Below are 51764 nucleotides of genomic sequence, written 5' to 3' on the forward strand. Positions count from 1 at the left end.
AGAAGAACGAGACCAACAATTGTTAGCAGATTAGTTACTCAGTCAAAAATAACTATGAATACAATATTTATTTGTGTAGATGCTAATTTTTTAATTAAATTAGTTACTTATACCTCAAAAACATCGCCATATTTAGCTTTGTGGGATAATTGGGAGCAGAACCAAGCTCAGATTATTGCTCCAACTCTTTTATGCTACGAAGTCACAAATGTATTTCATAGAATGCAACTGGCAAAACAATTATTGCAGACAGAAGCTCAAGAATGTCTCAATAATGTTTTAAATTTATCTATTCAATTTTACAGTGATCAGCAACTTCATCAACAAGCTTGGGAAATCGCACAACAACTCAACCTCCCAGCTACTTATGATGCTCATTATTTGGCGTTAGCCCAAAGATTTTAGGCAAATTTCTACACAGGTGATAAACGTTTATTTAACAAAGTTCATTCTGTTTTGCCTTGGGTTCATTTAGTTGAATAATTCTTTGGGAAAGCTGCGCGTTAAGGGAGCATCCCACTTTTTTATGTGTCATTGCGAGGAACGAAGCAATCGCAAAATCTTACTATTTTGAACGAGTGCATGAGATTGCTACCCTGCGGGAAGTCTTACGCCTACGTCGTTCCTCTGGAGCGAGACGCTACGCGTAGCTTGTTTCTCCGAAGGAGTACGCAATGACCATTATCTTCTATGTGAAAACTAAAAACTGGGATGCACCCGCGCGTTAAGTTGTTTTACCAACTAATATTTAAAGTTGCTGTCGTTAGGACAAAAGGTTCCGTCGTTAGGACAAAAGATTCCGTCGTTAGGACAAAAGATTCCGTCGTTAGGACAAAAGATTCCGTCGTTAGGACAAAAGGTTCTGTTGTTAGGACAAAAGATTCCGTCGTTAGGACAATAAATCCAGTCCTTGACATCTAAACAAAATATATATTTCTAGCTTTTATTCTCTCTACTCCCGCACTTATTTTTAGCAGAGATATTACTGATGCACAAAATCTAAACACAACCAGATTTTGTCAAATATACTGACGCAAAATTTAGTGCAATTAAGACAAACTAGCTTTAGCAAAATTTATTAAGCAAATAATTATGTCTCAAAAAAGACGCACATCTCGCATTGTCGAAAAAGCTGAGTTGAGAGTATCTGGACTTAAGGCGATTGACCCAAATATGGATTTTGGCGATAATCGCAATCTACAAAATATGATTCAATTAATTGAGCAATATCGCGCTAAACTAAATGCTTATAATACGGCTCTTGTTGTCATAGATTCAACTAAACTTGAAATGGAACAATTAGAAAAAAGTTTAGGTGAATTAAATGATAGAATGCTGATTGGCGTTGCTTTTAAATACGGTAAAGACAGTGTTGAATACGAAATGGCTGGCGGTGTTCGCAAAAGTGAACGTGTTCGCAGGAGTTCTGTCAGTCGCTTAAAAGCCAGCACACAAGAAACTTCTAACACTACAACTGAAAACGCCTAAATTTCCGACTATAGATTGTTTTAAACGTAAGTAATAACCCAGCAAAAATTTCTGTTCACAAAAATATCCCCGATTTCTTTAAGAAGTCGGGGATATAACTTTTATTCAAGCACAAACTCGCAAATAATTCTGTTCATTGATATGACAAATATCACGCCCAGTCAACATAATTTATCTCTGTTAAAAACCTAAAATTACTAACAAAAATTTTTGCATTAGTAGTTGACAAGTATAAATTTATACTTTAATATAAAAAACATGATAAAGGCGATCGCTCAATTCTCCAAAGAACAAAACGATCGCCATTATCTAAACTCAATACAGGATAAAAGCGATCGTCTGGTTCTGGCAAGAAGAGAGCGATCGCTTTTATAAAACTCAAATACAGGAGTTTCAACACAATGATGGCACAATTACTCAACTTCGCCCAATCTCAAATCGCCCTGTTCTTAAAACAAAACTTTCACTTCCCCACACCCAAGCAAATTCCCCAACAACCATTTCCTTTCCGGGAACCAATTAAACATTTGCTAATCGGTTCACCCAAAGCTGTGACTAGTACAATTCACTATTTGCAAGTTATCGGTTACGCCAGTGTGGGAGATTGGAGTCCACTGCAACCAACAGGTAATCCCGATGAAGTGATGAGCATTTTAACTCGTCAAATCTCGATACAGTAATTTAAATTTAAAGACGTTGCATTGCAACGTCTTTTTAACTCAGCACTCATCTTTAAGGTAGCCAATGGGGATGCAAGCCAATTAACGGTAGCTTTTCTGGTTTAATGATAGCCAAGACGGCATCAGCAGTAATGCAGCTTTTTCAGGTTGAGTGCAGTCATGACCTCTGGTTACTGAGTATGTGTAGTGGCGTGGCAAGCCTTAAATGTTGCATGATAAATTTCTTGTGGGATGGGCTTCTAGCCCGTCCGGTGCGGGCAGGATACCCACACCACAAGAGTTATTTTTATGCCCTATTGTAGCCTTGCCACGCCACTACTACGTACTGTCACCTGTCACCTGTCCCCTATCACCTGTTCTCATTTCAACAAAAAACCGAGAAACTGTTATGTTTCCCGGTTTATTTTTAATATTAAAACCCTCAGTTTAAGGAAACACAAAAGTGTCCCCTATAATTCTTTAGCTAAATTAAACTTTAGCAGCAGCCTTGGTGACAGCGTTTAATTCACCTTTAGCATACTTAGCAGCAAACTCTTCCAGAGAAACTTGTTTAATCTTGCTTGCGTTACCAGCAGTACCAAATTGCTGATAGCGTTCAGCACAAACCTTCTGCATATATGTAATAGAAGGCTTGAGGAAGTGACGGGGGTCAAATTCCTTGGGATTTTTTGATAAAGCTTCGCGCACAGCTGCGGTGATAGCCAAACGGTTGTCGGTGTCGATGTTCACCTTACGAACACCACTCTTGATACCTTTTTGAATTTCTTCTACAGGTACGCCGTAGGTTTCAGGAATAGCACCACCGTACTCATTAATCAAAGCGATTAAATCTTCAGGTACAGAAGAAGAACCGTGCATTACCAAGTGGGTGTTAGGTAGACGACGGTGAATTTCTTCAATGCGGCTGATAGCTAAAATTTCGCCAGTTGGTTTGCGGGTAAACTTGTAAGCACCGTGGCTAGTACCAATAGCTACAGCCAAAGCATCTACTTGGGTTGCTTCTACAAAGCTAACAGCTTCATCGGGGTCAGTTAGCAGTTGAGAATGGTCAAGAGTACCTTCAAAACCATGTCCATCTTCAGCTTCACCCGCGCCGGTTTCCAAAGAACCCAAGCAACCGAGTTCACCTTCTACACTTACGCCCAAAGCATGAGCTACATTTACAACTTCGCGGGTAACACTAACGTTGTACTCGAAGCTGGCAGGGGTTTTAGCATCAGCTTCTAAAGAACCGTCCATCATCACGCTAGTGAAGTTGTTCTTGATAGCTGAGTAGCAGGTAGAAGGAGCATTACCATGATCTTGGTGCATGACAATGGGAATGTGAGGATAGGTCTCTACAGCAGCCAAAATCAGGTGGCGCAGGAAGTTTTCACCTGCATAGTTACGAGCGCCACGGGAAGCTTGCAAAATTACGGGGCTATCTGTCTCGGCAGCAGCCTTCAGGATTGCCTGAATCTGCTCCAAATTGTTAACGTTAAAAGCTGGGATGCCGTAACCGTTCTCAGCTGCGTGATCCAAGAGCAGCCGCAATGGTACAAGCGCCATAGATAGTCCTCCTAATGTGGTTGTCAGCTAGTCGGTGTGAGAGCAGCGTATTAGTTACGCTAATTCTTAAGAGTTTTTTCAACTTATAGGAAATTATAACTAGAGTCGGGTGTTTATGTTGAAAAAGTTTACGTCATCTCTCACCAAGATGCCTCATGCTTGACTTAGGCGACTGTCAAGTATGCTACGTTACATTTAAGAGATTTAGTAGTTGGTGATTCCAAAAGGCGCATCAGCATAGCCCTCAGACTGAAGTCTGAGGCTACACAAACTAAACCCGCCTACGCAGGGTCACTAAATTTGTTGAAGTGTGTTTTTATGCAATATTTAGATTTAGCCTGCCTACGCAGGCTTGGTTTATGTAGCCTTCTTAGAGAATCCCCCGACTTTTTGCTGAAACGAGCGAAGCGAGGTTTAAGCAGTCGGGGAAGTGTAACAATGCTTTTCCCTCAACTGCTTTCGCGTGTATTCTGATTGGATTTTTCACCCTCTTTTACTCCCCACAACTCCCAGGGCTGTTTCATTTGCTTTGGTCAGGATTTTGTCAAGAGTATCATCCAAAAATTTTAGGGAGTTGGTAATCGAACAATTACTGCTTTAACCAGTAAATTTAAGTGCGATCGCCAGGCTCATGAGTAAATAAAATTTTTGAATCACCTGATTTTTTTGCTTGATACGCTTGTAAATTAGAGACTTTTAGGGAACGAAACAGCCCTGCCACAACTCCTGCTCTTATTACTTTACTTGGACTTGTGTGTACACCGTAGGTTTGTGAGGGGAGACTAATCACCATTGCTTACTCCCTGACTACATAATTTTATTTATAAAACCAAATTCATCAAGGACTCCTGGGTTATTTCACCAATTCAGGAATTGTAGCTTCTAATTTCAAGCAATTAGCGCCATTAACTTGTAATTGGTACTCTACCTTATCCATTAACCGATTCATAATTAGCCACCCATAACCCCCTTCTTGTTTATCTACAGGATTAGGTGCTAGGTAAGTAGACATATCGTAGCCTTCGCCATAGTCCCAGATTTCTAGGGAAATGTCTCGGTCTTTGAGTTCTAAACGCAGTAATACTGGTAAATTTGGCTGCTCTTTGTGGGCATGACGCACCACATTAGAGTAGGCTTCTACCAAAGCCAATCGTAAACGACTGGACTGCCGAGACCAATCTACAGAATCTCCTAGCTTGACTTTCAAGCATCCCAGCAACCAGCTTTCGACGATATTTAAATAATTCAAATCACTTGGTACATGAAGCTCACTTTTCATTACTTATAAAACCTCTAGTGAAAGTATAGTTTGATCGTCTTCTTGAACTTGGTTATTTGCTTGGATACGAGCTAGTAAATGGTTCAGAGAAAGTGGTTGTGGCTCTGTTTGGAGAAGTTGCCAAAGACCTTCTTGGTTCAGCATAGAGTGGCTACTTGGCGAAAGACTAGCATCTGTTTGTTCGCATTTTAGTAACTCACTGGATACTGATGCTTCAGTAATCCCATCACTAGCTAACAATAAAGTATCTCCAGTGGAAAGATTTACTCTTCCTGAGAGTGCTTTCCAAGTAGGTAAGATCCCTAAAGGAATGCCACGTACTTTAAGATAGTTGGGCTGCTGGGTTGAGTCAGTTTGGCGAGACCATAGTAGAGGGTAGATATGTCCAGCATTAGCATATACTAGTTCTTTCGTACTAGGTGTATAACAAGCTAATACGAGAGTAATAAAACAATTGTTACTAATTAAGTCATTGCACAAAGCATGATTGAGATTTTGGACGATGATATGAGGTTCGGCTGGTGTTTCTTGAGATAATTCGCGCCGCAGTACAGAAATGGCACTAGCCATGAATAAAGCCGCAGGTACACCTTTCCCGGAAACATCACCTACTGCTAACCATAAATCGCCTTTGGGGTGGACAAATACTTCAAAAAAATCGCCTCCTACTTCTCGCGCTGGATAGCAGCAGGCTTGTAGTTTTGCCTCTTTGATATCAGGTAAGCTTTGGCGGAGCAAATTATGTTGAATTTGGCGTGCTACTTCCAATTCAGCGTGAATTTGCTCTTGTTTTTCTTGTAGGCGTTGATAAAGTTTCGCCTGAAAAAGAGCTAAAGCGGCTTGGTCGGCGACACCTGTAATCAATTTAATATCTTCATCTGGCCAAAGCTCATCACGTCCTACCTGATACAGTGCAAGTACGGCTAATAGTTGCTGCTGATAGGTAAGAGGAACTACCAGATAGTTACAAGGGTTGCCATCAAAGGTTTCTTGATTGAGTTGATAATGACGAGTTTCGACAACCTTCTCAAACAAACTATGGTCAAAGGCAAAATTTAATATAGAAGAATTGGCATCTTGATAAGAAAATTTATCATTGGTTAAGCGATCGCCTTCTACCGGAATCAGCAAACAACAAGTAGCATCAAAGGTTTGTCCGATGGTGGCAACAATTTTCTGCAACATATTGCCATAATCGAGAGATTCTCGAATTGCTGTTGTCACCTCATTAAACAAAGATTCTCGGCGTAGCGCCCGACGCAACTCTTGAGTGCGTTGTTTGACTAAACGATATGTCTCAGTAGCTTGTTCAACTAGTAACTTGAGCCGTTCAGGATTCCAAGGCTTTGTGATATATTTGAATACTTGACCGGAGTTGATAGCATCGACCAAATCTTCCACATCAGTAAAGCCAGTTAAAAGAATCCTAATGGTATCAGGAAACCTTTCTACTGTGCGACTGAGAAATTCCGTGCCATTCATTTCTGGCATTCTTTGATCTGAGATGATCACGGCCATCTCACCTTCTTTTTCCAATATGTCCAGCGCACTTAGGGCATGATTGGCTTTAAATACTTGAAAATCTCGCCTAAAAGTGCGGTAGAGTAAATCCAAATTATCTAGCTCATCATCGACAATCATGAGCTTGAGTTTTTCTACCTCTGTCTCAGTCATATTTGACTTTATTTCCGATACTTGTGTGGCGAGACAATACAATTTTTATCCCACCCAGTGACCACCTGCAAACAAATCAAAAAGCTATCGCTCTCATCATAGAAGTTACCTGCTTTGAACTGAGAAATTGACTCAAAGTTAGCTTCTTCCTCAATTTATGCCAAGGTTGTTCAACCCTGGAATTACCTTAGCCAACCAACCCAGAACGTAAAGCTCTAACTGCTGCTTGGGTACGGTCATCAGCGCATAGCTTATTCAGAATATTACGGACATGCGTTTTTACAGTCCCAACTGTAATATAAAGTCGTTCAGCTATAACAGCATTGCTACAACCTTCGACAATTAACTGTAACACTTCTAACTCGCGTTCTGTCAGGGTATAGGGGTCAATTATTTCCTCACTTTCCCCAAAGTCTTGATTTTGGGGGATATTTTTATTTTCTTGGGCAACAGTTTCCTGTTTAGGAGAATTCTCTTGTGCCTGTTGTAACACAATTCTGGCGATCGCTGGATCAATCCAGGCGTTGCCATTGTACGTAACTCTAACGGCTTCTAGCAAATTATCAAATTTGATATCTTTCATACAGTAAGAGTCAGCCCCAGCTGCAAAAGCAGCCAAAACGGCTTCTTTATTATCTCGAAGGGTTAAGATTAACACCTTGGTAGCATCTTCGCCTGTAGCAATTGCTTTAATTTCTCTGGTCAGTGCAATTCCATCTTTATCAGGTAAACCAATATCGACGATCGCAATATCTGGCTGTAAGATTCTTAACAGCTTTAAGCCTTCCGCCGCATTGCCAGCTTCACCTAGCACTTCAATTTCATCTCTTTGCTGTAGTGCTGTGCGAATACCAACACGGGTAAGGTCATGATCTTCGATCAAAACAATACGGATTTTACTCATTGTCAACTTCTGCCCGTTAAACTAACTAAACTGTCAAACCGAGTTGATGCAAAAATATTAGTGGATTGTGATGGAAATACACTGATAAAAAATAAATATAGAATTTTTGCCTAGTAAGTTATTAGTTTTATTGTGTTGGATATTTTCACTGGTAAGCAAACTTAAATTTTTGGTTAGAGAAAAGCTAACCTCCTTTTTTATGAGTATACTGGCTGATTTACGACAGATTCATCTTTGTCAACCACTGATTATGATGACGAAAATGCGATCGCTCCTAACAATTGCATTCCAATGATGGTTCGTTATGAAATATGACAAATTAATACATTTATATTCATTAGAAATTTTAATCATAAAAAATTTTGGTATACATTACAACCTGCTTGCGTAAATATCCGCCCACATCAAGCCCTGAAAGACTTTTAACCCTGTAACTTTCTCACTACTAGTTGCCTAAAATTGCCCAGGCGATTGATTAAAATATTTGATAAACTATCGTTCGAGACAATCTGGTGTGATGTGAGGCTAATTAGAATAGGCTATGTCTAAACCGCCTAAAGTATTTTCGGTGCTGGGAATACCAGTTCATGTTATGAGTAACTATCCAGGCTGGTTGCTAGAATGCCTGCAACACAGCAGAGGTACTCATGTAGTGACGCTGAATGCAGAAATGACCATGCAAGCAGAACGAGACAGCGCACTAGCCAAGGTAATTCACGATGCTGAGTTGGTGATACCTGATGGTGCTGGTGTGGTTTTGTATTTGCAGTGGCTATTTTGGCAAAAGGTTCAACGTTGTCCAGGAATTGAACTAGCAGAAACATTACTGCGAGAACTAGGACAAAAGCAAAAAGGTACAAAAGTCTTTTTTTACGGCGGCGCACCAGGAATAGCAACCAAAGCCGCAGATTTCTGGAAGCAGCAAGCCCCAGATTTAAACATAGTCGGGACTCATTCTGGCTATCATTCTCCCGAAGAAGAAGAGATATTACACCAAACACTAACTCAATTACAGCCTCAAGTTATTTTGGTTGGGTTGGGAGTACCACGTCAAGAATTATGGATTGCCCAAAATCGTCATTTATGTCCCCAAGCAATTTGGATTGGTGTGGGTGGTAGTTTTGATATTTGGTCAGGAAGCAAAACCCGCGCTCCTGCTTGGTTAGGCAATAATAATTTGGAATGGCTGTATCGCTTATATAAAGAACCTTGGCGTTGGCGACGGATGTTAGCTTTGCCAGAATTTGCCGTGAAAGCATTTGTTTACCGCTTGACAGCCAAAAGCGCCTTCTAGGGAAGAGTAGGGAGTAGGGAATAGGGAGTAGGGAGTCGGGAAAAAATAAACATCCACTTAGGACTTACGACGTAAGACGAGAAATCAAGGGTTTGATCAAGGGTGTAGGAGTGAGTCACTAGCCCCGAATTTCTCACGTATGGGTAGCGGGTGTGGAGAGAGAGGGGAGTGTGGGGAGTGTGGGGGGAAAGATTTTTTCACTATCCTCCCACACTTCCCACCCCTCCCACCCCTCACCCCTGGATTTCTCTCTTGTGAGAAATCCAGGTGGCGTGGGTGGGTTTCCCGACTTGAGCCGTATGTATCTAAAACTCTTATACCCCATACCCTTTCACCCCTAAACCCAATCTCCACAGACAATCTTGGTGCGTAAGTCTTGCCCTATTCCCTACTCCCTACTCCCTACTCCCTAATTCATGACTTGCGGATAGTACTGAAAACTTCCAAAAAATTTAATTTTTGCTTTTGAACTTGAGATTCCTGGGGCTGTCCTGGGAATCATTATTTTTAAGAGAATCTTAAATTGAAGTTTTTCGGGTGTTTAGTTCTAAGCAAGTGTAGATATTCTGCCAATGAGAACCGTTGTTAAAACTGATCAGCATATTCCTGCAAAGGATAGTACATCTTCCCCACAAAGTAGTAGTAATGCTCCCATTGTGCAGTTACGCTCTGTAACAAAAACATACAACAATGGCTGTCACGGGTTGTTGGATGTGAGTTTAGAGGTGAAACAGAAAGAATTTTTGTTTATTACAGGCCCTAGCGGTTCCGGTAAATCAACACTGTTGAAGCTTTTGTATGGCGAAGAATCGGCTACTCAGGGAGAGGTGATCGTCAATGATTGTAATGTAACAGATTTGCGGGGCGATCGCTTATCACTGTTGCGGCGACGCATTGGCATTGTTTTTCAAGATTACAAACTGATTCCCCAAAGAACAGTAGCCGAGAATGTAACCTTTGTACTGCAAGCACAAGGTTTCACTCGCAAAGAAATTCAAAGACGTTTAGAACCAACGTTAAAGTTAGTGGGTTTACTTTCCAAAGCTAACTGTTTTCCTGATCAACTTTCGGGAGGCGAACAACAACGGGTAAGTGTTGCACGCGCCATTGTGGGAACACCGCCATTAATTTTAGCTGATGAACCCACAGGAAACCTCGACCCCGATAATTCTTGGCAAGTCATCCAAATTTTGCAAAAGTTAAATTCTTTTGGGGCTACAGTAATTGTGACTACCCACGACGAACAACTTGTACGGCGCTGCAATCATCCTGTAGTCCAAGTCCGTAACGGTAGATTATCTCGGAAATAGTTAACAATCAAGAGTCACAGAAAATTCCAAAAAAGAAATTATCCAATTTGTTTACTCAACAAAGCCACTATCTCCCTTGTCTTCCTTGTCCCCCTTGTCTCCCTTATCCCCCTTCCAAACAAAGAGATATTTTTCCTAAGAAGTTACTCAGTACTCAGCACTCAGCACTTTGTCTTGAGATTTTTGAGTTTTGACTTTTAACTTGACTGGTTTCAAAGGAGTGGCTTTGCTAGATGGGAGATTTGAGAGTTTGTCTAAGATTTGTAAACTCTCAAAAGCTGCCTCTCGAATGATGACTTCTTCTTCTTTAGTCAAAAGCAGTTGCAAACATTGGCTAACTTCTTGCTGTAACGACTCATTCACTGGCTGGCGGGTGATAAATTTGGTAATTCGACGTATAGCCAGCAACCGCTTTAAGGGATCTGCTTCTGTTAAATTGAGTAACAATTGCTCAAATACATCTTGGTCTTGATGGCGATAACGGCTGAAAATTTGCCAAAGTAACAAAACTAAAGTTAATAAAGTTCCCAAACCTTGCAAAATTGTGCCAGTTGCTAACCAAGGGCTATGAGAGTCAACCCAGATAGCAGCAGCCATATAAGTGCTAATAGTTGCCAGACCACCAATAGCAACAGCTAAAACTAACCGACGATTTGGCCCGTTGAGGATTTTTTGAATTTCTACCCAACGTTGTTGCCAGTTCCATTGTTGGTTTGAGTAGGTGATTAACATTACTCCCACACCAACTATCAAAGCTAATAGCAGTTTCCAGTTCCATAACAGCATTGCTACGACTATTGTTAGGAAGCCGAGAACACCTCCAGAACCGGAAAAAGGCTTGAAATTTTGCTGCTTGGAACTTCCTGGCGACAAAGCTGGAAGTGACCAGTTGGGTATCTGGTTAATTAGTTGCTGCAAAGAAAACGAAGCCTTTGCCACAGTATTTACCTAATTGTGTTGACGAGATTTTCTAATATATCTTTTACCAGGGATTAGGTGCATGTTGAAGCTAATATTACTCATTCTGGATAGTCTTTGTCCCGAATTTCTCCCCGTATTGGTGGGGAGTGTGGGGAGAGAGGGAAGTGTGGGGGGAAAGATTTCTTCACCATCCTCCCACACTCCCCAGCACCTGGCTCTCTCTCTTGGAGAAATCCAGGCTTGGGACTGGTCTTACATACAAAAACGAAAGTCGTCAATGGTGAATTGACCGTCAAAGGCACAGAAGGTAACAGAGTGAATATTTCTGCCTGTTACAGATAATAAAATGTTGGGAGGTACTGCTGAATCAGAGTTAGCAAGATTAGCGCCAGGAAGTACGGTTTGACTGAGCAGTTGGCGATCGCTATCATAAGCAGACATAACCAGCCTTTGCGAACTAGTCACATAGGCACTAACATAATTGACTGGCTGTACAAAACTCGCTTCCAGAAACCCGCCTTTTGGCGAACCCATTAATACTATGAGGCCAGAATGGCTCGGAAATGCAGGGTTAGAAGGTTGTATGGCAATTGAATTACGGAAAACGACACCCCAGCGTTCATATTGTGTTTCGACCGATTCAAAACACTTTAAATCTTCTAAATTTAAACATACACAAATAGGAACACCCACTTTGGCTGTTTCTAAAGTTTCTGCCAACTGTCCCCGCCAAGCAGAAGCTATATGCACGTCACAGTTTTCTAATACGTCTTTAAAATCTGCCAACGCTGGTGCTTTATCCGATTGAAGAGTAGCCTGCTTTACCACAACGCCCCGCCTTACCATTACCTAGAGAACGATTTAGATAAGTAATTATATCTAAAGGTGTTTTTCTTAAATCCAGAATCGTTGCTAATCTTAGGTATTTCAACTATTCTGGAAGCTCAAAACTTTACGTGAGTTTTCTGATAGATTACCATAAAAAACCAATGTCTTTTATATCACCAAAGTAATACAGGCTACTTCACAAAAGCCTTGTATAACAGTATTTACAGGCAAATACCCTGCGAATCAGAGACAAAAAAATCACTGAATCTTCACACGTAAGCCAGTGATTTTACATCCCCTTAATCTAGCGGAGGCTAGAGGTGGAAAAATTGCGGGTTTGCTAAAAATAGCAATGAATAAACTCCGGGAAATTCCCTAAAAGTACGGCGTGTTTGGTGTGAAACGATTGCTACCAGCAATTACTCAGCTAACACACATCTACTTTGCCGAAGTATACGTAAAATAGGTTTTTGGTCATTGGTCTTATGTGAATACAAATTACTCATGACATTCTCAACCAGAGAATTTGCAACTTGAACACATACTAAATGAACGGCATATATATGTTTCAACCACAGGGATTTGAACAACGCTCAATTACAACTTCTTTAGGGAGAATAGTATATTACACTAGCGTAGGGTCGTTTTGGCAAGGGAGTGCGATCGCTGAACCGACAAAGGAAACTTTAGTATTCCTACATGGTTTTGGTGGTGGATCTTCGGCTTATGAGTGGTCGAAGGTTTACCCAGCTTTTGCTAGTGAATATCGCATTCTGGCACCAGATTTGATTGGATGGGGTAAATCAGAACATCCAGCGCGAAATTACCAAATTGACGATTATTTAACGACGATTCGGGAATTTTTGCAGCAAACTTGTACAGAAGCCGTCACGGTGATTGCTTCTTCTTTGACTGCGGCGTTGACAATTCGAGTTGCGATCGCTCATCCTGAATTATTCAAATCTTTAATTCTCACCACACCAGCCGGACTATCTGATTTTGGCGGAGACTACTCCCGCAGTTTTTTTGCTCAGTTAGTCAGCGTACCCATAATTGACCGCTTGCTTTACAGTACTGGTATTGCGACCGAAGCAGGCATTCGCAGTTTTTTAGAGCAAAGACAATTTGCCCAAGCTAATCGAGTTTATCAAGAAATTGTCCAGGCTTATCTTCAATCTGCTCAACAGCCCAACGCGGAATATGCTGCACTTTCTTTTGTGCGTGGTGATTTGTGTTTTGATTTATCCCTTGACATTGAAAAGCTGACCACTCCGACTGCGATTATTTGGGGGGAGAAATCCCAATTTACTGGCCCCGAAATTGGTCGTCGTTTAGCAGAGAAAAACCCCCAAGCAATTCGCGTGTTTCAACAACTAGAAGATGTGGGATTAACACCCCAGTTGGAACTACCCGCCGTCACTATTGGATTAATTCGCCAGTTTTTGCCTTTAGTCAGTGAAGAGTGCTGAGTTGAAAGTGCTGAGTGCTGAGTTAGGATAGCGCCTGTGGCGCTAATAATGTGGAGATGCGTTTCACTACTAACCACTCACACTTCGACTCCGCTCAGTGTAAAGCACTCAGCACTGAAAATAATTTCACACTTCAATTATTTATTCTCTACACGCACATCAATTACAGTGGCATTGAAGTTGTAGTTATAACCTTCTAATTCAAAAGGCATACCAATTTTGACTTTGCTGTTACCTAAAACTGGGCCATTTTCCGTGACTTGCGCCTTACCTTCCAAAGTTAACAGCATATCTGTACTGTAATTGTTCTTTCGAGGATCTTTGACTTCCTTAACTGAACCATCTGGTTGGGTAGCGGTGATTGTTCTCTCTAGTACTTCAATAGATTTAATCCCAATTTGACCGTAAGGCTGATTACGGATAATGACGTTTGTTTTACCGCCTTTCTTAAATCCACTTTCAAATAAGCGTTCTGGGTCGCGGACATTCAAACCCCGCACGGCTAAATCTACCTCAATGGGTACGGTTTTTGAACCAACTTGAGCCACAGAACCAGAGGTTCCTGGAAAAAAGAAGATACCAACTATAACTAGCAGAATTACAAGTGCAGCGCCTACATCAAGAATATTGACTTTACCGAACAAGCGACCTTTGGAATCAAAAATAGCCATAAAAACTTTTCCTAAATACAAACAAAGTATTTGATTGTAGCAACAAAGTTAATCAGGAACATGACAATTTCCCGACAGAGGTATGACTGAAAGATGGCTAGGTCTTTGAGTCTGGCGACAGTGTATCACGAGTTGAAAAAATCGGCGTGAAGTCGGCACATCCTTTACATTAGGACTTACAAAAATCAAGGTTTGGGTGAGGGTGAAGGGGTATAGCCTGCATTTCTCACCACACCTTTCAAAGCCTGTGCAGGGGAGCAGGGGAGCAGGGGAGAATGAAGGTACTCTCTCCCCTGCCCCTCCGCACCTCTGCCCCTCTGCCCCATCAAACGCCTGAAGCTTGTGAGAAATGCGGGTATAGGGGTGTAAGGGTGTAGATAAATCCTTCTAGAGATAATTTGGGCGATCGCATCCGTAGTCATAAGATTAAAATGCAACTTCAAGCGCAGTAACTCCGTCTTGTATTTTGTCTTGTGATTGTTGCTTGTCTCGAAATTATTATCAGAAATGCTTATGATGGCTTGGAAAGGTTTTACAGCAAATTATCGTCGCTGGCGGCGTAGTTGGTTATATCCAATAATGTCGGTGGTAGTCGCCCTCAGTTTGTGTTTGAGTACACCTTTACCTGGACGGGCTGTAGATTTATTACCACTGTTGTTCCAAGGAGCGCAAATACTTCAGCTTTCTAATATATCCTCTCGCCAAGAAGTAGAGCTTGGCAAACAGATGAATGATGAATTACTTGGTGAAGTTCGTCTGTATCGCAATGCAGAAGTGAATCGTTATGTGCAGGAAATTGGTCAAAGATTAGCCGCCAATAGCGATCGCCCCAGTCTTCCTTTTACCTTTCAGGTGGTAGAAGATAATGCTGTGAATGCTTTTGCTACTACTGGGGGTTTTGTTTATCTCAACACAGGTTTACTTAAAACCGCAGAAAATGAAGCGGAACTAGCTAGTGTGATAGCTCATGAAATTGGTCACATTGGGGGGAAACACTTGGTTAAACAAATGCAGCAAAGGGCTGTGGCGAGTGGTTTAGCTACAGTAGCCGGTTTAGACCGTAATCAAGCTGTGGCTATTGGTGTAGACTTAGCCCTCAACCGTCCTCGCAGTCGTCAAGATGAGTTTGATGCCGATAAAAGAGGTTTAAGAACTCTAACAAGAGCCGGTTATGCTCAATCTGGTATGGTTTCCTTTATGCAAAAGCTACTCAAAAGTGGTTCTGGGCCAACTTTCTTGAGTACGCACCCTGCTACTAGCGATCGCATCAATAATCTTAAACGTGCCATCAAAAATCAACCCAGTAGTGGGCGTGACGGTTTAGATAACGCTGCTTATCGAGCTAGAATTCGACCATTACTTTAGTTTTTTCACTGTGCCGAATTTACAACCAAAACCTATGCTCGCTGCGGCTGGCGGCGAGCTTTGATTTGGGAAGGTTCCACTGTTACCACGCCATCTTCTAGCGGTAAGATACGCTGGGTATTTTGAAATACATTTACTTGATAAATTAAATGATTGGTAACATCAAATCCAGTTAACCAACCACTACGAGGATGATAAGCTCCAGTATCGATATCTAGCCATCCTCTACCTTCGGCTAGTTTACCCGGAGGAACGTTTGGTAAAGTAAAAGTTATAGTATGCCCAACTATAATGAGCTTATCAGGAAAATAAGGCTTTTCTATGCTGTGAAATTCATCTCTAATCCAGCAGAACTGCTCGGCAGTTTGTTCGGCGAGAGGCAGATTCGGGTCTAATCCGGCATGAGTTAACCAAATATCGCCCAAATCTAAATAGGTGGGTAGGGACTGAAACCACTCTAAATGCTCTTGGGGAATTGTGGATGCTTGGTAACTGCTGAGAGTGGCTTGTCCGCCGCTATACAACCAAGCTTGCATAGCTGGGGCGGGAATATTTGTTTGGGTGAGAATATTCAATAACATCTGCTCGTGATTACCCAACAGACAGGGATAATTGTTCTGCCGGACAAAATTCACAACATTGTAGCTGTGGGGGCCACGATCAATTAAGTCACCGAGAAAATAAACTTGATCTTCTGATGTGGGTGCGATCGCCTCTAACAAAGTCATCAAGCCTTCATAATGACCATGCACATCCCCAATAACTATGCGACGTTTCCTTGTTCTACTCATCTGCATTTAGCTGAAATGAAATTAGTTTAATATTTTTGCTACACTATAACCGCAGGTTATTCCGTAAATAAAGATAAATATTACTTGCGTAAATTTAAATTTTATTTAAAGTTTTATCTGCACCAAAAATTATCAATTTGCTTACACACCCTAACTTAAAATTTAGGCTGTAATTCTAATTTTAGTTTGCCCAATGTCTGAACAATTTTCTCCTGAAATTAGCACACGCATCTGTAATCACATGAACGAAGATCATGCTGATGCTGTACTTTTATATGCAAAATTTTTTGGTGATATTACTGAGGCTACATCAGCCCAAATGTTAGCAATTGATTCACAGGGAATGGATTTAACCACGCAAGTCAATGAAGAATCCATTCCAGTGCGTATCCAATTTGACCATATTTTAGCGGATGCGGAAGATGCTCATCAAACTTTGATTGCGATGATTAAGCAGGCGCGGGTGAAGGGGTGAGGGGTTAGAGTTTTCAGTTATTTAGAAGGGAGACAAGGGAGACAAGGGAGACAAGGGAGACAAGGGAGAGGGGGTAGCTTTTATTGTTTGAAGCATAAAAATAAGTTCCTACTCGGTTTGTAATAACCAAAAACCACTGTAAGTCATACCAGAATCATCGGGTTGAATTAATAAAAAGTGTAATCCCTGGCTTTGTTGTTTACGTTGTTCATAAGTTTTAGCGGCGGCGGTGACTTCTGCATCTTCAAAGGTGGCTAATACCCATCTATCAACTAAACCCGCTTCTAAAATTAAACCATCGGGCGCACCGGGGATGTAGTTTAAGGCTACAGGATGTGTTGTGGCTAACCAACGTGCTAAACGCATAGATTGTCTGCCACCATAAATGACTACACCAGGAACGGTTACTGTGGAAGCTAAACCCAGATTTATGGGTTTAAGAAATTCTGGCATAGATAAAATCGGAATGGGGCGATCGCTAAATTCTATTTCTAAATCCCCAGCCGCTAAATTTGCAAAGCGCCACTGTTCACCCCAGAGATTTTCCGGTAATGGTAAGGGTGCGGGTTTTTCTAAACTAAAATCAGAATTTTTGTCTTTTAACCACTGTTTTAATGCTAAAGTCCGGCGGGTTGCTTCTACTGCAACACCTAAATTGCGTCCGGCTGTTTCGATTAAACTCAACGACTGGGGACGGAAAACTTGAATCACATCTGGTAACTTTGCACCTGCGGCTTGTTGAATTTGAGTAGTCAGCCAATGGGAATTTGCTTCTGACTGCAAACAAGTAGCTGTATACTCAAAACTGTGATTTGCATCACAAATCAACAATTCCCATAAAATTTGTCCAGATATATCTTGTTGCGAACTCCGATAAAAATCAGCTTGCCAAATTTTCATGATTTAAAACATTTTTTCATAAAAAAAGGGGTGGATAACCCACCCCTCTATTGAACCAGGAAAATTACAATTCTTTTAAGACTTTAAAACAGAACCTTGGCCAAAATTGGTTCAACACGGGCTGCAATTTCTGGGACATACACCTGAGAAACGTAGTCAGCAATCATTCTATCTGTATTAAACAGTGGTGCATTGGTCTTAATGGATGCTTTCATCATCTGTATCCAGCGATGAGGGATACCTTGAGCATCTTGGTCGTAGTATAGGGGAACAATCTCAGATTCTAAAAGCTGATACAGTGACTGGGAATCGATGCGGTCTTGCAATTCTTGGTCGCTTGTGTGAGCATCTTCACCAATAGCCCAACCGTTAATTCCTTTGCCATTTGCGTCGGCTTGGTAGCCTTCACACCACCAACCATCAAGGACGCTGCAATTTAACCCGCCATTAAAGCAGACTTTCTGTCCACTTGTCCCGGATGCTTCTAGAGGACGACGGGGGTTATTTAACCAAACATCAACGCCTTGGACGAGTTTTTGTCCGGTGTAAATGTCGTAATCTTCAATAAAGGCAACACGGTGGATAATGCCGGAATTACGACACCATTCCATCAAACGTTGAATAATGCGTTTACCTTCTTCATCGGCTGGGTGTGCTTTGCCAGCAAAGATAATCTGAACTGGATGTTGGGCATTGCCAAAAATCTTCACAGCCCGTTCGGCATCGCGTAAAATCAAATCACCACGTTTATAAGGGCTAAAGCGTCGTGCAAAGCCAATGGTTAATATATTCGGGTCAAGTAAACTATTCACGGCTTGAATGCTTTGATAATCTTCACCGCGCTGTTCCCGTGACTTTTTGACTTTATAACGAGTGTAGGCAATTAGTCTTTCTTTAAGAATCTGATGTCTTGCCCAGAGTTCTTCGTTGGGAATGTCGTCAACTTTCGCCCACATTTGGGGATCGATGGCGCGAGTTTTCCAATCTTTACCTAAATATTGGTCATATAAGTCTGCGAGTAAAGGTGCAGTCCAGGTGGGTGCATGAACACCGTTGGTAATGTAACCAATTGGAACTGTATCTTCATTATGTTGTGGGTAGAGAACAGTCCACATTTTGCGGGAGACTTTGCCGTGTAATTCACTTACGCCGTTGCAAGCACGACACATCCGCAATGCTAAAACAGTCATCCCAAAGGGTTCCCAAGGATCACCCAGTCGTCTAGCACCCAAGGCTAAAAATTGTTCGCGGGATAGCCCTAATTGCGGCCAGTACTGGGCAAAATAAGAGTCAATTAAGTCGGGGGAGAAGACATCATGACCGGCGGGAACAGGTGTGTGGGTGGTAAAGACACAACTTTTCTTGACGCTGGCTTCAATATCGTAGAAGGATTTCCCGGTTCGTTCAATTTCTTGACGGGCAATTTCTAGGGTACAAAAGGCGGCGTGTCCTTCGTTGAGGTGATGTACGGAAGGTTTAATTCCCAAGGCGGTTAAAGCCCTGACTCCACCAATACCTAATACGACTTCTTGAGCGATGCGGGTTTCTAAGTTACCGCCATACAAGTGGCCTGTTAGCCAACGGTCAATGGGATCGTTGTCTGGGCGATCGCTATCTAGTAAATATAGAGTTACACGCCCGACTTGTACTCGCCAAATTTGTACTTTTACTTGGCGTTGGCGAATTTCTATCTGGATGGTGAGTGGTTCCCCTTGCTCGTTTTTAATTAACTCTAGGGGCATTTTGTCGAAGGGATTATCCAAATAGTAATCTTCTTGCCAACCGTGGCGGTTTAAGCGTTGGCGAAAGTACCCTTGGCGATACAGTAAACCCACACCCACCATCGGCACACCTAAATCTGATGATGATTTTAGATGATCCCCGGCTAAAATACCCAAGCCGCCAGAGTAAACAGGTAGAGATTCATGGATGCCAAATTCGGCGCAAAAATAAGCAATGGGATGTTCAGCCGACACTTGCGGTGCAACTCGATTCACCCAAGTATCTTTCTGTGCCATGTACTGGTCAAATTCGCGGACTAAGGCAGAAATCTGCTTCAGGTAAAGGGGATCTTCTGCCAAATGAGTCAGACGTTCGTAACTAGCTGACTCTAAAATTGCCACTGGATTATGCCCACAAAGTTCCCATTCTTGGGGATCAATGCTTTGAAATAAGGATATGCGATCGCTACTCCAACTCCACCAATAGTTATAAGCTAAATCTGCTAAACGTTTGAGGGGGAAAGGCATCTTTTCGCTTAAACGTACCGATGCTGTCATTGCACTGCTGTTAGCCATACAAGTCTAAACTCTCTGTTAACTTTTTGCGATTTCATCTATCATTTGCTGCCACAAAATTACCTTCAGGTTGATTCCGCCGGAGTCTTCATTCGTGAATCCTCCCCTGAAGCCGCAGCAGCTTTTCTCATCTATGCTCTATCAAAATTAATGATTCTTCTTGCTATTACGTTTTTAGTATTATCTCTGGATTTAATACTTTCTGCCCATCAATTTGCATCACTTTTGTTTACAATAATTTCCGTATTATTAAGTTTTATTTACTATCAATTTGTAATGTTTAAGAAAAGCTAAAGAGAGATAAATAAATTATTAAACATGAGTAAGATTTGGGGGAGAATCCCCAAAGCCCCCGATTGGGTGACGGTTGTGTCCCTCAAACCCTCTCCAAAATCATTTTTTCATTTGTTGGTTTTATTGTAATTTAGTTTTCTTATCTGAACCGTATTGTGCTATCTATATCTAGCTTGAGAGATAAGAAAAGTAGAAAAATTATTGTGCAATATTTCTACTTTTTTAATTATCTTTTAACCCAAAAATTAATATACCTGAACTTGGGCTAAACCATAGGGAACTTCTCTTGATAAACCGATATGCCCACCGGAAATATCGTAGTAAACAAAGCTTCGATTCGGAAAGGCATTGGCAAAATCTATATTCCTAAAAGCAATATTGAGATTAGTTCCAGGAGGTACTGGTTGAGAGAAATCAATTCTAATGATTCTTTCATCTTGTCTAGAAATGTTAGCCTCAACGCGCCGACCAGATTGATCAGTAACGTCAATATCGTTACTAACTTTGAGAGCATCAGAAGGTCTAACTATCAGGTAAGATAAAGGCTGCATACCTGTATAGACAGTAATTGTGTGAGTACTATCGTAACCGCTTGTACTGCTAATTCGCGGAGCATTGCTATTGTAAGACATATCTTGTCTTTGGGCTTGCGCCGGGAGACAAGTAGCTGCGATCGCAACACTCAAGCCAGACAATAAAATCAATTTTTTCATAACCAACCTCCAAATGATTGAATAGAATAGCCAACAGAAAATCTATACTTAATCGCAAATTAAGTATTTTATGGATTTACGAGATATTTAATTAGACTTGCCTAAAGTTTCTATCGACAGAAAAGTAATCTTGTCTAATTAGTTTTTAGATTAAAAATATTTAAAAAAATTTGCTTCTCACTGAGGAGATATTATCGTTATCATTCTGAGGTTTGAACTGTCAATTAAATAATCAGAAAAGAAGGTAAGAGAAAAAACAATTTCAAATAATACTATTAGCGGATGAAAAAACCTATTTTTATTTATATGTGAACTAGTAATGAAGTTGAATGAAAATACTGCGATGCTAGGTTTTTGGCGGTATTTCATTAATGAGTTAGCTAAGGCGATCGCACTTTCTCCTCCAGCATCCGTGTTCAGAGATGGGTTTATACGCGCTAAATTATTATTTAAGTTGATTTTCCTGGTGCGATCGTCCTTTTGCTATGACTATAAGTTATAGTTCTTACGAAGAAACGGAAATTCCCAAATATCTTGCAGCCCACGAACCAAAACAGCCTTTAGATAGCTTGAGTACATCAGAACAAAATAAAGCGTTAGTCGAAATTTGCAAGAAAATTAAACAGGCGTTTATATCTTAAAATGAATGGCTAGGCTAGTAGGGTGTGTTGAAGCAACGCACAACACACCATCAAATCCGGTGCGTTACGGCTAATTTCTCATATTTCCAACGCTCAAATCTTGACGTAGCCGTAACACACCCTACGGAATTGAACTAGATAGATATCTGTTGAGTGTGAGTCTCTACAAACAAAACCTGCTCTAATGGTTTATAGACATAACTGCCCTACCAGTGATAGGGTTGTCAGCTGCTCAAGCTAAACACTGTAATTCTCTAGGTAGTTTTGCATGGTACTGGATATCTCTTCTTTGCCGTTGGCATTTCAATTTACTTCTCCAGGCCCGATTTTGGTGAAAATCGGCCCATTAACTATCCGTTGGTATGGCTTGTTGATTGCTACGGCGGTGTTAGTTGGTGTCAGCCTTTCTCAGTACTTGGCAAAACGCCGTAATGTGAATCCAGAATTGCTGAGTGATTTGTCAATTTGGCTGGTGTTGGGGGCAATTCCCGCCGCACGACTATATTATGTTTTGTTTGAATGGGCGGAATATGCCAAGCATCCCGAAAAAATCATCGCTATTTGGGAAGGTGGTATTGCTATTCACGGTGCAATTATCGGTGGGACGATAGCAGCTTTAATTTTTGCCAAACTCAAGCGGGTTTCTTTTTGGCAATTAGCAGACTTGGTTGCACCTTCCCTAGTTTTAGGACAAGCAATTGGAAGATGGGGTAATTTCTTTAATTCTGAAGCTTTTGGTCGTCCTACTAATCTACCTTGGAAACTTTACATTCCATGCAGATTTGATCCAGCTAAAAACCTCTGTCTTGGTCGTCCTTTAGATTATCAAAGTTTTGAATACTTCCATCCCACTTTTTTGTATGAATCACTGTGGGATTTAATGGTGTTTGCCTTGCTGTTAAATTTATTTTTCCGCAGTGTCTCTGGCAAGATCAAGCTGAAATTAGGCACGTTAATTATGGTTTACTTAACAGCCTACAGCACTGGTCGCTTTTGGATTGAAGGCTTACGCACAGATAGTTTATTGCTAGGAAATCTGAGAATTGCTCAAATTGTCAGCTTAACGGGTATTATCGCAGGTTTAGCAGGTTTAGCTTGGCTATATTTTCGGAAACGTCCGTTACCGGATGTGGTTGCGTCAAGTGATTAGGAGAAGGCCTGAAGGGGGACGAAGGAGACAAGGGAGACGAAGGAGACAAGGGAGACAAGGGAGACAAGGGAGACAAGGGGGATTAGGAGATGACTCAATTTAAAAATCCTCATCCTCTCTGCGTCTCTGCGTGAGAAAATTCATCACGCATTTAGGCAACGCCAATGACTAATGACCAAAAATAAAAAATGCCCCAGATTTGACTCTAGGGCTTAACCAGGGTGCATCTACCATTCCATTCTTCTATCGTTAGAGGGTTAATCCGGAAGGATACTGAGAAAATGCCAAGAAATTTTTGAAAAAAGATTTTTATTACGGGTAAATACGGAAAAGTAATTGAAGTTTTTTGTATGGAAACTCAACTAAATTTAATCAAACCAGCAGTTTACATTGTGGGGGCAGGGCCGGGAGACCCTGATTTATTAACGGTTAAAGCGCAAAAACTCCTTTCTAGGGCAGATGTAATTTTATTTGCTGATGCTTTAGTTCCCGAACAAATATTAAATCTGTGCCGCCCAGATGCGGAAATTATTCCGACTGCGGATAAGACTTTGGAAGAAATTGTGTCACTGATGGTGGAACGGGTGCGATCGCAGCAAAAATCTCTTGTCCGTCTCCACTCTGGCGACCCCAGTCTTTACAGTGCTATTCACGAACAAATGCAAATGCTGGCTGAGGCGAATATCCCCTTTGAAGTCGTCCCAGGAATTAGCGCCTTTCAAGCCGCCGCCGCCAAACTCAAGGTAGAGTTAACAGTCCCCGGTTTAGTTCAAACTATCATCCTGACGCGCATTAGTGGACGTACTGAAGTCCCAAGCACAGAAGAGTTAACCAGCCTCGCCGCCCATCAAGCTAGTTTATGCTTATATTTAAGTGCGCGTCACGTCGAAAATGCCCAAGCCAAATTACTCGAACATTACCCCAGCGATACACCTGTGGCGATTTGCTTTCGGCTAGGTTGGCCTGATGAAAAAATTCGCGTGGTTCCCCTGAACAAAATGGCGGAATGCACCAAAACAGAAAATCTGATTCGCACCACACTTTATGTAATTAGTCCGGCACTGAAAGCAACAGATGGGCGATCGCACTTGTACAATCCTGAATATCATCATTTATTTCGTGCTTAACTTGGTCAGGAATTATCCACAGAGATTTCCTGTTGAGAATAGTGTCATGGCGAAGCCCCCATATTACCTAAACACTATTCCCCAACAGTTCTACTCGCTTACCTGAGCAAGAATTTTTTGAGTTTGCAAATAATGATAAAGGCGATTTAACGCATTGAGATGGGCGTAAGCTGCGGCTACGACAATATCTGTGTCGGATGCTTGCCCGGAAAAGATTCTATCTTGATATGCCAAGCGGATTGTGACTGTTCCCAAGGCATCAATTCCGCCTGTGACTGACTGTACAGAAAACTCAATTAATTGATTGGGAATCTGTATTAAACGGTTTATTGCTTGATAAACTGCATCTACTGGCCCTGTGCCGACACTCGCATCTGTCAGGATTTTGCCATCGGGTGTGACAACTGTAATGGTTGCAGTTGGACAAGTGCAGTCACCGCAAATTACTTGGACGTGTTCGAGTTGAAAACCGCTTTCTACTTGATTTTGGGTTTCATCCCGCACAAGTGCTTCTATATCCCAATCAGAGATTTCTTTTTTCTTGTCTGCAACTTCTTTAAAACGGTTAAAGGCTTTGTTTAAGTCGGCTTCACTCAGTTCAAATCCCAATTCTTTCAACCTTGTACGGAAAGCATTTCGTCCTGAGTGTTTGCCTAAAACTATGCGATTTTCTGGTAAGCCAATGGATGCAGCCTCCATAATTTCGTAGGTTTGGCGATGCTTGATAATGCCATCTTGATGAATGCCAGATTCATGGGCGAAAGCATTTGCACCCACGATCGCTTTATTTGGTTGAATCAGCATTCCGGTTAACTGCGAAACTAAGGTAGAAGTTTTGTAAATCTCTTGGGTTTTGATATTGGTGAGGGGTACATCAGAATTTACAGAACGGCCAAAGTAGGGATTGAAGTAGTGTTTCCGCACTTGCAAGGCCATCACAATTTCTTCTAATGCGGCATTTCCGGCACGTTCGCCAATGCCGTTAATCGTGCATTCTACTTGACGCACACCATGTTCTATGGCGGCTAAGGCATTGGCAGTTGCTAAACCCAAATCATTTTGGGTGTGGATGGAAAGAATTACTCTGTCAATATTCGGCACATTTTCCCGAATGCCTTGAATCAAAATTCCGATTTCTTTGGGGGTGCAGTAACCAACGGTATCAGGAATATTGATTGTGGTTGCGCCAGATGCGATCGCAGTTTCTAACACCTGATATAAAAAGTCTGGTTCTGTCCGACTAGCATCCATTGGCGAAAACTCAACATCATCAACAAAGGATTTGGCATAAGCCACCATTTCTTGAGCGATCGCCAGCACTTCATTACGGGACTTTTTCAACTGATATTGCAGATGAATATCAGATGTCGAAATCATGGTGTGAATGCGCGGATGGGCGGCAGGTTTTAAAGCTGCGGCGGCGGCTTGAATATCTTTGCGGGTGGCTCTGGCTAAACTGCAAATAATTGGCCCGTCTGCTTTCCCGACTTGTTCCGCAATGGTTTTGACGGCTTGAAAATCTCCCGGACTAGAGACAGCAAAACCCGCTTCTATGACATCTACTCCCAAAAGAGCTAGTTGATGAGCGATCGCTAATTTCTCTTCTGCATTTAGGGTTGCACCAGGGGATTGTTCGCCATCCCGCAAGGTGGTGTCAAAGATGATAACTCGGTCTGTTGCTTGAGATGCAATGCTCATAACTAGTCTCCCGTTTGGTTAAGGGAATTATTTATAACTTTGGATATTGTATACAATCTTTTCTAAATTGTATACAATATAAAATATGAACTTACATGATTTAGCTGCCAATGTGCTGCAACAACAACGCAGCACCCCCGATTTAATTGCCGATGCTTTGCGGGAAGCTATTTTGCGCGGCATTTTTCAAGAAGGACAATCTCTCCGACAAGATGAAATCGCCACACAATTTGGTGTGAGTCGCATTCCTGTGCGGGAAGCCTTGCGTCAATTAGAAGCGGAAGGTTTGGTAACGCTGCATCTTAATCGTGGTGCGATGGTATCGGTACTCACAGCAGCCGAAGCGCAAGAAATTTGTGAGATTCGCAGTGCGTTGGAAGTCCAAGCCATACAGTTAGCGATACCAAAATTCAGCACAGCAGATTTAGAAAAAGCTGCGTTAATTCTCGAAACGACTGATCAAACCACTGATGCAGGTTTGTTAGCGCAATTTAACTGGGAATTCCACGCTGCACTTTACACCAGCGCAGAACGTCCGAGACTATTAGCAATGATCAAAAATCTGCATATAAATTGCGATCGCTATGTGCGTATGCAGATGGCACAAATGGACTATCAAGAACGTTCCCAAAAAGAACACTATCAACTTTTAGATGCTTGCAAACAACGAGATACAAAAACTGCCGTGCGGTTACTAAAACGCCATATCGATGCCGCAGGTGAACAGTTAGTTATGTATTTGTTGCAAAAATCTTGAAAGTGATTATGCTATTTATATGTGGAATGAGCAAAATTTCACTTAAAAATTAGTTTACTTGCGTAGAGTAAACCCAATTTTATGAAACGTCGAAAACTAATTCAGTATGGTGCTATCAGTAGTACTTCTTTTTTCCTCAACGCGGAAATTCTCAATTCTTCAGCACAATCTTCTTTAGCCTCAGCCAGTAAAAGTGATCCACAACACTTTGACTGGATAATTTTATATTGGATGCCTTATGACAATGATTTATGGGAATTTGGCAATCCGATTATTGAAATGCTGACTCAAGGTATCAAATCTCCAAATATATTGGTGTTAGTGCAAGCAGATTTTAGTGGTAAACGGCAGCTTTCGAGATATATCATTACTCAAGCTAAAGTTGATGTGCAGCAAATAAATACTGCTAACAGTGCTAGTGATGAGGTTTTTGCAGAATATCTTGATTGGGCTAAGTCAAAATTTCAAGCTAAAAAATGGGCGATCGCAATTTTAGGACATGGTGGACGTTTAGATGAAATTAGTCCTGATGAACATCCTATTTTTGGCTGGACTCACCAAACAAAGTGGATGAATATTGAAAAACTCAGTCAAGTGATCACCAAGTTTAATAACAAATTAGGTAAGCGTGTAGAATTACTATTTTTTCAGAATTGTAATAAAGGAACGATAGAAGCTCATTATACTTTTCGAGACACAGCAAAATATACTTTGTCTTCCCAACTAACTTTGGGAGCGCCGAATTATTATTATGTTTCCTTATTAGAATTTTTGGGGCGTTATCCAGCAATCAACGGTGGAGAATTAGCAACCAAAATCATAGAATTTGAACAAAGTGATATGTATTATAGCTACACTGTCACTCATAATCATAGATTGCGTGATTTACCAAAAATTATTAATCCTTTGATTGATTCAATTATGGCAGCAAATACAAAATCCATTAACTTAAATGAAATCAAATTTTATTCTTATATGGAAGATAAGCTAGTTGATTTGGTCAGTTTTTTAGCAAAAATCACTGAACAATCAGGGGCAAATCAAACTTTATTGCAAAATTTTCGAGAATTTATACAAACATCAATAATTTATCAATATAAAAATAACGGCAGACTATTTAGTATATCGCAAAGAAAAGAATATAATAATTTTTACGGATTGGGTTGTTTTTTCCCAAAAAATCAGCAAGAAATTCAGAAATATATTTATCTAGAAATATTTAAAGATGTGAAAATGATGGCACTTTTTACCAAAATCCTCTCCCCATCAAGTTAATCAGTACTAATTTTCAATTGAGAAGTTGTGCAGTGTTCCATACCTTATGCAGATATTAATTTCTTACAACTTTACTCATAGCAAGAAATATCGATGTTATTTTTGGAAAACTGCACAACCAATGGTTATTTATTATTACTAGCAAACAAGAACAATTAATCAATTTATTGTGGAATCCAGACTGTCATTTATCTCAAGAGTCTGGTTACTCTAACATCATATTCAGTGCCTTTTGGATGTTCACTTCTGGCCTGAACTCTTGCCATACCATCCGCCTTTTCTTTGGACTCAGCACTAATCTCGTATCTTGACGTTCCGCATTGATAGGTACTGTTGGCTTGATCAGCATATTCCTTAATATCAACCAACACCTCAAAAGTATGAACCATTGGAACCCCCTAGTGCAAATCGCACAGTGTGGAAATTAATATCCAGTATAGGAATATCAATAAGTATATGCTTGTTCAACAATACAATTCTTTATCAAAACTATTAATCAATAATGCCTGAGAGTTAATACTGATAACCAACTAATAGCGATACTGCTCTAAATTAACGAACGAAGTATTATTAATATAATTGGTTAACAAATATTGCAAAGTTAATATATAAATAACAAAAAAATAAGAAAAGGTGACAGGTCATATTATCCCTCTTCGGAGAAATAGGAATGTTTTTTTACATTCATTGCGAATGCGATCGCATATTGGGAAAATGACTCTGCTGAATATCGCACAAATCTATGAAGGTGTGGTATTTGTAGCAGTAGAAGAATAGATAAAGCAAGAACTATATCTTATGATGCCAGCACTTCATCTAAAATCACGATGAATAAGTTTGACACTGTTCTTAGTTGTCGGTCATTGGTGAGAAACTGGGTACAGTCTAATGCTGTAGCTGTTGCAAGATGAATGGCATCGGGTGTTCTCAATGAAGGTGTAATAGCACGTAGCCTTGCTGCTTCTTTCAAGATGGCTTGACTAATGGGAACTAATTGTATTTGGGGTGATTGCAACAATCGCTCGTAGGCATTAATCAGAAACGTATCTGAATTTCTCATTGGTACGACTAGGGTTTCCATCAAAGTCAGTTCACTGGTAAAAACTTCCAGGTTTCCTGTCTGAAGGTTATTCCATAGAGGATTCAGCAACATTCCATAAGTTGGGGTCTGTTCAACAGCGTAAATAATCGTTACTGTATCAATGTATATACGGTCAGCATTGGAAAAAGTTAGTTGTCCCATGCCTCTTTCTCTACCTGTATATCTCGATTGATTTCTTCTACACTTCTTCCGACAGGGCGTTGTCTATGGATTTCTTCAAGCAATGTCAAAATGGATTGGCTTTTTAGTGCAGGTTTTTGTTCTGGTAACAAGACAATCACCTCAACGGTTTGTCCTACTGAGGTTAAGGCAGTATCATTAGGCAAATTAATTTCAATTTTGTTGCCTGGTAAAACTTGAGTTTCAATTCGTAACGCCGATTGCATCTTGTCTTCTCCTATTTAAATTTGGCCTATATTGTATTGATCATGGCGCAGATTTTGTGCGATCGCTCCTGAAGTTGTGCGAAAATGCGATCGCCCTTTCTAAAATAGTCTCTGAGTATGCCAATCGCACTTTTCCTCAAAAGTGATTTTCATGGCTCAGTTTCTTGTAATCCCCCGCGACGACTGGCAATTTCTTTTGCTATTTCATTTCGACTTAATAAAGGTTCACCAGAAGCAACAATCTTAGAGCGAATTTGACGTAAACGTTCTCCCAAAGGAGTTTTGTTTGCAGAAGTTTTCAAGCGAAGAAATTCGACAAAATCTAAAACTTCTTCCTGTTTGTCTTGTGGAAGTGAACGCCACTTAGTTAATAAATCTTGTTCTGCACTCATTTTGACTACCTACATCTAATAATTGAGTCAAGTCAATACTTATTCAGTGGCGTACATAAATAATAGCCATAACATTATGATGGCGATCGCACCAGCACTCAAAGCAGTAATAATTATAGAAATAGGTTCCATCGTTAATCCTTTATAAGTCAGCTAGAGAGATTCGATGTATCTGAGAAATATACAGCGAAAATAGGGTGCGTTACGCAAATAAAGTAACGCACCCTATTTTTCAGCAAGTTTTAACTGAATTATCTTCCTAACGTCTGCGGATAAATATTTGGGTGAAGTAAACTGCACCTCTGCTATTTACCGCCACACCAACACCTGTGAGGTTGTAATTACCTTTGATATTAGCCAAATGTCCTGGACTTCTCAGCCAACCTTGCACAGCCTGGGTTGCAGGATTGCTGTATCCCTGGTTGTAAGCCACATTTTCTGCTGCTGCGCTGTAGGGTATTGTAACTGCGATCGCTTGAATTCTTGCGCCAAAACCATCATGACCAAATGCAACTCGCCCCTGAGCCATATTTTGACTATGAGTCCTAGCTTGATTGTCAATAGTTGAGTTACGTGTTAATGCTGGTAGACCCAGAGACGCTCGATATTGGTTGATTTGAGTGAAAACCTCCGCTTCTAACTTCGCAGTGTTTACAGTTTGTGCCAGTTGGATGCTGTGGTCTGACATTTTAGGTTGTTGCAAGGTAGCAGTTTGAACTGGTGTAGAAAAAGCGGTTACGCCTCCAATCAAGGCTAGAGTCGCTACACCAGCACTGGATATTTTATTCTGAATCATTAATAGGTAGCCCTAAACACACTGAAAGAGAACACTTCCAGATAATGTAACCGGACTCATGTAAATTCAACAAATAGGCTATGAGCCAGCATCTGGGGATTTATGCTGCTCTACCAGGGAAAATTGCCAACCAACTTACATATTCATAAATTTCCATACATCATCATTCTTTAGGTAGAGAAATATTTAGTACAGTATTCTTAGCCTTTGATTTTGATATTGATTGCTATTGTTATGGTGATTTGATGAAATATGATAGTGATCGCTGTTTAGACATCAACCCACTGACTGAAATTACTCACAAAATATTACTGTGCAAGGTTTTCTCAACTTAAACAAACCATTTGATTGGACTTCTCATGACTGTGTGGCGCGGGTACGCAAACTGTTGCGCCTCAAACGGGTAGGACATGCGGGAACTTTAGACCCCGCAGCAACTGGGGTTTTACCAATTGCAATGGGTAAAGCCACAAGGTTATTGCAGTATCTCCCAGGGGAAAAAGCTTACAAAGCTACTATCCGTTTTGGTGTGCGTACCACAACCGATGATTTGCAAGGAGAAATTATCACCTCACAACCTTGTGCAAGTTTGAGTTTGGCTGAAATCGAAACTGCACTCACACAATTTGTGGGAAAGATTGAACAAATACCGCCAATGTATAGTGCGATTCAAGTTGATGGCAAACGCTTGTATGATTTGGCGCGTCAAGGTGAAACGGTGGAAGTTCCTGTACGTACAGTTGAAGTTTTTCAGATAGATATTTTAGATTGGCGCGAGGGGGATTTTCCTGAATTAGATGTGGCGATCGCTTGTGGTAGTGGTACATATATTAGAGCGATCGCCCGTGATTTAGGTTCAGTCTTAAACACTGGCGGAACTCTCGCCGCTTTAACTCGCACCCACAGCAGTGGTTTTAATTTAACTAATAGTCTTTCTTTAACTGACTTAGAAACACAGTTGCAAGGCGGGACATTTCAACCCATTTCCCCGGATGTTGCTTTACAGCATTTACCCACCGTCACTTTACCTCCAGAACTCGCCCGCAAATGGTGTCAAGGACAAAAAGTTTCCCTCAATTCCGATAATTTTGGACTTGTGCGTGTATATGAAGAGGAAACGCGATTTTTAGGAATTGGACAATCGCAAGATGAAATATTAATTCCTCAAATGGTGTTTGAACCAGTTTCTTAAATAGGCATTAATATTCACTTGTAATATGAATTGATTATGTCTCAGTAATTAACTCTGGCAATATCAGTATGAATAAAATCATTACCTTTGAATAACAAAGGTTGATTTATCGATTTTGCTAAAGCATAGGAAAAGCAATCTCCCATATTCAGTTTTGCCGGATGGCGACTCTTACCAAATTTCAAGAATGCTTCACTGGCTAACTGTGCTTGCTTTACACTGAAAGGTACAATAATGATAGAAAGTGCTGTAATTAATAAGTTCAAATTTTCTACACCTTGCTGACCATATTTAGTACCCAAGACTATTGATGCTTCAACATAGCCTGGAGAAGAAAGCAGACAGTCTTCACTTTCATCAATTAGTTGAATAAAAATCAATTCTTCAGGTTCAGCATAAATAATTGCTAGGATAGCTGAAGGATCAATTACCATTATTCTGGAATTCCAAACTCGTTGTAGCCAATAATTTCCTCTGGTGTTCTGCTATCGAGATTGGGTAAGTTTCTAATCTGATGACAGATACTACGAACAGCATTAATATCGACTTTTTTATCTTGGAAAGTTGCTGAAGGAGCAGGATAAATTTGATAAAGAAGTCTTCCTTTTATCTCCATTCCAGCAAGATTTGGAGGCATTTTCAGGCACAAAACACCATTTTCATCTACATAGGCATCAAAATTGATTTGTTGCATTGTTTTATGCTCCAAATTGAATACCTTATTTATTGTAATTTTTCTCCTATGTCACCAGTGGTAAATATTGACAAATTTTAAAAAATTTGCTCTATTTTCTGAAAATCCCTTTGAACTTCGTTCCACAAAGCTTTGTTATTGGGGTCAGTTTTGAGGGCTTTTTTCAGGTAAATTCTGGCTTTGAGAACTTGATTATCGTTAATCAGCGCCCTTGCCCAAATTTGATAAGCGATCGCTAACCATTGGCGAACTTCCGCATCTTTGGGTAAACGGTCTACCAAGGCTTCCGCCAGGGCGATCGCTTGGGGAAATCTTTTTTCTTTCAAAAATCTTTGCAACTGCTCATAAGTCTTCCACTTCAGCCGTTGTTCAATTTCCGCAATATTCGCAGGCGGTGACTGTGGTTTTTCCGTGGTGACTGTGGTTTTTGGTGCAGCATCTTGACGAGTCGCCTTTGGTTCCTCGCGCCTAGCCACAAAGGTTTCTGTAGTGACTGTGGTTTTCGGCGTGGCTTTTGCGTCCTCGCCCCTAGACACAAACTGTTGACCTGACGGCTGCTCGACTGTTTCTTCTGGCGGTACCACCGTTAAGAGCAGCCTATAAGCTTCTGTCAAGGCAATAAACTTATCTTTAGCTTTTTTGTCATCTGGGTTGATATCGGGGTGATATTGCTGCGCCAGTCGTCTGTAAGACGATTTGATTTCTGCAAACGAGGCTCCCGACCTTAAACCCAATAAACGGTAGCAATCTCCTAGATCCATTTCGAGATATCAGCTATCTAATATACAGCTATCAGCATTCTGCCTTTAGCATGAGGTTTTAATGATAAACAAAAATTTTCTAATTTATAGTTCAAACTAGACAGTTTTGTAAGGGAGTGGGGAGTAGTGAATGGGGAGTGGTGAATTTTTCCCTACTCCCTACTCCCAATTCCCTACTCCCTACCTTCTAGATTCGCTCTTCAATCACACGGTCAATCAATCCGTATTCTTTGGCTTCTTGGGCGGACATAAAGAAGTCACGATCCATGTCTTTCTCAATCTTGGCCAAGGGTTGACCAGTATTTTGAGCGTAAATGTTATTGAGTTGATGGCGAATCCGCAGAATTTCTCTGGCTTCGATTTCGATGTCAGTAGCTTGTCCACGGGTTCCGCCGGAAGGTTGGTGAATCATAATCCGGGAATGGGGCAATGCTAGACGCTTGCCTTTTGTCCCAGCAGTCAACAAGAAAGAACCCATTGAAGCCGCCAGACCGACACAAATGGTCACAACATCAGATTTGATGTGTTGCATCGTATCATAAATCGCCAAACCAGATGTTACCATCCCACCAGGAGAGTTGATATACAAATAAATATCTTTACCTGGGTCTTCTGAATCCAGATACAGCATAACGGCGATGATTTGGTTAGCAATTTCATCATCAACATCACGCCCCAAGAAAATAATCCGTTCCCGGTAAAGGCGATCGTAGATGCTAATCCAATCTGTATACTGTCCTCCGGGCATCCGGTAAGGAACTTTAGGAACGCCTATAGGCATGATTAACTCCGTTTGTGATTAATTGTTTTTTAGTGCTGAGTGCTGAGTGCTGAGTGAGGAATAAAAGTTAAGAGTTAAAAGTGAAGAGTTAGAAGTTGTTCATAACTCAGCACATTCTACTCAGCACTCAGCACTATTTAGAGGACACTCGTTGGTACTGGTGGATTAGCGAGTTCTTCTTTTTCAAACACGCGATCGATTAAACCGTACTCTTTAGCTTGATATGCGCTCATATAGAAGAGACGATCCATGTCTTTGGTGATTCTTTCGGCCGTCTGTCCGGTGGTACGGTTCAAAATCTCAACCATCGATGCTTTGTTTGCCAGAACTTCTTTCGCCCGAATCTGAATATCAGTTGCTTGACCTTGGGCGTAGCTCTTGGGCTGGTGCAGGATAATACTAGCGTTGGGTAAGCTGGCGCGGCAACCTTTAGTACCAGCACTCAATAACATGGCAGCCATACCCATCGCGGAACCAATACAAATGGTGTGGATGGGAGGTTTAATGTATTTCATGGTGTCATAGATGGCAAAGGCTTCGGTTTCAAAGCCAATGGGTTCGCCACTATAACCAGAAGTGCCTGTCGAGTTGATATAGATTTTAATAGGTTTGTCGGGGTCGTCTGACTGCAAGTACAATAATTGAGCGACGATTAATTCCGTCACAGCAGGTACCAGTGGCATTCCCAGATAGACAATTCGCTCTTTTAACAGAAGGGAGGGTAAATCTGGCGGCGGTGTCCGGTAGAAGTTATCGCCGTAGTATGGGGCTTGAACAGCCTTGATGGGGGAAATGTCCATAGCAACTGATCGCCTGAAATTATGCCGTTAACTGTAATACATCCTAGCGCGATGCTGGCTAGAGTCAGGTGCGGTTTCCTCGCTAATGGGCGAGATTGCTGGCATCTGCTAAAGCTAGGCTTCTAAGATTATTGTGAATATATTAATCTATCTACGCAAGATAAGTTTTCCGTAGCGTTGATCTGGCAATTTGAAGTTATTTATAAATATGGTGAGAATTTGGGATTTCGGAGTCAGGAGTCACAATGGTGAGGACAGTCAACACTCAACTGACCTACCATCTAAAATTTTTGCTCAATTTTGATTTCTGGCTTTTGAGTGCTGGATTCTTAACTAAATTATTGTATGTATCCTGAATTTAGGAAGTTTGGGTTATGAAGGTCAATTTGCAGCCTGCCCTGAATGATGTCAATGTTGATGCTAATCAAACTAGTAGTCAACGTCAGCTGTCGATTTCTGTGTCCGCGATCGCCGATACCCAAGACCGGACTCTGCCGATTAATTTATGTTTAATTCTCGACCATAGTGGCTCGATGAATGGTAAACCCCTGGAAACGGTGAAAAAAGCCGCAAATTTGTTGGTTGACAGACTTAAGCCCAGCGATCGCCTGAGTGTGGTAGTCTTCGATCATCGCGCTAAGGTCTTAATTGCAAATCAATCGGTGGAAGACCCAGAACAAATTAAAAAGCAAATTAACCGCTTATCTGCTGATGGCGGAACGGCGATTGATGAAGGGTTGCGTCTGGCGATTGAGGAGTTAGCTAAGGGCAAAAAAGACCGCATTTCCCAAGCTTTTTTGCTCACCGATGGGGAAAATGAACACGGAGATAATAACCGTTGCTTTAAGTTCGCTCAGTTAGCTGCTGGTTACAATTTAACTTTAAATACTTTGGGCTTTGGCGACAATTGGAACCAAGATGTTTTAGAAAGAATCGCTGATGCAGGTTTAGGCACTTTATCTTATATTCAAAAACCTGATCAAGCTGTAAATGAGTTTGGGCGGTTATTCAGCCGGATTCAAACTGTGGGCTTGACTAATGCTTATCTGTTATTTTCATTAATGCCGAATGTCCGGTTAGCAGAACTTAAACCTGTTGCCCAAGTTTACCCAGATACGATTGAACTTCCCTTGCAACAAGAAGCAGATGGACGGTTTGCGATTCGGTTGGGTGATTTAATGAGAGATGTGGAGCGAGTAATTTTAGCTAATATTTATCTGGGACAATTGCCGGAAGGTCAACAAGCGATCGCAAATGTCCAAATTCGCTACGATGATCCTGCCCAAAATCAACCCGGTTTATTTACTACAAATAGCCCCGTGTACGCTAATGTTACCAGGGCTTACCAACCAAACATTAATCCCCAGGTGCAGCAATCAATTTTGGCTTTAGCCAAGTATCGCCAAACCCAACTCGCCGAAGCAAAATTACAACAAGGCGATCGCATCGGGGCTGCAACTATGTTGCAAACTGCTGCTAAAACTGCTTTGCAAATGGGTGATACAGGTGCAGCCACAGTCTTGCAAACTTCTGCCACACAATTACAATCGGGAGGAGATTTAAGCGAAAGCGATCGCAAAAAAACTCGCATTGTCTCCAAAACTGTGTTGCAAGATATCCCGCCACAATGAAGGTTAAATTGCTCTTGTTGCTCAAAGAGGGTAACGTTTTCAAAACTGAGTGGTTGGCTATAACTGACAAATCCACACTTAATCTTCTCAATAAAACTAGCGTTTTATTGAGAAAATAACGAAATAATCAGGGTTGTCAGAAAGTGAATATAGCATTTCTTATGCTAGTGAAGTACAAGCAAGAATAATTAACCGCAGATGGACGCAGATAAATTTGTACCTCAACAGACTAGGAAAGGCTATAAATGCTTTCAAAATTATGAGTTTTATACCATTTTGGATTTTAGATTTTGGATTTTGGATTGGGAAATTGCTTACTGGTGAGCTTTTCAGTAACCCATTTGTCGCAATCATTTTTCAAATTGGTATTACATAGTAGTCTAGCCAACACAAAATACTATGCCTAGAGCTTATTGTCTAGCTATAAATAACATCTCGTGAGCCAAAAACAACAATTAAATCGAAGATTGTTGTACTTAGTACTATTCCTAAGTGCAACTATACTTTGTTTATTGCTTACCTATTTTTTAATAAATTGGCGTGGTGGTACAACACCTGAAGATGTTGTGGATGCCTATGTACGTGCTTTAGAAAAGAAAGATCAAAATTTAATGTTGCGGTTAGTACCAGGGTCTTACTCTTCAGAGCAGGCAGTACAAGATAAAGTAACACAATTAGGAGGACATGACATCAAAGAAATTCAAGTTTCCTACACCAAAATTAAACCACATATAGCAATAGCAAACATTGAAGGCTGGTACATCGACTCCAAGGGTGAGCGTGTTAACTTCAAAGATACAATTAATCTGAGATATGAAAGCGGTTCGTTCTTAGTCTTCTACAAGGGTCGCTGGTATCTCAATTTAGGTCGAAACAAAAACCCAATCAATCTTGGCCCAGCATCAACACCTTTCTGAACAAAAACTGTCAAAATTCTCAGGTAAAGATTACGTCGGTGCAGCTACGGTGTTGCAAACTTCTGCCACGCAATTACAATCGGGAGGAGATTTAAGCGAAAGCGATCGCAAAAAAACTCGCATTGTCTCCAAAACTGTGTTGCAAGATATCCCGCCACAATGAAGGTTAAATTGCTCTCGTTGCTAAGTGATCGTAACGTTGATGTGGCTCAAGTCAGCAGTCAACGTCAATTAGTAGTTTCGGTTTCTGCGCTTGCTGATCAGCTTGAGGGGCGTTTGCCGTTGAATTTATGCTTAATTCTGGATAAAAGCGGTTCAATGCACGGCAAACCAATGCAAACTGTGATGCAAGCAGTAGAGCAATTATTAAATAAGTTACAGCCTGGCGATCGCATCTCAATAGTGGCTTTTTCTGGTGCTGCGGAAGTGATTGTTCCCCATCAAGTAATTCAAGACCCCAGCACCATTAAATCGCTGTTGCCAAAAAAACTCATCGCCAGTGGCGGTACTGCTATTGCTGCCGGGTTAGAATTGGGCATCACAGAACTGATGCAAGGTGCTAAAGGCGCTGTTTCCCAAGCTTTCCTCCTTACCGATGGACATGGTGAAAGTAGTTTGCGGTTATGGAAGTGGGAAATTGGCAACGATGACAACAAACGCTGTCTGGAACTGGCGCAAAAGGCAGCTAAAATCAATCTGACAATTAACACTCTCGGTTTTGGCAATAACTGGAACTCAGATTTACTCGAAAAAATTGCTGATGCTGGCGGCGGTAGTTTGGCTTATGTTGAGCATCCAGAACAAGTTTTAGAACAATTTGGGCGGTTGTTTGGTCGCATTACATCAATAGGGCTAACAAATGCTTATTTGCAGTTTTCCCTTGCACCTCATATCCGACTAGCAGAATTAAAACCCATCGCCCAAGTTTTCCCAGACACAATTGAGTTACCAGTGCAGCAAACCACCAATGGCGGCTTTAGAGTGCGGCTGGGTGATTTAATGCAAGGTGTAGACCGGGTAGTTTTAGTCAATCTTTATTTAGGAAAATTACCAGCAGGAGAACAAGTCATTGGACAGATGCAGATTTGTTACGATGACCCAGCCTCCAACCAAGATGGCTTACTGTCTCCGATGATTAACATATCTGCTAATTTCCTGCACCAATATCAACCCGCCCTCAATCCCCAGGTACAGCAGTCAATTTTGACATTAGCTAAATATCGCCAAACGCAGTTAGCAGAGATGAAATTACAACAAGGCGATCGCATCGGGGCTGCAACAATGTTACAAACTGCGGCGAACACTGCCTTACAAATTGGTGATACAAGTGCAGCCCAAGTTCTGCAAACATCTGCAACCCGCTTACAAACCGGCGAACAACTCTCCTCAGCCGAACTAAAAAAGACGCGAATTGTATCCAAGACAACTTTACAGAATTAATTATCTGTGCCAAAACTAGCTAAATTGTCCAGCCATAATTGACCTTTTCAATTTATCTGGAATATTTCAGCTATTTTTAATAATTCTGTGACCCAATCTTGTTATATTTATGGCCAAGAGCAAGAAAAGGCTTATCGCTTAAGCTTTTGAGATTGTTAAGGCAGATTACATCGACCAAGATTATTTCCTACAGAATAATCTTTACTCAGATGTTAATTTGCAAAAATTAACCTAGGGCATACCTATATTGTATAAAGATCACACATAACCTGACTTTACTCTTATCTTAACCTCAAAATTAAATAAAACCAAAGAAAGTTTCACTGATCAAATTTATAGGGTATAGGAAAATTGATTCCATGCTAACTAACAGAAGTCAATGCTATCTACTAGGACTCGTACTTGCAACTACCTTAAGTGCAAACATCCAATCTGTTAATGCTCAGTCTGTCAATTATTTAGAAGGTAGTGCAACCTCATCCACAATCAATTCGACCTTTGCCACTTTAGCGAGTAATCAATATCAAGCCAACACTCCTTTTATTGAGCCAACTCAAAATGTTAACCCCACAGCCATCTTTCCTAATTATGATGGTGAATTATTTCAGAATACAGATTCAATGTCTGGAGCTTTAGTGGGTTTGACAGTGAGTAAATATGACAAAATGCCAGTGGGTACTAATAAAGTATTCATGAGTAACGAAATGATTGCTAGTATGACATCTCAAGCAAATACTTCTGATGATGTACCTAACTCTCATTCTCTCCGACGCGGTACCCTGGTTAGCAATAACTACAACGCTATTAGTATGCTGCGGACAATGGACGATTCGCAAAACATCGCCTATGTAGGGATGAATGAAATTAACGCTGAACCCAGATCCGATGCTTTAAATAGAGAACTCAAAATTACAAACTACTTAGCTTTTGTACCAGAAAACACCTGCGTTAATTCTGAAAATACCAAGCTACCAAAAACTTGCCAAACCAAAAATGCCGAAAAAATGGTAGCTACTATGCCGATGATTCAGGCTAAAACTTGGTCGGCGCAGATGACTAAAGATTTTTCTTTTTGGCAGAATATGAATGTTTCTCTAGAAACAGCAAGCAGATAAAATCAGGGAAATTGTCGAGCAATCGTAGTAATTTACTAAACTGCTTGTCTAGGTAAAGAATCGAGAAGTGAAAATGAGGAGTTAATTTTTTCACTTTTGTCTATTGTAGTTGAAACGCCTATCAAGAAGTCAGTGTGTGAGTGAATAAATATTCAGACGTTTCAACTACCCATAAATATTACTTCACCCTTAAATAATACCAATTCGCAATTAAGAAATCTAGCTCCAGTAAGACTTTCCTGATTTCTATCTGCCGCATTCTTTTATTAAATTGGTATAAACACAATATTCCCCACTAATTTGTATCTTCTACAACGAGTAAAACAGTAGAAGCATATTTTGATTATTTAAAAAATCTAAAAAATCCTTTTGGTGTGGTGAAAAGATGGATAGTACTTTTCTGTTGCGATCGCATCTCCAATTTACGTTTATGCTTTCAAGTATCATTTACGTCACTCTACTTAAATCAACTTGGTTCCAAAATTGAACCCATAAACAAAATGCTACCTGTTTGATTATCTCGAATGGCACAGAAGAAAGGACGGTCAACAATCATCCGAAATGGTTCTGGCTTGTCTCTCAGGGATGTGGCTACAATTCCCACTGATGTCGCCGCCGCCGCTTCTGTACCTTCTTCATTGACTTCTACAAAAGTTTTATGTTTTACCTCGCTAATCGCTAAATCTTTCCCCATTCCCGAAAAATTAGCTTGTGAACTAAAAGCTTCTTGCATTCCTAAAGCTTTTAGGGCATCGTTGAGTGTCACTTCGTAGTCAGTTTTAAACTTGGGTAGGCGAATAAAACCTTCTTGGCTACGAAATTGTGTTAACCATGTTTCCCAATTCTGAGCATTTAAGTTTTGATAAAAAGATTTGAGATTGGAGTTTTGTTTTGGCAAAAAGACATAAAAGCTGACTTTGCCATCTTTGCCATAAGGTAAACTTACTGCTTGAAACTGCTCGTTTTCATAATATTTATACTCCCCGGTTTGAGACATCATAGAATGTAGTTTTTGCTGCCCTGGTGCGCTGTAAAAAGGATGTTCAGCAGTTTGGCTTTTATCAAACTTCTCACTCCATTGCCCTTTAAAGTAAATAGCATTAATTAAAAACAGCACTTGATTGGGTTGTATTTGGTCAACAATTTTGTTGATTTTGCCTTGGGTATTATCATTCACCCAGTTATTAATGCTGTTTAAGGCAGATGCAGATTTAAAGTCTAAATTAGCTACCTTGGCTTTGTAAAATTCTTGGTTTCGTTGCAAAAAGTCTGGACGTAAATTCACATCTTTATTTACCCAAAGTGAGTTGGCAATATTTAACTGCACATTAGCATCAGGATTTTCTAAGCTACTTTTTAAAGCAGCATAATTAGAGTTAATCGCAGGCAGACTCAGACCTTGTAATTCGAGGGTTTTAGCCATTGCCTGTTGGGTAGAACCACTAGCACCGTTGTAGGTCATAGCTAAGGCGATCGCTACACTAGTGGGTGAAATAAAAATGTTTTTTTCGCTACCTTCTGCTTGCAAAACTTCCGAAAACAACTTAAAGCCAAATTTGTTATTAGCATTTACTAATTTTGTATCAGCTTTGACGGTTTTTTTTTGCAATGGTATTTCTGGTTGAGGCATTTTCGAGTCGGCAAAAGCATCATTATTACTATTGACTTGAGAACAACCAAGTACACCTAGCAAAACTACACTTGCAGCCGCTAGAACATAGCGTCTTCCTAGACTGACAGCGTAACGTCTTTGTAGAAAACTTGCTTTCATCCCGCTTAATTTTTGCCGATTCATTCTTCCACCTCACTTACCAAAGATTAATCAAGATTGATGCTCAATGCCTTAATGATTAACTATTGCATTAATTCAAGGCTCATCCTTTGACGGTTACAGTTTTTGTAACGGCAATCAAAAGAAAGTGATAAATGGAAAATGAATCTCTTCTTTCCTTGTATCCTTTGCACCCTACCTGCGGGAAACACGCCCAACATACTGCTTCACCGCTTGCGCGTCTATGTGGTTCGTTATCTATAGGAATCCGGTTTGATTTCTGAATTTATTTGTGTAGGTCGGGAATAGGAAATGGGGAGTCGGGAGTAGGAAAGAAGCCTGATCTGAGTGTACTGATTTTTTTCCCAAATCAAATATGAGTCCTATAGTTCTATATATAAGTAGTAGAATGCCGAAACTCTATCCGCGTCCATCTGCGTTTATCTGCGGTTAATTTTCTTCTTGTCAGTCCTGTAGAGTCACGAATCAATTTCCTGATTGCAGCGATCGCACACTCATATAGGTAATTTTTTTCGTAAAAGAAGAATTTGCAGATAAAATTTTACCACAGATTGAGACAAAACCACGAAAGTATGCTTTAAATATAAAGTTAATCTCTCACAACGGTTTTGACCTCGACATTGTACCGTTTTTCAGCGTTCAGGGTCAGGCAACGGAGTTTCTTCGGCAAAGATAGCAATTTGCAGCAGAAAAAACAGTTGTCTGGAGTGATTCAGGTAATGATATTGCATTGTTCGCTGTGGGCAATCAACGGGGAATCATATTTAGTAATGCTCAATGGCATACTAAATATCCGACTGACTATCGGTAAGTAGCACAAAACCCTTGTGTTGAGGGAATTCTAAAAGTTTTGTAATATTGTGGATTCTTATGATTAGCTATCTCAAAGGTCTTGTTGCAGGTGTTCAGACAATTGGCGGTAATCGTGTCATTTTGACTATCGAAGTCAATGGTATTGGTTACGATTTGCAAGTTCCCCAAAGGTTAGCACAGCAGTTACCAGAATCAGGAGGGGTGGCGCAAATTTTCACTCATTATCAAATTCGGGAGGAAGTACCTTTACTCTATGGCTTTGCTTCTCCAGCAGAACGAGACTTATTTCGCCACCTGCTAACAGTTAGCGGGATTGGTGCAGCTTTAGCGATCGCCCTCCTAGACACCTTGGAATTACCAGATTTAGTCCAAGCCATCATCGCAGGTAACACCCAAATCTTAATTCAAGCCCCTGGAGTGGGCAAAAAAACCGCAGAACGCATCTGTCTAGAACTGAAAAGTAAATTGATTGAATGGCGCAAATCAGCAGGGTTCTTCGTCGCTACAGGCGGCCCAGCACCAGGGATTTTAGAAGAAGTGCAGATGACTTTGTTCGCCTTGGGTTACACAGCCCACGAAGTTAGCCACGCCTTACACGTTGTGAGTGAAGACATTGGGCTACCAAAAGATGCTTATGTGGAAGATTGGATTAAACAAGCGATCGCCCACCTCAGCAGCGAACAAGTACCTTAGAGGCTAGAGGCTAGTATTTTTTCTCAGCACTTGCAACTATTGACTAATATTTAATCAAATCTGGCTCTGTCAAAGAATTTAAAAACGTCCACAACTGCAAATCGGTAAAATCGGGAATTGCCATAAACGCGCCGACTGTTTGCAGATTTTGTGGATCGTGGGTGGAGGCGATACCAATAGTAGGAATCCCAGCCGCAACAGCCGCACGAATACCCGAAGGCGAATCTTCCAGGGCGATCGCTTTCTCTGCGTTAATCTTTAATTTGTTTAAAGCAGCTTGATAAGGTGCAGGATCAGGTTTACCAGCAGTGCAATCCTCTGCCAAAATCACTGTATGAAAAGCTTCTTTAATCCCTAAAACCTCAAGCACAAATTCTACATTCAACCGAGGTGCATTGGTAACTAATGCCCGTTTTAACTGATGTGTCTCTGTCCAAGCTAGGAGTTCAGCAAATCCACTCAACGGTTGCAGATGGGAAGCTAATTCACGAAATAATGCTTCTTTATCGTCGGCAAATTTCTGCCCTTCTGCTGGTGATAATTGCGGCAAAATATCTTTGACAATTTCTGGATTCAAGCGTCCACTAATCCGAGATTGGTAGAATTTTTCATCTATTTCAATGTTGTAGTCTGCCAACATTTGCTGCCAAGCTTGGTAATGTATCGGATCAGTATTGACAATAGTGCCATCCAAGTCAAAGAGAACTGCTGCCAGCATAATTCTTTAAGTGTAAATAAATATTAACTTTCTTTACACAGTTTACCCTAGAAGCGTGAAGTATGAAGTGTGAAGTATGAAAGGAAGCAGTTTATTAGAAGTCTGAAGTCTGAAAGAAAGAAGTTTATATAATTAAGTAGGGTGACGCACTGCTGAAAGGATGTTTTAACAGTTATCTTGTTGGTAGGTGGTAGTGCGTTAAGGCAAATTTCTACTTTGTGTCACGCTCAAATCCTCACATTGCCATAACACACCTTACTAGACTTCATACTTCATACTTCACACTTCATACTTCACAATGGTTGCTGCCAAAAATTTTTTTCGTGTTGATGATTTACAAGTGCAAGTTTACAATTCTGAAGCAGAAATGGCTGAGAATGTTGCACAAATTACCAGGAAATATTTAAAGGATATCTTAGAAAAACAGGGTAAAGCTGCCGTTTTGTTAGCTACAGGGAATTCCCAACTCAAATTTCTAGATGCGTTAATTAAGTTGGGTGGCGTAGATTGGTCAAAAATTACTTTATTTCACTTAGATGAATATTTAGGCATTACGGCTGATCATCCTGCAAGTTTCCGGCGTTATCTGCGAGAACGGGTAGAAAATAAACTGACTCCGCAGGAATTTCATTATCTAGAAGGTGATACATTAGAGCCTGTGGCTGAATGCGATCGCTACACGCAATTACTCCAAGCACAGCCAATCGATTTATGTTGCTTAGGTATTGGCGAAAATGGACATTTAGCTTTTAATGATCCTGATGTTGCTAATTTTCATGATCCTTATAGTGTCAAGTTGGTGAAATTAGATATAGTCAATCGCCAACAACAAGTAAATACTGGTCATTTTTCCAATATCGACAGTGTGCCACAGTATGCTTTTACTGTCACCCTACCATTAATTTGTACAGCCAAAAAAATTATCTGCCTAGCACCAGAAAAACGCAAAGCCCAGATAGTAAAACAGATGTTACAACAAACAATCAGCACCGATTGTCCGGCATCAATTCTCCGTCGTCAATCACAAGCAACTTTATTTTTAGATGTCGATTCCGCTAGTTTATTGGATTAAAAATGCTAGAAATTACCATCACTACTCCCTACGTTCTAGCTTAATACTAGATAAACAAGCCTCAAGATAAGTGCAATCTTCACATTTGATTTCTTCGCCTGGATTAGCACATCCGCAAGGAGGTGAAATCAAGCATTCACTTAGTTTTTTAGAAGTTGAAGAGGGTTTTAATATTATCTCAGCAACCACTTCTTGTAGGCAGAAAATTACATCCCGTACCATAATATTGAACCTTTGGTTATCTAGGTAAACTAATTATTCATTCATTATTAGGACTTACGCAATAACCCTCTCAAATCCTCTTAACTTCGTGTCCTAACCTGCGGGAAGCCGCTTGCGCGTCTACGTTTTTTCATGATTTTGTGTAAGTCCTGGTTATTTAAGTGATGAGTAAAATGTAAAATTAATTGCACTCATACCAATTCTGTATGAAGATGCACTAAATTAAAGAACGAACCACAAAGGGCGCATAGACGCGATAGCGGCTTCCCGTTCGCGTAGCGTCTCCCTTTGGGAGAAGGGTAGGACACAAAGAAAGAAAAGATAAAAGATTAAATGCAGCCTCACATAGAATTGGTATCAGCGCATAGCGTTTAAAGTCATAATTTCAATCCCTTGACTTTATTTATGGGTTTTCACTCAGCACTCAGCACTTTCAACTCAGTACTCCTAAACTGATAAATTTCAGTTGACCACTTTACCCATGCTGAAACTTGATCCTCAAAGACAAACTCTCTTCTTTGAGAATTAGCAGTCTCAGCTACTAATACCTTGAGAGTTACGGTTTGCATATTAGGATTCATAGTCTGCTGTCCGTAACCAATCACTTTTCCTAGATGACCCGTTTGTTGATTCAGCACATAATCACCAATGGTGAACATAGTGACACTTTCAACGTTAATAAATAGGTGAATCTTTAAAATTCTCTATAAAAAAATAAATAAAAACCTCATGCTTATAGGATGATTTACTTTATCCTATTTTCATATATTCTCTAACTATCGATAGATGTCATTTTACAGTGCAGTAAAAGTTTATAGGGTATAGAGGCTAGATGAATGTAACTCATTGGGATGAAAACCTCTGTATTTTAGGTTGATAGGGACTTTCTATTATTTGAAATAAATCTTGAATAAAAATAAAACCCGATTTAGGCAATAAATCGGGTTTGTTATCCTTTGTTATTAAATACAGCGTTTTTCATCTTAATAAGGTACATTCATCTAGTTTCTAGTCTCTAGCCTCTATCTCCTATCAATTTGTACTTCACCAGACTGATAAACGCTATATTTAGCCTCATCTGTTTAATGCTAACTCTTGTTTTTGTTTCATAATTGATAAATACTCATTACGAGTTCCATCTACACGGTAGTGGTCGCAGATGCGACAGAGTTTGAGCAAATCCAATCGACTAAATACTTTTTGGCGTTCAATTCCGTTATCGTTTCGCCAGCGCCAAAAAGTTGTTCGGTCAATACGGCGATCGCTCTCAGGCCATCTTCTACGAGATAAAAAATTTACCAGTTCTTCTTCGTAAAACAAGTAACCCTTTGGTAACTTCAAGAGTTCTTCTCTTAAATCATTTAGCGGTATGAGTGGATCTAGCTCAGATAGTCTCATGCCAGCAAACCCTTATAGTTTCTTTTACATTCAATTACACAGAACACTTTTGCAACACGGTTTTATCACTTTCTGTTGAATTGAAATACTGCAAAGTTAAGTCTTAATAGAGTAATCAGATAGTAGGGTGAACATGATAGAGTAATTCTCCCTACTACTTTTTTTACTCGCTTTTCTCAACAAACAGTACAAATTTACGTGATTTAATCAAACACAATAAACTGATTGATACTTAATTGCAACCCTCATGCAACAAATTTGATATCATGTTCAGCTATTTCAAATAATTATCAAAATCTACTTTTAGATAGATGTATGATTTCTATGAGATAAACATAACCGCGATCGCCTGTTGTTTACTGCCAATGATACGACTAGTAACACTGTAATAGGCGATCGCAAAACTTACACTACATTTACCCAAAAATCTGCTGTACCAACTTTACCATTACGCTGAAATTGCATCCACAGTTTATAAGTTCCAGGTTGAGGAAAGTTAGTGACGAATTTTATCTGTCCATCTGCACTATTCTTGTGGGCATGAGCATGGATATAATCATTAACTGTCAACGGCGATGAACTTTTCACAATCACTAAATGACCTCTTTCGCCTAAATAAGGCTCTAAATCCTTAACTGGCTGATTATTTGCCGCATCTTTGATATCAAAATTTAAGGTAACTTCTTTACCAGCCTGGATGTTTTGATTGGCAGCATCGAGATTAACTTTAGTATTAGATATGACTTTAATTTTCTCAAATTTTTCTAAACTTTTTGGTAAAGGAATTGAACCAGGAATTTTAACTTGCATTAATGATATTGCTTCATTTTGTCCAGAGGGTTTATAGTCACTAAACAAACTATAGTTACCAGGACTGGAAAAAGTTGCACTCACTTCAAAACGACCATTACCTTTGTAACTGGGATGAATATGATTATAAGATGCTAAATCCTCGCGCACAATAATTAAGTGCATCAGTTTTTCTTGAAAAGTATCAAACTTGTCGATAGATTTACCCGCAGTATCTTGAACATTAATAACTAAATTAACAGGCTGATTTGGTATCAAATTTTTTGGCGCAGTTAGTTTTGCTTGGGTAGTAATTTTTGTCTTAGCTTCATCCCCAGAATGTTCCATTGAGTGTCCCTGATGTTCACTCGACATACTATGCTGATGATCAGTATGTTGTGAGTCACCACCAGATACCTGCGTTTTATCCGATTTTGTCACCGATGAGCAAGCAGGTACTATCAATAGGCTAGTTAATACAATAATTCCCGTCCAAAAACGCTTCATTTTGTTTTTATTCTCCAATTTAACAGAGCATTTTAATGAAAATGTTACTTAACTGCTCATAAGATAACTAATCAAGACAAAAGTTATCAAAACTAAGTTATATTTGTTATACAACATAAACTCAATTTCAGAAAATTTACGGTAACAAGTCACGGACTTTTAAGATAACTTGATGTCAATCAATATTTATTACATTACTTAGTTAAAAAGCCGATTATTATGCAGTATGAAGGATACAAGTACTTTAGGAGTGTCTGCACACTGAGCAGTTAGAAAACTATTCCACAACCATGATCCTCCGGTAAAGACTTTTACAATTAACAGGTTTTGAGGATGGCATTTTTAGATAATTTTTTTTTACTAACCAGTTTATTCCCCACGGACATTGCTATCTCTGGAAGCCGGCATTGGTTGGGTTGCATGTTATTTCCGACTCACTCACTGCAATAGCCTATTATTCAATTCCATTCATGCTGGTTTATTTTGTCCGCAAACGCGAAGATTTGCCGTTTGACTGGATATTTTTAATGTTTGGTGCATTTATCATTGCTTGCGGTACAACTCATGTGATGGATGTTTGGACACTTTGGTATCCAAATTATTGGTTATCAGGGTTGATTAAAGCCATCACAGCTTTGATTTCAGTCATTACAGCTGTACAACTTGTGCCATTAATACCTCAAGCACTAGCTTTACCTAGCCATGCACAACTAGAAGCAGCAAACTCGCAACTAGCCACAGAAATTGCTGAACGCAAGCGCACAGAAGAAGTACTCAGAGAAAGTGAAGAACGTTGGCAATTAGCTTTGCGTGGCAATAATGATGGAATTTGGGATTGGAATATTAAAACAAATCAAGTTTTTTTCTCTTCTCGTTGGAAAGAAATGCTTGGTTATGAAGACGATGAAATTAAAAATCATCTGCAAGAAATTTGGACAAGGATTCACCCAGATGATTTAGATGCTGTAGTCAAAGCAGTGCAGAATCACTTTGCCAAAGTTACGCCATTTTACGCTAAAGAATTTCGGGTACTTTGTAAAGATGGGACGTATAAATGGATATTAGATCGGGGTCAAGCCTTGTGGGATGAAAATAATAATGTCGTCCGGATGGTAGGGTCACATACAGATATTACCGAACGTAAGCAAACCGAAGAAACTTTAAGTGAAATACTCACACAACTAGAAATTAAAGTAGAAGAACGCACAGCAGAGTTAAAAAAAATCAATAAATCACTAGAGATAGAAATTACTAAACGTAAACAAATAGAGAAGGCATTAAGAGATAGTGAAGAGAGATTTCGGACGGCATTTCATCAAGCAGCAGTAGGAATTGCCCATGTAGCTTTAGATGGCAGATGGTTATTAGTTAACCAAAGGCTTTGCGATATTGTTGGTTATACAGCCGAAGAATTAGAGTTACGCACCTTTCAGGAAATTACTCACCCAGATGATTTAAATGAATCTTTGAAATATGTTGATGAAATATTAGTAGGTAATATCCAAACATATTCCATCGAGAAACGTTATTTTCGCAAAGATGGTGTTGTAATCTGGATTAACTTGACTGTTTCGTTAACACACCATTCTTCGGGAGAGCCAAAGTATTTTATTGCTGTGATTGAAGATATTAGCGATCGCAAACAATCTCAAGCACAAATTCAAGCATCATTACTCGAAAAAGAAGTTTTACTTAAGGAAATTTACCACCGGGTCAAAAATAATTTACAAGTAATCTCAAGTCTGCTGAATTTACAATCTGACTATATTAAAGAACAAGAAGATATGTATGTCTTTCAAAAAAGTCAGCAGCGCATCGAATCAATGGCATTGGTACATGAGAAAATGTATCAATCTCCTGACTTAGCTCGTATTGATTTTGGTGAATATATTCAAGATTTAGTTGCAAGTTTATTTAGCTCTTACGAAATTAATGCAGGTGCAATTTCTTTAAGGTTTTATCTTGAACATCAGGTTTTACTCGGTTTAGATTTGGCAATTCCCTGTGGTTTAATTGTACATGAACTAGTATCTAACTCTTTAAAATACGGTTTTCCTAATGGGAGGAGTGGAGAAATTTCTGTGGGGATTACCGAAGATTTAGACCAAAAATTTACTATCTTTGTTAGCGATAATGGTGTCGGCTTACCACCTAATTTTAATTTCCAAAATACAGCATCTTTAGGTTGGCAGTTGGTTGAGGCATTAACTCAACAAATTTCTGGACATATTAAGATTAACAGTCATACTGGTGTAGAATTTCAAATAACATTTCCCTTAGTCTAAATTAAAGGGGATACTACTTTATAAGTATACAGGAGGTGCTAAGAAAGTTTTAATTACATATAGTTGCTTTTTTAGGTATTTAATTTGTCTATGATTGGTAATTCATTTGATAATACAAATACATGACAGACGCGAATATTTTAGTTGTAGAAGACGAATCTATTGTTGCTAAGGATTTACAAAATAGACTGAGAAAATTTGGCTATACAGTTGCTGCAATTGCTTCTTCTGGACAAGAGGCGATTAATAAAGCTAAAGAATTTCGCCCTGACTTAGTACTGATGGATATCCGTTTAAAAGGGCAAATGGATGGCATACAAGCAGCAGAAGAAATTCATAAATATTTAGATATACCGATAATTTATTTAACTGCTTATGCAGATGAAGATACATTAGAAAGAGCTAAAATAACCGAACCATTTGGTTATTTACTTAAACCTTTTAAAGAAAGAGAACTAAAAACTAATATTGAAATTGCGCTAACAAAGCATAAACTAGAACAACAATTGAAAACTAACCAAAAATGGTTGGCGACATTACTCAATAGTATTAGTGATGGTGTGATATCTAGCGATCGCAATCAACTGATCACCTTTATGAATCCGGTGGCGGAAAAGTTGACGGGGTGGACACAGGCAGAAGCGATCGCTAAAAATATAGCAGAAGTATTTAAAATTATTGATATCAATACTAGAGAAGCTTTAGAAAATCCTATCAAAACAGTTTTAGCATCAGAGGCGATCGCACCTTTTTCAACTACCACTATTTTAATTGCTCAAAACGGTACCGAAACACCAATAGATCCCAGTGCTGCACCCATCAAAGACGATAAAAACCATCTCATTGGTGCGGTGTTAGTGTTTCGGGATGTGACAGAAAGACTACAGGCAATGGCAGCGAAAGAAAAGCAAATGCAGCAAGAGCAACTTGTAGCCCAATGGGAACAGCTTAATCAATTCAAAAATGACTTTTTAAATTTAGTTTCCCATGAATTGCGATCGCCACTCTACCACATGAAAGGTATGATTCAAATGTTACAGATATCAACGGCTGTTCAAGAACAGCATTATTTTCTGGACATTTTAGAAACCGAGTGCGATCGGGAAATGGCACTAATCAACGACTTACTAGAGTTACAACGCCTGGAAAGTTCATCAAATCTCCTGCTTGCTCCTGATTTATTAGTTTTACAACAGTGGCTACCTTGGCTCATCGAGCCATTTCAAATTCGCACTCAAGAACATCAACAAACCTTGCACCTTTATCTACCAGAAAATTTACCCGCATTATTTTCTGATCGTCCTAGCTTAGAACGTATCTTAGTAGAATTACTTAACAATGCTTGTAAATATACACCTGCTTGTGGCGAAATTGTGTTGAGTGTTAGCCATGAAACTGCTGAAATTCCAGCCAAAATGATTTTTACCATCAGTAACTCGGCAGAAATTCCCGTTGATGAATTACCCAAAATTTTTCAAAAATTTTACCGCTTCCCTAATGCAGATATTTGGAACCAAGGTGGTACAGGCCTAGGTTTAGCAATTGTCCAGAAGTTAGTCACACAGCTACAAGGTAGTATTCAAGTCACCAGCCATCAGGGATGGACAACGTTTACTTTAACATTGAGTGATTTAGAAATCAGTTAATACCATTTTGGATTTTAGATTTTGCGAAAAGTTGCGTGGGCGGGTTCCCCGACTTGAGCAAACTTTTCAAGACAGATTTTGGATTGGGTAAGGGTTGATCGGTAAGCTTTTGAGCCATCCATCTGTCGCAATCATTTTTTAATTTGGTATAAGTTAAGAGACTAGTACAGGTCGGCGGAAATAAACAGACCATATTAGTGGGAAGATAAAGAATCAGGATAAAACCCGTTTTGAGGCGCGGCGCAAGGAATCAGGGTGTGGCTAGATTAACTC

Annotated in this window: 53 protein-coding genes and 4 pseudogenes (1 of these 57 only partly in view); 28 read left to right on the forward strand and 29 right to left on the reverse strand. The window is 40.1% G+C overall.

All coding sequences use genetic code 11. The features are described from left to right. The 4 genes from H6G28_RS25695 to H6G28_RS25710 all read left to right on the forward strand — a co-directional run. Nucleotides 1-34 carry the end of a hypothetical protein gene (locus H6G28_RS25695; protein WP_190675265.1) on the forward strand. It extends 206 nt beyond the left edge of the window, so only the last 34 of its 240 coding nucleotides appear in the window; its start codon lies beyond the left edge, outside the window; the stop codon is at nt 32-34. Nucleotides 35-54: 20 nt separating this feature from the next. Beyond that, nucleotides 55-405, forward strand: a complete 351-nt coding sequence (locus H6G28_RS25700; protein ID WP_242048616.1) for a type II toxin-antitoxin system VapC family toxin — start codon at nt 55-57, stop codon at nt 403-405. Nucleotides 406-754: 349 nt separating this feature from the next. Then, nucleotides 755-901: a hypothetical protein gene (locus H6G28_RS25705; RefSeq protein ID WP_190675267.1), complete on the forward strand. Its 147-nt coding sequence runs from the start codon at nt 755-757 to the stop codon at nt 899-901. A gap of 191 nt (nt 902-1092) precedes the next feature. Beyond that, the gene (locus H6G28_RS25710) at nt 1093-1488 is read left to right on the forward strand and encodes a hypothetical protein (protein WP_190594550.1); all 396 of its coding nucleotides are present in this window, start codon (nt 1093-1095) and stop codon (nt 1486-1488) included. Between the two features lie 244 nt (nt 1489-1732). Here the strand turns inward: H6G28_RS25710 and H6G28_RS25715 are convergent, their stop codons facing one another. Continuing rightward, nucleotides 1733-1870, reverse strand: a complete 138-nt coding sequence (locus H6G28_RS25715; protein ID WP_190675269.1) for a hypothetical protein — start codon at nt 1868-1870, stop codon at nt 1733-1735. 19 nt (nt 1871-1889) lie between these two features. On the opposite strand from H6G28_RS25715, the gene H6G28_RS25720 reads away from it, so the two are divergent. Then, nucleotides 1890-2168 carry a hypothetical protein gene (locus tag H6G28_RS25720; RefSeq protein ID WP_190594548.1) on the forward strand — a complete coding sequence of 93 codons (279 nt, stop codon included), beginning with the start codon at nt 1890-1892 and terminating at the stop codon, nt 2166-2168. A 468-nt stretch (nt 2169-2636) separates the two neighbouring features. On the opposite strand, the gene fba is transcribed toward H6G28_RS25720, so the two are convergent. The 5 genes from fba to H6G28_RS25745 all read right to left on the reverse strand — a co-directional run bounded on the left by fba (nt 2637) and on the right by H6G28_RS25745 (nt 7573). Then, nucleotides 2637-3716, reverse strand: a complete 1080-nt coding sequence (gene fba, locus H6G28_RS25725) for a class II fructose-bisphosphate aldolase (RefSeq protein ID WP_190594547.1) — start codon at nt 3714-3716, stop codon at nt 2637-2639. 610 nt (nt 3717-4326) lie between these two features. Beyond that, nucleotides 4327-4509: a hypothetical protein gene (locus tag H6G28_RS25730; protein ID WP_190675271.1), complete on the reverse strand. Its 183-nt coding sequence runs from the start codon at nt 4507-4509 to the stop codon at nt 4327-4329. Nucleotides 4510-4569: 60 nt separating this feature from the next. Then, nucleotides 4570-4995 (reverse strand): ATP-binding protein, encoded by a 426-nt coding sequence (locus H6G28_RS25735; RefSeq protein ID WP_062295158.1) that lies wholly within the window; start codon nt 4993-4995, stop codon nt 4570-4572. A 3-nt stretch (nt 4996-4998) separates the two neighbouring features. Next, a complete protein-coding gene (locus tag H6G28_RS25740) occupies nt 4999-6669 on the reverse strand; it encodes a SpoIIE family protein phosphatase (protein ID WP_190675273.1) in 1671 nt (556 codons plus the stop codon). Between the two features lie 187 nt (nt 6670-6856). Then, nucleotides 6857-7573, reverse strand: a complete 717-nt coding sequence (locus H6G28_RS25745; RefSeq protein ID WP_190594544.1) for a response regulator transcription factor — start codon at nt 7571-7573, stop codon at nt 6857-6859. 541 nt (nt 7574-8114) lie between these two features. On the opposite strand from H6G28_RS25745, the gene H6G28_RS25750 reads away from it, so the two are divergent. After that, the gene (locus H6G28_RS25750) at nt 8115-8867 is read left to right on the forward strand and encodes a WecB/TagA/CpsF family glycosyltransferase (RefSeq protein WP_190594543.1); all 753 of its coding nucleotides are present in this window, start codon (nt 8115-8117) and stop codon (nt 8865-8867) included. Nucleotides 8868-9439: 572 nt separating this feature from the next. Then, nucleotides 9440-10177, forward strand: a complete 738-nt coding sequence (ftsE, locus tag H6G28_RS25755) for a cell division ATP-binding protein FtsE (protein WP_190594542.1) — start codon at nt 9440-9442, stop codon at nt 10175-10177. A 147-nt stretch (nt 10178-10324) separates the two neighbouring features. Here ftsE and H6G28_RS25760 read toward each other — a convergent pair whose 3' ends face one another. Further along, nucleotides 10325-11116, reverse strand: a complete 792-nt coding sequence (locus H6G28_RS25760; RefSeq protein ID WP_190594541.1) for a hypothetical protein — start codon at nt 11114-11116, stop codon at nt 10325-10327. Between the two features lie 234 nt (nt 11117-11350). Continuing rightward, nucleotides 11351-11926, reverse strand: a complete 576-nt coding sequence (locus H6G28_RS25765) for a hypothetical protein (protein WP_396019821.1) — start codon at nt 11924-11926, stop codon at nt 11351-11353. A 563-nt stretch (nt 11927-12489) separates the two neighbouring features. Between H6G28_RS25765 and H6G28_RS25770 the strand changes: the two genes are divergently transcribed. Further along, the gene (locus H6G28_RS25770) at nt 12490-13395 is read left to right on the forward strand and encodes an alpha/beta fold hydrolase (RefSeq protein WP_190594539.1); all 906 of its coding nucleotides are present in this window, start codon (nt 12490-12492) and stop codon (nt 13393-13395) included. Nucleotides 13396-13532: 137 nt separating this feature from the next. On the opposite strand, the gene H6G28_RS25775 is transcribed toward H6G28_RS25770, so the two are convergent. Further along, complete coding sequence (locus H6G28_RS25775) at nt 13533-14066, reverse strand: DUF4330 domain-containing protein (protein WP_190594538.1); 534 nt, start codon at nt 14064-14066, stop codon at nt 13533-13535. A 513-nt stretch (nt 14067-14579) separates the two neighbouring features. Between H6G28_RS25775 and H6G28_RS25780 the strand changes: the two genes are divergently transcribed. Further along, on the forward strand, nt 14580-15431 hold the full coding sequence (locus H6G28_RS25780; RefSeq protein ID WP_190675275.1) for a M48 family metallopeptidase: 852 nt from the start codon (nt 14580-14582) through the stop codon (nt 15429-15431). Nucleotides 15432-15463: 32 nt separating this feature from the next. On the opposite strand, the gene H6G28_RS25785 is transcribed toward H6G28_RS25780, so the two are convergent. After that, nucleotides 15464-16222 (reverse strand): metallophosphoesterase family protein, encoded by a 759-nt coding sequence (locus tag H6G28_RS25785; RefSeq protein WP_190595098.1) that lies wholly within the window; start codon nt 16220-16222, stop codon nt 15464-15466. A gap of 193 nt (nt 16223-16415) precedes the next feature. Here H6G28_RS25785 and H6G28_RS25790 point away from each other — a divergent pair, with 193 nt between their 5' ends. Further along, nucleotides 16416-16697 carry a DUF2470 domain-containing protein gene (locus tag H6G28_RS25790; RefSeq protein WP_190675277.1) on the forward strand — a complete coding sequence of 94 codons (282 nt, stop codon included), beginning with the start codon at nt 16416-16418 and terminating at the stop codon, nt 16695-16697. A 108-nt stretch (nt 16698-16805) separates the two neighbouring features. On the opposite strand, the gene H6G28_RS25795 is transcribed toward H6G28_RS25790, so the two are convergent. The 3 genes from H6G28_RS25795 to H6G28_RS25805 form a co-directional block, all read right to left on the reverse strand. Continuing rightward, on the reverse strand, nt 16806-17597 hold the full coding sequence (locus H6G28_RS25795) for a Tab2/Atab2 family RNA-binding protein (RefSeq protein ID WP_190675279.1): 792 nt from the start codon (nt 17595-17597) through the stop codon (nt 16806-16808). A gap of 83 nt (nt 17598-17680) precedes the next feature. After that, a complete protein-coding gene (gene glgP / locus H6G28_RS25800) occupies nt 17681-19894 on the reverse strand; it encodes an alpha-glucan family phosphorylase (RefSeq protein WP_190675281.1) in 2214 nt (737 codons plus the stop codon). A 539-nt stretch (nt 19895-20433) separates the two neighbouring features. Continuing rightward, nucleotides 20434-20901, reverse strand: coding sequence for a DUF2808 domain-containing protein (locus H6G28_RS25805; protein ID WP_190675283.1), 468 nt, complete (start codon nt 20899-20901; stop codon nt 20434-20436). Between the two features lie 319 nt (nt 20902-21220). On the opposite strand from H6G28_RS25805, the gene H6G28_RS25810 reads away from it, so the two are divergent. The 4 genes from H6G28_RS25810 (at nt 21221) to cobM (ending at nt 23819) form a co-directional block, all read left to right on the forward strand. Next, the gene (locus tag H6G28_RS25810; RefSeq protein WP_190675285.1) at nt 21221-21403 is read left to right on the forward strand and encodes a hypothetical protein; all 183 of its coding nucleotides are present in this window, start codon (nt 21221-21223) and stop codon (nt 21401-21403) included. Beyond that, entirely contained in the window at nt 21387-21542 is a 156-nt protein-coding gene (locus tag H6G28_RS25815; protein WP_190675287.1) for a hypothetical protein, read from the forward strand. The genes H6G28_RS25810 and H6G28_RS25815 overlap by 17 nt, the downstream gene beginning before the upstream one ends. A gap of 268 nt (nt 21543-21810) precedes the next feature. Then, nucleotides 21811-22692, forward strand: a complete 882-nt coding sequence (gene lgt / locus H6G28_RS25820) for a prolipoprotein diacylglyceryl transferase (RefSeq protein ID WP_190675289.1) — start codon at nt 21811-21813, stop codon at nt 22690-22692. Nucleotides 22693-23042: 350 nt separating this feature from the next. Beyond that, nucleotides 23043-23819, forward strand: coding sequence for a precorrin-4 C(11)-methyltransferase (cobM, locus tag H6G28_RS25825; RefSeq protein ID WP_190675290.1), 777 nt, complete (start codon nt 23043-23045; stop codon nt 23817-23819). Between the two features lie 90 nt (nt 23820-23909). On the opposite strand, the gene H6G28_RS25830 is transcribed toward cobM, so the two are convergent. Further along, nucleotides 23910-25517 (reverse strand): 2-isopropylmalate synthase, encoded by a 1608-nt coding sequence (locus tag H6G28_RS25830; RefSeq protein WP_190675292.1) that lies wholly within the window; start codon nt 25515-25517, stop codon nt 23910-23912. 85 nt (nt 25518-25602) lie between these two features. On the opposite strand from H6G28_RS25830, the gene H6G28_RS25835 reads away from it, so the two are divergent. Further along, nucleotides 25603-26274, forward strand: a complete 672-nt coding sequence (locus tag H6G28_RS25835) for a GntR family transcriptional regulator (protein ID WP_190675294.1) — start codon at nt 25603-25605, stop codon at nt 26272-26274. Nucleotides 26275-26355: 81 nt separating this feature from the next. Then, complete coding sequence (locus H6G28_RS25840) at nt 26356-27549, forward strand: clostripain-related cysteine peptidase (RefSeq protein ID WP_190675297.1); 1194 nt, start codon at nt 26356-26358, stop codon at nt 27547-27549. Nucleotides 27550-27754: 205 nt separating this feature from the next. Here the strand turns inward: H6G28_RS25840 and H6G28_RS25845 are convergent, their stop codons facing one another. From H6G28_RS25845 to H6G28_RS25865, 5 genes are all read right to left on the reverse strand, one after another. Further along, the gene (locus tag H6G28_RS25845) at nt 27755-27898 is read right to left on the reverse strand and encodes a hypothetical protein (RefSeq protein ID WP_190675299.1); all 144 of its coding nucleotides are present in this window, start codon (nt 27896-27898) and stop codon (nt 27755-27757) included. Between the two features lie 447 nt (nt 27899-28345). Further along, a complete protein-coding gene (locus H6G28_RS25850; RefSeq protein WP_190594646.1) occupies nt 28346-28792 on the reverse strand; it encodes a type II toxin-antitoxin system VapC family toxin in 447 nt (148 codons plus the stop codon). Beyond that, complete coding sequence (locus H6G28_RS25855; RefSeq protein WP_190675301.1) at nt 28780-29037, reverse strand: hypothetical protein; 258 nt, start codon at nt 29035-29037, stop codon at nt 28780-28782. Before H6G28_RS25855 ends, H6G28_RS25850 begins: the two co-directional genes overlap by 13 nt. Before the next feature lie 149 nt (nt 29038-29186). Further along, nucleotides 29187-29429, reverse strand: coding sequence for a DUF2281 domain-containing protein (locus H6G28_RS25860; protein ID WP_190675303.1), 243 nt, complete (start codon nt 29427-29429; stop codon nt 29187-29189). 259 nt (nt 29430-29688) lie between these two features. Next, nucleotides 29689-30225, reverse strand: coding sequence for a CAP domain-containing protein (locus tag H6G28_RS25865; protein WP_190675305.1), 537 nt, complete (start codon nt 30223-30225; stop codon nt 29689-29691). A gap of 313 nt (nt 30226-30538) precedes the next feature. On the opposite strand from H6G28_RS25865, the gene truB reads away from it, so the two are divergent. Further along, nucleotides 30539-31417 carry a tRNA pseudouridine(55) synthase TruB gene (truB, locus tag H6G28_RS25870; RefSeq protein ID WP_190675307.1) on the forward strand — a complete coding sequence of 293 codons (879 nt, stop codon included), beginning with the start codon at nt 30539-30541 and terminating at the stop codon, nt 31415-31417. 41 nt (nt 31418-31458) lie between these two features. Here truB and H6G28_RS25875 read toward each other — a convergent pair whose 3' ends face one another. The 5 genes from H6G28_RS25875 to H6G28_RS25895 form a co-directional block, all read right to left on the reverse strand. Next, the gene (locus H6G28_RS25875) at nt 31459-31851 is read right to left on the reverse strand and encodes a type II toxin-antitoxin system VapC family toxin (protein ID WP_190675309.1); all 393 of its coding nucleotides are present in this window, start codon (nt 31849-31851) and stop codon (nt 31459-31461) included. Beyond that, the gene (locus tag H6G28_RS25880; RefSeq protein ID WP_190594639.1) at nt 31851-32111 is read right to left on the reverse strand and encodes a hypothetical protein; all 261 of its coding nucleotides are present in this window, start codon (nt 32109-32111) and stop codon (nt 31851-31853) included. Before H6G28_RS25880 ends, H6G28_RS25875 begins: the two co-directional genes overlap by 1 nt. A gap of 77 nt (nt 32112-32188) precedes the next feature. Continuing rightward, nucleotides 32189-32872, reverse strand: a complete 684-nt coding sequence (locus H6G28_RS25885) for a J domain-containing protein (RefSeq protein ID WP_190594638.1) — start codon at nt 32870-32872, stop codon at nt 32189-32191. A 187-nt stretch (nt 32873-33059) separates the two neighbouring features. Then, entirely contained in the window at nt 33060-33653 is a 594-nt protein-coding gene (locus H6G28_RS25890; RefSeq protein ID WP_103123696.1) for an ATP-dependent Clp protease proteolytic subunit, read from the reverse strand. 137 nt (nt 33654-33790) lie between these two features. Next, a complete protein-coding gene (locus H6G28_RS25895; RefSeq protein WP_190594637.1) occupies nt 33791-34453 on the reverse strand; it encodes an ATP-dependent Clp protease proteolytic subunit in 663 nt (220 codons plus the stop codon). Between the two features lie 374 nt (nt 34454-34827). Here H6G28_RS25895 and H6G28_RS25900 point away from each other — a divergent pair, with 374 nt between their 5' ends. The 5 genes and pseudogenes from H6G28_RS25900 (at nt 34828) to H6G28_RS25920 (ending at nt 39556) form a co-directional block, all read left to right on the forward strand. Beyond that, nucleotides 34828-36084 carry a vWA domain-containing protein gene (locus H6G28_RS25900; protein ID WP_190675311.1) on the forward strand — a complete coding sequence of 419 codons (1257 nt, stop codon included), beginning with the start codon at nt 34828-34830 and terminating at the stop codon, nt 36082-36084. 512 nt (nt 36085-36596) lie between these two features. Beyond that, nucleotides 36597-37001 (forward strand): hypothetical protein, encoded by a 405-nt coding sequence (locus H6G28_RS25905; RefSeq protein ID WP_190594635.1) that lies wholly within the window; start codon nt 36597-36599, stop codon nt 36999-37001. Nucleotides 37002-37038: 37 nt separating this feature from the next. Beyond that, nucleotides 37039-37164, forward strand: a pseudogene (locus H6G28_RS25910) (hypothetical protein); the annotation flags it as partial. After that, nucleotides 37161-38441 carry a vWA domain-containing protein gene (locus tag H6G28_RS25915; RefSeq protein WP_190675313.1) on the forward strand — a complete coding sequence of 427 codons (1281 nt, stop codon included), beginning with the start codon at nt 37161-37163 and terminating at the stop codon, nt 38439-38441. The pseudogene H6G28_RS25910 and the gene H6G28_RS25915, both read left to right, overlap by 4 nt. 359 nt (nt 38442-38800) lie before the next feature. Then, nucleotides 38801-39556 carry a hypothetical protein gene (locus H6G28_RS25920; protein ID WP_190675315.1) on the forward strand — a complete coding sequence of 252 codons (756 nt, stop codon included), beginning with the start codon at nt 38801-38803 and terminating at the stop codon, nt 39554-39556. Between the two features lie 466 nt (nt 39557-40022). Here the strand turns inward: H6G28_RS25920 and H6G28_RS25925 are convergent, their stop codons facing one another. Beyond that, a complete protein-coding gene (locus tag H6G28_RS25925; RefSeq protein ID WP_190594632.1) occupies nt 40023-41351 on the reverse strand; it encodes a serpin family protein in 1329 nt (442 codons plus the stop codon). A gap of 502 nt (nt 41352-41853) precedes the next feature. On the opposite strand from H6G28_RS25925, the pseudogene H6G28_RS25930 reads away from it, so the two are divergent. Beyond that, nucleotides 41854-42159, forward strand: a pseudogene (locus H6G28_RS25930) (HAD family hydrolase). A 59-nt stretch (nt 42160-42218) separates the two neighbouring features. Continuing rightward, nucleotides 42219-42854, forward strand: coding sequence for a Holliday junction branch migration protein RuvA (gene ruvA / locus H6G28_RS25935; protein WP_190675317.1), 636 nt, complete (start codon nt 42219-42221; stop codon nt 42852-42854). 43 nt (nt 42855-42897) lie between these two features. Here ruvA and H6G28_RS25940 read toward each other — a convergent pair whose 3' ends face one another. Then, nucleotides 42898-43572 (reverse strand): HAD family hydrolase, encoded by a 675-nt coding sequence (locus tag H6G28_RS25940; protein ID WP_190675319.1) that lies wholly within the window; start codon nt 43570-43572, stop codon nt 42898-42900. Nucleotides 43573-43870: 298 nt separating this feature from the next. Between H6G28_RS25940 and H6G28_RS25945 the strand changes: the two genes are divergently transcribed. Continuing rightward, nucleotides 43871-44644: a glucosamine-6-phosphate deaminase gene (locus H6G28_RS25945; protein ID WP_190594627.1), complete on the forward strand. Its 774-nt coding sequence runs from the start codon at nt 43871-43873 to the stop codon at nt 44642-44644. A gap of 635 nt (nt 44645-45279) precedes the next feature. Here the strand turns inward: H6G28_RS25945 and H6G28_RS25950 are convergent. The 3 genes from H6G28_RS25950 to H6G28_RS25960 form a co-directional block, all read right to left on the reverse strand. Next, on the reverse strand, nt 45280-45525 hold the full coding sequence (locus H6G28_RS25950) for a hypothetical protein (RefSeq protein ID WP_190594626.1): 246 nt from the start codon (nt 45523-45525) through the stop codon (nt 45280-45282). A 415-nt stretch (nt 45526-45940) separates the two neighbouring features. Then, entirely contained in the window at nt 45941-46264 is a 324-nt protein-coding gene (locus H6G28_RS25955) for a hypothetical protein (protein ID WP_190594625.1), read from the reverse strand. Nucleotides 46265-46669: 405 nt separating this feature from the next. Then, entirely contained in the window at nt 46670-47560 is an 891-nt protein-coding gene (locus H6G28_RS25960) for a DUF8832 domain-containing protein (protein WP_190675321.1), read from the reverse strand. Nucleotides 47561-47931: 371 nt separating this feature from the next. Here H6G28_RS25960 and H6G28_RS37840 point away from each other — a divergent pair. From H6G28_RS37840 to H6G28_RS25970, 3 genes and pseudogenes are all read left to right on the forward strand, one after another. Further along, a pseudogene (locus tag H6G28_RS37840) lies at nt 47932-48729 on the forward strand (PAS domain-containing protein); the annotation flags it as partial. A 123-nt stretch (nt 48730-48852) separates the two neighbouring features. Further along, a pseudogene (locus tag H6G28_RS37965) lies at nt 48853-49845 on the forward strand (sensor histidine kinase); the annotation flags it as partial. A 122-nt stretch (nt 49846-49967) separates the two neighbouring features. Continuing rightward, nucleotides 49968-51491 carry a hybrid sensor histidine kinase/response regulator gene (locus tag H6G28_RS25970; protein WP_190675324.1) on the forward strand — a complete coding sequence of 508 codons (1524 nt, stop codon included), beginning with the start codon at nt 49968-49970 and terminating at the stop codon, nt 51489-51491. Nucleotides 51492-51764 lie beyond the last annotated feature (273 nt).

This window comes from Nostoc sp. FACHB-190 (assembly GCF_014696905.1).
In the GTDB taxonomy this organism is placed as follows: domain Bacteria; phylum Cyanobacteriota; class Cyanobacteriia; order Cyanobacteriales; family Nostocaceae; genus Nostoc_B.

What these genes read in the sequence shown, in the direction of transcription:
- H6G28_RS25700 (WP_242048616.1), top strand. Translation starts at nt 55, where the DNA reads ATGAATACAATATTTATTTGTGTAGATGCTAATTTTTTAATTAAATTA.
- H6G28_RS25710 (WP_190594550.1), top strand. Translation starts at nt 1,093, where the DNA reads ATGTCTCAAAAAAGACGCACATCTCGCATTGTCGAAAAAGCTGAGTTG.
- H6G28_RS25720 (WP_190594548.1), top strand. Translation starts at nt 1,890, where the DNA reads ATGATGGCACAATTACTCAACTTCGCCCAATCTCAAATCGCCCTGTTC.
- fba (WP_190594547.1), bottom strand. Translation starts at nt 3,716, where the DNA reads ATGGCGCTTGTACCATTGCGGCTGCTCTTGGATCACGCAGCTGAGAAC.
- H6G28_RS25730 (WP_190675271.1), bottom strand. Translation starts at nt 4,509, where the DNA reads ATGGTGATTAGTCTCCCCTCACAAACCTACGGTGTACACACAAGTCCA.
- H6G28_RS25735 (WP_062295158.1), bottom strand. Translation starts at nt 4,995, where the DNA reads ATGAAAAGTGAGCTTCATGTACCAAGTGATTTGAATTATTTAAATATC.
- H6G28_RS25740 (WP_190675273.1), bottom strand. Translation starts at nt 6,669, where the DNA reads ATGACTGAGACAGAGGTAGAAAAACTCAAGCTCATGATTGTCGATGAT.
- H6G28_RS25745 (WP_190594544.1), bottom strand. Translation starts at nt 7,573, where the DNA reads ATGAGTAAAATCCGTATTGTTTTGATCGAAGATCATGACCTTACCCGT.
- H6G28_RS25750 (WP_190594543.1), top strand. Translation starts at nt 8,115, where the DNA reads ATGTCTAAACCGCCTAAAGTATTTTCGGTGCTGGGAATACCAGTTCAT.
- ftsE (WP_190594542.1), top strand. Translation starts at nt 9,440, where the DNA reads ATGAGAACCGTTGTTAAAACTGATCAGCATATTCCTGCAAAGGATAGT.
- H6G28_RS25770 (WP_190594539.1), top strand. Translation starts at nt 12,490, where the DNA reads ATGTTTCAACCACAGGGATTTGAACAACGCTCAATTACAACTTCTTTA.
- H6G28_RS25775 (WP_190594538.1), bottom strand. Translation starts at nt 14,066, where the DNA reads ATGGCTATTTTTGATTCCAAAGGTCGCTTGTTCGGTAAAGTCAATATT.
- H6G28_RS25780 (WP_190675275.1), top strand. Translation starts at nt 14,580, where the DNA reads ATGATGGCTTGGAAAGGTTTTACAGCAAATTATCGTCGCTGGCGGCGT.
- H6G28_RS25785 (WP_190595098.1), bottom strand. Translation starts at nt 16,222, where the DNA reads ATGAGTAGAACAAGGAAACGTCGCATAGTTATTGGGGATGTGCATGGT.
- H6G28_RS25790 (WP_190675277.1), top strand. Translation starts at nt 16,416, where the DNA reads ATGTCTGAACAATTTTCTCCTGAAATTAGCACACGCATCTGTAATCAC.
- H6G28_RS25795 (WP_190675279.1), bottom strand. Translation starts at nt 17,597, where the DNA reads ATGAAAATTTGGCAAGCTGATTTTTATCGGAGTTCGCAACAAGATATA.
- glgP (WP_190675281.1), bottom strand. Translation starts at nt 19,894, where the DNA reads ATGGCTAACAGCAGTGCAATGACAGCATCGGTACGTTTAAGCGAAAAG.
- H6G28_RS25805 (WP_190675283.1), bottom strand. Translation starts at nt 20,901, where the DNA reads ATGAAAAAATTGATTTTATTGTCTGGCTTGAGTGTTGCGATCGCAGCT.
- H6G28_RS25810 (WP_190675285.1), top strand. Translation starts at nt 21,221, where the DNA reads ATGAAGTTGAATGAAAATACTGCGATGCTAGGTTTTTGGCGGTATTTC.
- H6G28_RS25815 (WP_190675287.1), top strand. Translation starts at nt 21,387, where the DNA reads ATGACTATAAGTTATAGTTCTTACGAAGAAACGGAAATTCCCAAATAT.
- lgt (WP_190675289.1), top strand. Translation starts at nt 21,811, where the DNA reads ATGGTACTGGATATCTCTTCTTTGCCGTTGGCATTTCAATTTACTTCT.
- cobM (WP_190675290.1), top strand. Translation starts at nt 23,043, where the DNA reads ATGGAAACTCAACTAAATTTAATCAAACCAGCAGTTTACATTGTGGGG.
- H6G28_RS25830 (WP_190675292.1), bottom strand. Translation starts at nt 25,517, where the DNA reads ATGAGCATTGCATCTCAAGCAACAGACCGAGTTATCATCTTTGACACC.
- H6G28_RS25835 (WP_190675294.1), top strand. Translation starts at nt 25,603, where the DNA reads ATGAACTTACATGATTTAGCTGCCAATGTGCTGCAACAACAACGCAGC.
- H6G28_RS25840 (WP_190675297.1), top strand. Translation starts at nt 26,356, where the DNA reads ATGAAACGTCGAAAACTAATTCAGTATGGTGCTATCAGTAGTACTTCT.
- H6G28_RS25845 (WP_190675299.1), bottom strand. Translation starts at nt 27,898, where the DNA reads ATGCTGATCAAGCCAACAGTACCTATCAATGCGGAACGTCAAGATACG.
- H6G28_RS25850 (WP_190594646.1), bottom strand. Translation starts at nt 28,792, where the DNA reads ATGGGACAACTAACTTTTTCCAATGCTGACCGTATATACATTGATACA.
- H6G28_RS25855 (WP_190675301.1), bottom strand. Translation starts at nt 29,037, where the DNA reads ATGCAATCGGCGTTACGAATTGAAACTCAAGTTTTACCAGGCAACAAA.
- H6G28_RS25860 (WP_190675303.1), bottom strand. Translation starts at nt 29,429, where the DNA reads ATGAGTGCAGAACAAGATTTATTAACTAAGTGGCGTTCACTTCCACAA.
- H6G28_RS25865 (WP_190675305.1), bottom strand. Translation starts at nt 30,225, where the DNA reads ATGATTCAGAATAAAATATCCAGTGCTGGTGTAGCGACTCTAGCCTTG.
- H6G28_RS25875 (WP_190675309.1), bottom strand. Translation starts at nt 31,851, where the DNA reads ATGGTAATTGATCCTTCAGCTATCCTAGCAATTATTTATGCTGAACCT.
- H6G28_RS25880 (WP_190594639.1), bottom strand. Translation starts at nt 32,111, where the DNA reads ATGCAACAAATCAATTTTGATGCCTATGTAGATGAAAATGGTGTTTTG.
- H6G28_RS25885 (WP_190594638.1), bottom strand. Translation starts at nt 32,872, where the DNA reads ATGGATCTAGGAGATTGCTACCGTTTATTGGGTTTAAGGTCGGGAGCC.
- H6G28_RS25890 (WP_103123696.1), bottom strand. Translation starts at nt 33,653, where the DNA reads ATGCCTATAGGCGTTCCTAAAGTTCCTTACCGGATGCCCGGAGGACAG.
- H6G28_RS25895 (WP_190594637.1), bottom strand. Translation starts at nt 34,453, where the DNA reads ATGGACATTTCCCCCATCAAGGCTGTTCAAGCCCCATACTACGGCGAT.
- H6G28_RS25900 (WP_190675311.1), top strand. Translation starts at nt 34,828, where the DNA reads ATGAAGGTCAATTTGCAGCCTGCCCTGAATGATGTCAATGTTGATGCT.
- H6G28_RS25915 (WP_190675313.1), top strand. Translation starts at nt 37,161, where the DNA reads ATGAAGGTTAAATTGCTCTCGTTGCTAAGTGATCGTAACGTTGATGTG.
- H6G28_RS25920 (WP_190675315.1), top strand. Translation starts at nt 38,801, where the DNA reads ATGCTAACTAACAGAAGTCAATGCTATCTACTAGGACTCGTACTTGCA.
- H6G28_RS25925 (WP_190594632.1), bottom strand. Translation starts at nt 41,351, where the DNA reads ATGAATCGGCAAAAATTAAGCGGGATGAAAGCAAGTTTTCTACAAAGA.
- ruvA (WP_190675317.1), top strand. Translation starts at nt 42,219, where the DNA reads ATGATTAGCTATCTCAAAGGTCTTGTTGCAGGTGTTCAGACAATTGGC.
- H6G28_RS25940 (WP_190675319.1), bottom strand. Translation starts at nt 43,572, where the DNA reads ATGCTGGCAGCAGTTCTCTTTGACTTGGATGGCACTATTGTCAATACT.
- H6G28_RS25945 (WP_190594627.1), top strand. Translation starts at nt 43,871, where the DNA reads ATGGTTGCTGCCAAAAATTTTTTTCGTGTTGATGATTTACAAGTGCAA.
- H6G28_RS25950 (WP_190594626.1), bottom strand. Translation starts at nt 45,525, where the DNA reads ATGTTCACCATTGGTGATTATGTGCTGAATCAACAAACGGGTCATCTA.
- H6G28_RS25955 (WP_190594625.1), bottom strand. Translation starts at nt 46,264, where the DNA reads ATGAGACTATCTGAGCTAGATCCACTCATACCGCTAAATGATTTAAGA.
- H6G28_RS25960 (WP_190675321.1), bottom strand. Translation starts at nt 47,560, where the DNA reads ATGAAGCGTTTTTGGACGGGAATTATTGTATTAACTAGCCTATTGATA.
- H6G28_RS25970 (WP_190675324.1), top strand. Translation starts at nt 49,968, where the DNA reads ATGACAGACGCGAATATTTTAGTTGTAGAAGACGAATCTATTGTTGCT.